The sequence below is a fragment of the Eubacterium barkeri genome (assembly GCF_900107125.1).
Lineage (GTDB): Bacteria > Bacillota > Clostridia > Eubacteriales > Eubacteriaceae > Eubacterium_O > Eubacterium_O barkeri.
Genome location: NZ_FNOU01000002.1, coordinates 230,687 through 274,186 on the forward strand (window position 1 = coordinate 230,687; position 43,500 = coordinate 274,186).

Genomic DNA, 43,500 nt, shown 5'->3' on the forward strand with positions numbered 1-43,500 from the left:
GAGAAACTGGTCATATTATAGCCTGTGACAACAGGCCCGTTTACCCCCTGGATAATTCCTTTGATTTCACTCATTATTCATCACCTGTTTATCCATGATTTCACTTAGCTTCATCCCGACATATTTGTTGTTATCACGGACTAAATTTGCCATTGAAAAATCACAATTAATGCGATTATCCACATCTCGAACGATGATTCCACCAATGACTGATTTCGGTGTATCTTCAAAGGATAAATTATAGTCCGGCAAGCATTGCGCCGCCAAGTCCTGAATAATTTTTCGATCCTCTGGAATACAAAAAAGGATGAGCTCTTTACGATTACCAAAGATACCCGGGACTTTCTTTAGACATTTTTCCAGATAAGCATTATAAATCGGAGTCCCAATATAATCCCGAGCTTCATTCCAAATAGTTTGCTTAAAATCCTCTAAAATGATACTACGCTGTTCGAGTAAATTGTTTTTAGACACGTTTTTTCCCTGGGCGATAATTTTATTTTTGTCCCGAAAAATAACATGATAATTTCGCTCCTCAATATTTCGTTTTTCATTTTTTAATCTTTCCTCAGCAGCCTCAATTGCTGCAGCTTTTTTCTCCTTTGCCGCATCAATGATTTCCTTCCCCGTTTCCCGTTGCTTTTTTAAAAGGTATTGGGTGAAAACGCTGAGTTTCTGTTCAACTGATATCATAGGTTCCACTTCCTTTGGCTATATTATAACCCAACGGATTCTTTAATATATTGGGTTATAACCCCCTGCTGCCGCTCATATCCATAACGATCAGGAATTACGGTAATCAGGGGAAACAAATTTTTTCGTTTGCTCTCTAAAACAAGGTCTTCAATTTTAAGATAGGCCTTCTCAGTGAGATAAATAATGCCAATTTCGGGATTTTTAAGTGCACCTTTAAATGCTTTCTCAATATCCGCTGTATCTCGCACATATATCCCCTGGATGCCGGCTAATTTCATCCCTAAAAAAGAATCCCGATTCTCACTAATGATGTAAGACTTCATTTTTTTAGAGACTACCAATAATCATGATAGAAATAATCAAACCATAGATGGCAACCCCTTCAGCCAATCCAACGTAAATCAAGGTTTTCCCAAGAATTTTTTCGTTTTCAGAGACAGCCCCCAAAGCGGCAGAACCAACAACACCGACAGCATACCCAGCCCCGACACATGCCAGTCCTGTTGATAATGCAGCTCCAAGATATCCTAAGCCTGTCGCATTACCAGCATCTCCAGTCGCAGCGGCAACTGCCGTTGGAGCAAACATAATGAGGGCTGCCGCCATGGTGGGGATAAATCCACACAAATTGACACGGAGAAACTTTTTCAAACGCGGCTGATCTGAACGAGTATCTTTATAAATAAAGTAAATACCACCGGCAATTGTAGTGAGGACCAGTAAAGCTGCTAAAACTGTAATCATTGTTAAAACATTCATTTTTTACTCCTTTGAACTAAATGGTTTCATTTTGAATTTCTGTGTTTAGGGGAATGAATTCTTCCCCATCGCCAGTATAATATTTGCTGAATAACTCGTAAAACTGGAGACGCAGGCATTGAATAAAGTCAATCAAACCTTCCAGAACGATAATAAGAATATTTCCAAGGATTAATACGACAATGCCGCCAAATCCGCCGCCAACCATTTCCGCCAGTGTTTCAAAAGCCATAAATAAACCTACATGGGTTAATGCAAAAGCACCGACACGGATAAAGCTCAGGGTATTACTCAGCATCCCAAGCAGCATCTCAAATAATCCAAACCCCGCTTCAACGTAGTAGTCACCCGCTGTCGAGTCGTAAAGCTTCCGATGGCGAATCGTATTAGCAATGGGCTCCCGGAAAAGAACAAGCACCACAAGAACGGCCGCAACAATGTATAAAGGCATCACTGCACCTGCTCCAATTGTGAGCGTCCCTAACACACATACCAACAAGGTGATATATAATACAAGACCAGCCACACCACTGGGACCAAACCACCCTTCCTTAATGTCTCCACTGTGGAGTTTGTTAATGATGGAATAGATATATCCACAAAGAAGCATGGCGACACCGACGATGACGGCAGTAATCAAGATTGTATTGATTGAAGAAAATGGCCGAACCCAAAGCGTTGGTAGAAGCGTCTCATTCCCAAAGATACTGCCATAAATAAAACCAAAAATAATGGAGCTAATGGCCATTCTGGATAAGACATTTCCTAAATCCATTCCTTTTTTGCCTGCGATTATGCCGCCCAGCAACAGAACCAAGCCCTGTCCTACATCCCCGAACATAAATCCAAAGCAAAATAAATACGTCACACTGAGAAAGGGGGTGGGATCTAACTCATTATAAGCTGGCACCCCGTACATTTTTACCAGTGCTTCAAAGGGCTTAAAAACCCAATTATTCTTCATCTTTGTAGGCGGTTTATTTGACTTATTCGCTTCGCTAAACATCACGATCATGCCAGGATATTTTTTTGCAATTCCCTCTAATTTTGCCTTATCCTTTTTAGGGATCCATCCTGAAAAATAAAAATTGTCTTCAGAAAAGGCCATATGCCGTTTCATGATATTGATATTAGCATATAGGGTCAGTACATTAAAAAGATTTTCCGCTTCCCGACGATTATCATGACAATAATCCTGGATCTTAGACTCACATAATTCAATTTGCTTTTCAAGCTTAATGCGTTCAAGGCTTAGGTCCGTCAAAATATCGTTTGGAACCTTGGTATATTTTTGATCCAGGCCTTCAACGGTCTTAAAACCTAATGCCTTCAGAATCCGACGTGTTTCAACTTCTAGATCCTTAGGCGAAATAATCAGGAAAACTTCTTCGCTCTCATTGTTTCCAACATGAAACACAATGGAGGTAACGGTATTATAAATACTCTTTAATCGGGCAGCATTATCCTTTGAAACAGAGCCTAAAACATAAGAAAAATATTTTAAGCCATCTAAATCAGCCATAGGGACATCTAAATCTTTGAGATAACTATAGGCTGTGATGCTTTTTTCAATTTCTGCAATCCGAGCTCGATTGGGTTCGAGAGCCATGCATTCCGTGTTAATGAATGCTTCGTACTGCTTTTCCTGCTCCAGAACACTGCTTAGATTTAAATCCAAAGACTTTAATTGTTCCATATTAAACTCAAGCTTATCATCATAAAGCGTGCTGAGTTTCTTAACCATATCGACGAAAGGCTTTTCGTCCGCAACATCTTCGCCAGATTTCAGTCGGGCAAAACCAAGCAATTCATCAAGGTTCTCCTCACAAACTGGTAATGTAAAACGTCCTGCGTCAATCTCACTCATCGTATCAACGATTTGAATATCCTGATACAGGAACATATCTTTGGCAAAGGCATCGACGTCCGTAATCTTTCCGACAACGTTCATCATTAAAACATTTTCAATCGCCATAACTACTTCCTTCCACACCTAATCAAAGTAACGAATTAGGAATTTTTCTGTTTCTTCGATGCTCATGCGGTAACGCTTGCTTTCTATAATTGACGTGACATCTTCAATTTCAAATTCTGTCAGTCGAATAAACGCAACCACCTTTCCAATACCCGAATCATTTTTATGGAATAGGTTTAAAAAGGCAAAATAGAGAAACCGCTCACGTCGGCGCTCCATATACAAATCGATGGTCTTCCGATGATTGAACAAGAATTTATATTCATCATAGCTTTCCATCATCTGGAGTAGGGTATCCATATCCTTTACCTCAGCCATCTTCTGAATCCCCTCCATTTTAATACGGAGTCCTCCACGAAGACTGTATGCCAGTAATTCTTCCCGTGATAAATTATAAAACTTCTTTCCACGATATAGCCAGATAAGGTTGAGCAGATCAATACCCTTTCTCATTGTGGTAATGAGCGCCTTATTTTCCCTTTGATCCAACCGATCCAGATACCACTTTAATTTGTCATAATAGTAGCGTTCCAATGATTTCTCAATGGGGAATAAATCCTCGTCTATTGAAACTGTTTTATAAATTTCTAAGATTCGAAAATATTCTGTATGTACCAATACTTTTTTAAAACTCTCCCAATCACCCGCCTTCAATAAATGCTCAAAGTCGATATTGGTATACTCCTTTGAATAAACGAGCAAAGGTGCCAAACTCTCCAGATTTTCTCCCCTGGCCATCCCTCGAATCAAGATCCGCAATGCCTCGATATCTGCACGAATCAAAAAGGTTTTGATAAACCCCTTTTCCATTCCACTGAGATAATGAAGTATTTTTTCAATTTGCTGGATTTTCATTCGATTCAATGGGATCTCAACTGCCTGACGATGGACCTGCAAAGTATCGACATCCTTTAAAAAAGGAGCATAGTACGTCTCGCTTTTTAAATAAGACAAAACACCCGCAACATCCGGCTCCCGAATCAATGCTTGATAATCGAGCTTTGTAAGCATCCGGGACTTCATCGCCATGACTTTAGTATCAACACAGGAATGTTTACTGTTAGCCATTAATCACCACTTCTTTTTCTAGATAACTAAATATCTAATCAACCTTCTGCAATAAGCTCTCTAAAACTTGCCTTGCATAATCCGCTTTTTCCAACTCGTACTGAGCCCTTGCCGATTCAAGATTATTCTTCATTTCTTGAATGGTCAGTTCTTTTTCTGTTTGGGCTTTTTCAATTTCTATTCGATAATTCATCGCACTATCTTCTTTGGCTTTAGACAGGATTTCAGATTCACGCTTTTTAAGATCAGCCTGGGTATCCACACTGATTTTTTCCGCCCGCGCAATCGCGCTTGCCTGAATTTCTACAGCCCGTTTATCCAAACTAACAATCTGACGAATGACACTATTCATCGACACATGCAGGACCTCCTTTTCTATTTAGAAATATTGTCTACATTATAGCACTTTGAAAAATCTTTGCAAAAGCTTTTTCAGGATACCAATGAGTGAAAAGGGATTCTTATAGAAATTACGGAAATTGTCGTGAATTTCTACCAAAAAGTTCCTGTTTCCCATCTTTTCTTAAAGAATTTTTACAGTATTTTCTTTTTTAGAGCTAAAAAACAGGAAAAGGTCCCATTGTGCGGACCTTTTCCTGTTAAATGTTGCGTTTTGAATTAAAATAATTATTTTTCAAGCATCATTAGAGCGATTCGAACGCATTAATCACGATGCATCGAAAATTTTGTGCGATCTACAGATTTCAAATTCTCTGTAATTTGTCTTTCTTGGGCTTTTTTTATCAGTAAATCCCGATCTTTCCTGCTTGCCATTGGGTCCTTCATCCGGCTGGGTCCACCGACACAACCACCCTCACATGCCATACCTTCAATAAAATCATCCTTTAGTCGACCGGCCTTTAGTAATGCTAATGCCTTTTTGCATTCCCCCGCTCCGTTGGCCGCACAGACCGATAAGGCGTCGTGCTCTGCACCAATTTCATCAAGATAAGCAAGAACTGAAGCAGAGACACCACCCGCATTCCCATAACGCTTACCGTAGACAGTTGAGGCTTGATAAGAATTTTCAGCAGGCTTTAATACAACTTCTTTTGCTCTGAAAATAGCCCTGATCTCACTGTAGGTTAAAACATAATTTGCATTATCCGAAATTTTTTGATCGACAACCTCAGACTTTTTAGCAACGCAAGGGCCGATAAAAACAGTAATAGCATCCGGATCCTGAGACTTGATCATCCGGGATACAGCGCACATGGGTGAGACTGTTGTGGAAACATGTGGTTCTAATTCCGGATAATGACGATAAATCATATTAACGAATCCCGGGCAGCAAGAGGTTGTTTTCTTTTCATTCTTTTCAAATGCCTCATACCACTCTAGGGCTTCGCTTTCAGTTGTCAAATCACCGCCTAATCCCACTTCAATCAAATCAGTAAAGCCGACTTCCTTCGCTGCAATTCTAAAGCTCTCCATGGTAATGTCTGGCCCAAATTGTCCCTCTGTTGCCGGAGCAAGCATTGCATATACATTTTTTCCTGATTTTAATGCCTCAATAACATCCAACATAAAGGTTTTTGTCCCAATGGCGCCAAAGGGACAGCTATGGATACAGGCACCACAGCGGATACAGCGTGCTTCATCAATAACTGAAACGCCATATTCATCGTAGGTAATGGCGTTAACCGGACAACTAAATTTACATGGCCGTTTTAGATAAGCAATGGCATTATAAGGACATGCCTTAGCACACTTACCACATTCCTTGCATTTTACAGGATCTATTTTTGAGCGGGTTTCCCCTTCTGTAATGGCCTCGAATTTGCAGGCATTAATACAGCCCTTCCCCAAACAATTCTGGCAATTATCCGTCACCACGTAACTGGATATGGGGCAATCTTCACAGGCCGAGCTAATGACCTGAATGACATTTCCATCGTCAACCGGTCCGACGGCTTTTCCTTCAGCAAGGCGAATACGTTGACGGATAATTTCTCTTTCTTTATAAACGCAGCACCGGAAATGCGGAATGGGTCCAGGTATCATTTTTTTAGGTAAATGCTCCCGTTCCTCATCCAGGTTTCCCTCAAAGGCGAGTCGTGCGACTTCATATAAAACATCATGTTTAATCTTTAAAATATTAGTATCTGCTGCCATATTATTCCTCCATGACGATCTCAGCAATCCACAGTCAGATTTCGACCGTATTTACTCTAAACGATCGATGGAAGATTGTCAAAGGGTTAACAAATATATATCTGATAATTTAGCGCAGTTTCATACTTCCCCAACTTTAATGACAAAATATTATCTTTTTGAAGCCATATCCTTGGATTTACGGGCACACACATCAACAGCCTGTATAATGGCACTGCGAAATCCTGATGCTTCCAATGCCGCCACCGCATCAATGGTAGTTCCTGCGGGTGAACAGACCATATCTTTAAGCTCCCCGGGATGCTTGCCGGTTTCTAAAACCATTTTGGCCGATCCTGCAACTGCCTGCGCTGCAAATTTATAAGCTTTCTGTCTTGGCATCCCCTGGGCTACCGCACCATCCGCCAAGGCTTCAATAAACATAAAAACATATGCCGGTGATGAACCACTTACCGCAGTAACGGCGTCCATTAGTGCTTCCGGAACAATTTCTGCTTGACCGAAGCTCTCAAAGATATCCTTAATCTCCAGTACTTCATCCCTTGTTACCTGGGAATTTGGAGAAAGAGCAGCCATCCCTTCCCCGACCATGGCCGGTGTGTTTGGCATTACGCGGATAAGCTTTACGGGGTGGCCAAAGCGGGATTCATTTGTTGCAATTGTCTCTCCGGCACCAATGCTCACAATAATCGCATCATCCTTAATGAAATCTTTAATCTGGTCAATAACCTCTGGATAAAATTGTGGCTTAATCGCAAGAAACAGAATATCGGAAACCTCAGCAACAGGGATATTATCCTGGGATGGTACAATGCCACAGCGTGTTCTCATTTCACTAAGTGCTTTAGAATTCGGATCTGACACATAAATTTGTTCCGGACCATAAGAACCTTCCTGAATAATCCCAGTGATCATTGCCTGGGCCATATTTCCACAACCAATAAAACCAATTATATTGTTCATCATCGTATCTCCTCGTTATTTTCTTACTTTTATCTCATTTTACTCCATTTATGTTAGAATAACAAGACAGATAAAATCAGAAAAAAGCATTGACTTTTTTCTGTATTAAGATTAGGATATTAATATCCGCTATGGAGAAGTATCGAAGTGGTCATAACGAGCCGCACTCGAAATGCGGTTGTCCTCCGGGGCACGTGGGTTCGAATCCCACCTTCTCCGCCATCTTATAATGGGGGCATAGCTCAGTTGGGAGAGCGATACGTTCGCAACGTATAGGTCAGGGGTTCGAATCCCCTTGTCTCCACCATAACCGTCGTATAGAGCGGGTTCCAGCCTTTGGGACCTGCTTATTTTTTTACTTTTCCCGCATTTTACTGTATCTGATTCTCCATATTATTTGAGAATCCTATAGATTATACTTGGAATACTGCTCATTTAGAGTCAAGTTCATCATACAGCAGATCATGATAACGGCGCATTTCTGCAAGATGTGTCAACTGCTCGTCTAAGGAGCTTGCCATGACGGGATGATAAGCGACCATGGCCTTTAGCATTTCAGAGTCATTAGCGTAGATAATCCTCTCATTCTTCAATGCGCCATCTAATACGGCTTTTGCTATCTCTATTGGTGACTTTAATATCTCGGAAATTTTACCGTCATAGATAGATGTCTCCATCATTTCAGATGTTGCAGCACAGATTTTAACACCCGTTTCCCAGTATTCGTATCGCAGAGCCAAGGTGAAAAGTAGCAACGCTGCCTCGGTTGCACTGTCACTACTCTGGAAAGGCAGATTCCAGAATGCCGTGTTCGAAATCATATTAATAATTTGGCCCGTTTTCTGAGCAGTCATGATAGGAAGAGCAGCACGGCAACAGTATAAAGTTCCGTAGAAGTTTATAGAGAAGATTCTTTCCCAGTCGGTATTGTCCAAAGCCTTCATACCAGGATGTTTTTTCTGGATGGCCCGTGCTCTGGGTGTATCCGAAAAAAAGTGCAGTTGACCAACGTCAACCGTATTAATAAGCAAGTCCAATCTCCCATTTATGCGGTCCTGAGCTTCCGCCACCATCGCATCAACCTGAGCCTCGACAGCGAGATCACAGAAAATCCCGCTGACAGTATGGGGATAAAGTGCAGACAATCGTTTGACTTCACAGATCAAGTTTTTCGAATTATGATCTGCAAGTACTACGATGGCTCCAACGGACAGTAGTAGTTCTGCCAGGATGAGGCCGATACCAGAAGCTCCGCCAGTGATAAGAGTATGTTTTCCAACATAATCTGCCGGATTCATCTGAGATGCTTGCTTGCTGCTGATGTAAGCCTGAGTTTTTTCAATAATTTGATGTGCATCATCCTCATTTCTAATCTCTTGAAGTTGTTCGAATTCTGCGACATCTATCTCTGGGTTATTCTCTAAAGGATCCAAAAGAAAGGTCAGAATCCCTCTACGACGCTTTCTGGCATATTGTAAAAAGACCTGATCCAATATCTTCCCCATCGCACCTGGCATAAAGCACTGTTTGGCGCCATCAATATCTCCATCATCCCCTAAGATTAAACGATCATTTCGGGAAATCCCCTCCAGAATACGTTGGGCAGACTGCCGTGGCATTTGGGCACCGTCAGGGATATTCTCAGCACCCTTAAAAATTGAAGTAGCAGTAGTTCCCGGGGTAGCGGCATTGAAGCGGATACCCTCGGATTGGTATTCACTGCGGAGGCTAAGCGTCAGAGCACAGAGTGCTGCCTTCGTTGCTGCATACTGACTTTGATAAGCCATTGGTGAAAATGCAATTCCAGATATAATATTTACAATTTGTCCTTGTCCCTGGGCAATCATTGGCGGCAAAGCGGCACGACATCCATATAAAGCACCATAAAAATTAAGGTCAAAGGCAGACTTCCATGATGCGTTATCTGCTACTTTAGCCATAAATGGATTATCCGGATTTAAACCTTCAGGTTCTACGGTAAATTTACTGCTAAAACCTGCACCTGCACAATTAATTAAGAGGTCTAGCTGATCACAGAATGCGATCGACTGGGTGATGGCATTCTGTACGGCACTCTCCTGAGTGACATCACAATGAATCCCTTTCACCTTGTCCGGATACATCTTTTTTAGACGTTGGATTTGAATATTAAGATTTTGGGCGTCATAATCGATTAAAGTAATGAATGCTGCACCGCATATAAGTAGTTCCTCACAGAGGGCTAGCCCGATGCCGGAGGCCGCCCCTGTGATTACCGCACCTTTTCCTTGAAAATAAGTTCGTTCATACTCCATATTTATCTCCTTCAAAAATAGATTTGATGATCTCGGTAAAGGGTGCATTGATCATATCGCCCTGTAAAGAGATAAGACATAATTTCTGTTGTTTCAAAATCCGTATATTGATGAATCTTTGTAATGCCACGAATCCAATTATCACTGACCATCCATCCAGCACCACCACTTGTTTGATAGGAATCTCCCCCCAGGGGTCATTAATGGTTGACGACAAGCGTACTTTAGCTGTAGCTGGTTCATATCTTAAAAACCGCGTAGGACTATCATAATGACTCATGAAAAGGTCGGTAAAGCCACTGGGACTTATATGATACTGAAACAAGAAACTATTCCCCTCTGTTACTATAGGAGATGTTGGCAGGGATTTCTCCACACCACCAGTAAGCCGTTCCATGAGTGGATCATTAAAGCATCCAATATCCACATCCACCTCAAGCAATGGGACACCATCCCTCCATATAGCACAGTGACCACTATCACCGATACGTTCAACTAAAATACGGTCACACAGTTTTTTAGGCAATCCACTACCTTCACGTCCAGAAAGCATCCCCATAAGCGCACCAGGTCCATCCAGCTGCAATCCGATGAAATGTACTCCGGTACGACCTTTATATTCGGCCATAATACCAATGCCCCCCTCCATATACCATGGTGCAAAAGTAGGTTCTCTTATATCCACTACATAGATATAAATCAGAGCTGGATCCGTCACTTTTAGTGGTGGTGGCAACAGAGCCTGTGCTTTTTCTTGGTCAGCCAGACAAAATAACTGAATACCATATTGATGGTTCATAGCGGGCTCGCTCATAAATGAGACGAGTTTCTCCTTAGGTGTAATTAATGATGGCTTCATTTTGCAACTCCTTATTTGATATCTCTACATATCTTTTTTGAAAACAAACGACCGCCCATGAGCATCTTGAGTAGCCTCTAAAATACGCCCACTTTTACGTGCATCCCCAATAACTACCACTGGTAACTGAGGAAACGATCTGACGATGGTATCCACTACTGATTGACGAGGATGGACACCAAGGGCAAGGACAATAGAATCGGCTGCCAGCATCCGCTTATCACCAGTATCTAAATCGGACAATAACAAATCTTCCGGTTGTATGGCTATCAGTTGGTGCTTGAGATATACCCTCAAAGGGAAATCTTTCAACCTTGCTAATATGTCCTCTGTTACTGCTGGGTATATACCAGAGCCCAATGTTGCTTGCATCTCCACCAAAGTCACACTACATCCAGATAACACCAGCATTTCTGCTGTTTCCAGTCCCGTCATACCTGAACCCACTACGACTACCTGCCCTTTGGGCTTTACCCGTCCACAAAGTACCCCTTCTGCTGTTACAACCCGATTGTCAGTAATACCTGGCAATTCTGGACGCACTGGTTGAGCACCACAGGCGATGAAAATGCCACAAGGGGAGAGTTTCTCCAGGACTTGAGGCGTGGCAGATTCACCTAAATGACAGCAGATACCAGCCTGTACAACTTGGGCAGTTAAAGAATTGACATAAGCTGTAATTTTTTCCTTTTTATATCCCTTGTCCGCGATATTCAGTGTTCCGCCCAGTTGTAGTTGCTCATCAAAGAGATGAACATCGAAACGGCGCTCTTTTAATACCAATGCCGCTTCTATCCCTGCTGGACCACCACCAACAATAGCGACTCGGCGTCCTTCTCCATTTTTAACAGTATGAACAAAATCCATTTCCCTTCCTGTCACCGGGTTTACTGCGCACTTAATTCGACGAAGGGCTAGGATTTCATTAAAACAAGCCAGACAACCGATACACTGTCGAATGGTATCACATTTTCCAGTCAGGGCTTTGCGTGTCCATTGGGCATCAGCTAAATGCCCCCGACCAATACCGACAAAGTCACAGGCTCCTTCCTTGAGCAAGACTTCTGCCATCCGCGGCTCCTTAATGTTGTTTACTGCAATAACGGGAATACCCACAGCAGCCTTCATTGCAGAACTGAACTCCCTTTTGCTTCCCTCTGGCCAGGTTCCTGGTTCAATGCAACCATTAGAATAGCAGCTGACATTGATAGCATCAACACCAGCAGATTCCAATGCCTTGGCCACAGTGATAGACTCTGACAGCATCATCCCACCCGACAACGCCTCAAAAGCATTGATGCGTACACTGAGGGGAAAATCCCCGCAGGACTGGCGAATTCCTGCTACGATGTCCAACAGAAAATGCAAACGATTTTCAAAGCTTCCGCCATAAGCATCCTTCCTAAAATTCATTGCGGGTGATAAAAAATTATTGATAAGGTAGCCGTGAGCTGCGTGAAGTTCAACACCATCCGCTCCTGATTTTTGTACCAATTGGGCTGCCGTGACGAACTGCTTTACCAAATCGGCACATTCATCAATGGACAATATCTCAGGAATTGTACCATTTGGAACAAATTCACAGGAGGGTGCTACCACCTTCCCACCTGTCAGCGACGGTGAAGCTGATGCACCAGGATGCTGAAGCTGGACAAAGAGTCGAGTATCATACTGATGAATGACTTCGACTAAACGCTGAATTCCCGATATGTCGCTTATACGATATGCCGAAAGTTGCCGGGGATCACTGCTTCCCGGACCATCGGTAATCCGAGTCACCTCTGTAATGATCAAGCCAACACCACCTCGTGCCCGTGCCTCGTAAAAGCTAATGAGTTCATCACTGACATCACCTTGGTCCGTTGCTAAATTAATACCCATCGCTGGCATTACGACTCGATTGGGCAGTTTCAGTCCCCCAATGGTTCCAGAATCTTGTAATTGTACCATGCCTTTACCTCCTGATTTCCTTATCTACTCCTAAAGTGGTGAAAACGCGTAAGGCCAGCGCCACCGTACATTTAGTGATAACCGTAACGCAAGCTGTCCGAATGACGAAATACTGGAAAAAATTCAAAACTTCAAAATGGAAAAAAGTCAAAATGCCCCACAACATTATCATCGCAGCCAAAGCTACCGGAATAAAAAGTATCAGCGTAAACCTTTTAGGTGAGCCAAACAATCCCGCATACCAAGATAGGTGATGATATTCCCGACGAGGAATGCGGCCAGCGCCGACTTCCTCCTGAATTTCCCGAGCCACAGGATATACCATTTTCAGTGAAACAATAACGCTGAGGATTAGAGCAGAAATTATAATGTTTTTTTGGGCTGTAGGAAGGATAATCACCATAGCTCCATCGAGGATAACTCCGCCCATGAAAAAGCCGACCACCAGATTAAAGCCAAAATCATTGACAACCGTATCGAAAAGATTTGAAAAAGTTTGTAAATGCGGTAGTGGATTCTTTACGATGTCACTTCCAGTTTGCTCCTTTTCAAATGTATGAAGATAGTCGGGCTGCATGTAGCGCAGAATAACACACTCCACGATTTTAGCTGAAACAATTATGGAATACAGCAAACGCCAAGCCAAAAACTGGGGAAATTCGAAAGTGCGTATTGCAAAGAATCTAAATACGACACCATTTAAAATTGGTGTGAAAACAGCAAAAATACTACCGATTATTAACGCTAGAAGCACTGGATTTTGAGGTAGATGAGCAAAAATCATACTGACTGGCGCTTCCTTTGGTAATGCGCCCTGTTGGGCTAATTCATCTATTCGGTGTTTAATATACAGCGTATCAATAAAGGTTGTGCTCACACCAAAGCATGCCGCATCAATAAGAATATCACTTTCACTTAAGCTGTGGCCGTACATGAACAGAATAACAGCTACCAAATTGATGATCATTGTCATTCCGATGATACGGACATTGTCTACATAAGGTAGACCTATACGCCAGTTTTTTTCTATTTCAAACCACCTCCCATTAAATTATGAGATATCGCATTTTAAATCCTTTCATGTTCAGCATTTCCGTTCATTTTTCCAATATAAAAACTGATAGCCTATACACGATTTTGCGTATATACTATCAGCTTTTCACAGTTTTAAATACCTCCTTTTTTCTATGAAAAAGAGGGGGCATTTCATATCATTATAAAATCAAATTTTCCAAATCTTTACGTTTTTGTATATAGAGTTTTTCATACACTACTTGCAAGTAGGATTTGACTGTTGCAACAGAGAGATTTAAAACCTTAGCAATCTCCTGATTCCGATAACCACATTTGGCCAAATAGGCCACCTGATACTCCCGACTCGTAAGGATCTGGGATATCTGACCGTGAGTGACATGATTGTGGAAATCTACCCAATTGTACCCTATCTGCATTTTTAATGATTCTACTGCATTCATAAAACCTGGGGCCTGATTTGCCCACGGGGGCAGCAAACTGCTTAGGGAAGAATAATGCTCAACTAAAGGCATAATGAGACCATCCGGGATAAGACCTTCCATAACAAAGGCTAGCGCCGCTTTTGCGCGGTCATTCTCTTTTTGGCAAACCGCACTAACCGCCTCCATAAGCCGAAGGTAGATGCGTGTAGTAAAATAGCGAGTTTCATCAAAAAGAGACAAAGCTGTTTCCGTCAGAGACAGGACCGCAGCGAATTCTCCACGTGCTAGTAAATATTTTGCTCGCGGATAACAGGCAAAGGGGCGGGCCGCTAAAGGGAGGCGACTAAAGTCTCCATCAATAATCCACGGTGGGCATTTATCAGTATCATACAGACTTACAGCCATAACAGCCTGGGCTAATTCTACAAATGCTTGGTCGGGGTGTCCGGATAACTGTCGAGTCACTTCGTCCAAACGGATTTTTGTATTCATAAAGATATCGTATTGACCAGCTGCTACGGCCCCTGCCATACGGTAGAGAAGGTGTTGCCCAACCCGCCAATCTGTTGTGGTGAGACCAGTGGTCAGATTCAATACCGCGTTCAAATCACCGCGGTAGTAAGCCAACTCAATGTTCAGGCTTCTTTGGTCCTCAACGTTAGCTATCCTTTCCACCATTTTATCAAGGCTTCCTGGTACATATGTCACATTATCCAGCGCCAGGAGAGACTGTCGAGGCTTTGTTATGGCACTCGCCATCACGTCATTATAGATATATTTACCCATAGCATTACTCTTTAGTACTGGAACAATTGGTCTTATCGTGTCCTCTCTCCATTCCCAGACTCTTCTCCTTATTTAAAATCCCAGTGTGAACACAGATTTGATTCGCCATAAAAGGTACCCTAACTCTTTTAATTAAGTACATTTAATCATCCCCTAATAATTTTAAGTATAAACCATCCCGCGGTGCTATCGTCAATACATTTTTAAATATTTTTTAATCCTCGTGTTTTCAACTTTATTTTTATGATCATACACCAACCGGCTTTATTCCAAAGCAATTTATGCTTAGATAATTCTTATGCTGGATAAGTTATCGTCATAAAATGATTAATGCTTAAGATTTGTATGTCAGTATTTAATAAAAGAAAATTTTATTATAGTGTTTATCTATTAAGTGAAAGGATACAAAATGAAATATCAAGATGTTATTCCCTGTCAATCAGAAAATTCTATTATTGCAACTATAGCGCTAAAAGATAAAAAAATTTCTAAAACTGCTTTAAGTGCTTTTCAAAATCTATTTGATCGCATCCCTGCAATGGTAGAGAGTCTGCGCATTCGTTATCCAGAGCAAGAATTTGAGTTTGCTATGGGAATTGGAGCCGTTGCTTGGGATAAGCTTTTCCCCAACACTAAAAAACCAAAAGAATTAAAAGTTTTTCCTGGAATAGAAGGAACATCGTCAATGGCCCCGTCGACTCCAGGAGATTTCTTTTTTCATATCCGTGCTAATCGTATGACTGTTTGTTATGATATGCTTTCTAGTATTCAGACACTTATTGGAGATTACGTAAGTCCTGTAGATGAAACACATGGTTTTCGTTATCGTGATGGGCGAGCGATTATTGGTTTTGTTGATGGGACAGAAAATCCTAAAGACTCAGAAGCTTGGGAAGCCGTTCTAATAGATGATGATTCTGATTTTAATGGTGGCAGTTATGTATTTGCTCAAAAATATACTTTTGATAAAAATGCCTGGGATATGCTGTCAGATGTTGCTCAAGAAAAGATCATTGGTCGACGAAAATGGACTGACTTAGAACTCTCGGATAAAATCAAACCCATGGATGCACATACCGAAATATCAAAAGCCCACAATAATAAAGGGCAAGAAATGAAAATAATCCGGGCAAATCTTGTCTACTCTCAGCCAACACAGAATATTTATGGGAGCTATTTTCTAGGATATTCAAAAAACTTTTCAATCACAAATCAAATGTTAGAACACATGTTTCAGGGGACCGCAAATGCAAGTGAGGATAGCTTATTAAATTATTTACACGCAATAACGGGTAATCTCTTTTTTGTTCCTAGCTATTCACAATTGGCTCAAATGGCTTCAGGAGAAATGGACGTGTGAATCCTTTTCTCTAAATTCTAAAAAAGGTTTCCTATGTAGAATATCATCAATCTCATAGGAAGCCTTTTATTATGGCAAAACAGAAAAAAACCAATTCACAAAGTTGAGATGGATACTAAAGGGACGACAACACATCAGATTTCTGAAACTAAGATCGCACCCTGTTCTCATCGTTATATTCTGAACTATGAAAGAATAAGTTGTCAACTATAATTATACAACATCAAAGTGATACCTTCATTTTTCACTTGACGATTGCTACTCTGTGGATTATAGTCGAAAGAACAGATTATTTACTGATGAGGAGAACATTTAATGACAGCAGCATTGGAAATAAAAAATTTAAAGAAAACATATGCATCAGGGGTCGTAGCACTACGCGGCATCGATTTGATTGTAGAGGAAGGGGATTTTTATGCACTTCTTGGTCCCAATGGTGCCGGAAAATCAACTACCATTGGGATTGTCACCTCCCTGGTTAACAAAACATCCGGGACAGTGAGGGTATTTGGCTATGATCTTGATTCAAATCTGGTCCAGGCCAAGCAACAGATCGGCTTAGTTCCCCAGGAATTTAATTTTAACCCCTTTGAAACCGTAGAGCAAATTGTCGTCAATCAAGCGGGATACTATGGTGTTCCCCACAAGGAAGCACTGCGCCGCAGTGAAAAATATTTAAATCAATTAGATTTGTGGGAGAAACGCAATGAGCGGGCACGGATGCTTTCAGGTGGGATGAAGCGGCGCTTGATGATTGCCAGAGCCCTTATGCATGAACCACGCCTACTCATCTTAGACGAACCAACCGCTGGTGTCGATATTGAGCTAAGACGGGAAATGTGGGACTTTTTGAGAGAATTGAATGCCGGTGGGACAACGATTATCCTGACCACCCACTACCTGGAAGAAGCAGAAATGCTCTGCCGCAATATTGGCATTATCCAATCCGGGGAATTAATTGAAAACACCAGCATGAAGAAACTTTTATCAAAATTACAGTTTGAAACCTTTATCTTTGATTTGGAGCCTTCTGATCAAATTCCAAGGATTATGGGGTACAAAAGCACTCTTGAGGACAATCGAACCCTGGTTGTTGAAGTTCAGCGTGATCAAGGTGTCAACGCAATTTTCAATCAGCTCACCCAACAAGGCATCAAAGTAGTTTCGATGCGTAATAAATCTAACCGTTTGGAAGAACTTTTTTTGAAAATTACCGATGGAAAACATCACCCGGAGGAAGAACATGTTTAATCTTTATTTTACAGCACTAAAACGCCTGGCTGCTAAAGAAACCCACCGCTATCTGCGTATCTGGATTCAGACCCTGGTTCCACCTGTCATTACCACATCCCTTTACTTTGTCATTTTTGGGAATCTGATCGGTGGTCGAATTGGCGAAATGGGTGGCTTTTCTTACATGGAATTTATTGTGCCTGGCCTGATTATGATGTCTGTCATTACAAGTTCTTATTCTAATGTTGCGTCCTCCTTCTTTTCACAAAAGTTCCAAAAGAACATTGAAGAACTCCTTGTATCACCGGTTCCGACACAGGTTATTATTCTTGGCTTTGTCGTTGGAGGACTGGGGCGAAGCGTCTTGGTTGGTACCCTCGTTACCATCATTTCATTATTCTTTGTCCCCCTCCATGTCTATTCCTGGTTCATTGTTATCATCACTCTCCTGATGACCGCCGTTTTATTCTCATTGGCGGGGTTATTAAATGGAATCTTTGCTAAATCCTTTGACGATGTATCGATTGTGCCGACATTTGTATTACAGCCCCTTACCTATCTTGGCGGTGTATTTTACTCCATTGCAATGCTGCCACCAATCTGGCAGGCTGTTTCCAAAATTAATCCCATCGTCTATATGATTTCGGGCTTCCGATTCGGTTTTCTGGGTGTAACGGATGTCCCAATTCTGTGGTCCCTGGTCATCCTTATTCTTTTTATAACCGTCCTTTACGCCATCTGCTGGTATTTAATTGAAAAAGGGGTTGGCTTAAGAAGCTAACCCCTTTTTAGAGAACAACGCCTCAAAACCATAAGCTATTTTACAAATTCTTGTGCTACAATTAAAAACTCAATAAACAGATAACGCAGGAGGTTATAATGTGACTTTGGAAAAAACTGCAAAGCGACAAGGCGTTTGGTACGCAATTTATGAGTGCATCTGGATTTTTGCCCTGGGTGGCTTTTTAGGTGTTGTTGTTGAAACATCCTATTGTTTTTTAGTTCAGGGTATTTTTGAAAATCGTTCTGGACTCATCTATGGAATGTTTAATCCCGTTTATGGATTTGGTGCTGTCCTCATTACTTTATGCCTAAAACCATTGCTTCATAAGAAATGGGTATGGATTTTTCTCCTATCCATGGTCATTGGTTCGGCCTTTGAATTTTGCTGTAGCTTTGTCCAACAAGGGCTTACTGGAACTGTCTCCTGGGTATACACTAATCAGCCTTTCAATATTCTCGGACGAACAAGCCTAGGCTTTGCCATTGCCTGGGGGGCATTGGGCGTATTGTTTATTAAAGAAATCTATCCCTTGCTCCATGGATTTATCTTAAAGATTCCCCGCCGGCTGGGTGTGATATTAGCTTGTTTTTTTGTTGTTTTTATTTCTTTGGATATGGCTTTATCCGCCGTCGCTGTCCAGTGTTGGAATCAGAGGGAGCAAGGAATCCCCATTACCACCTCCATCCAAATTGAAATGAACAAGCGTTACCCGGATTCCGTTATGAAGGTGGACTACCCCAATATTACCCATGTCGATACCGGGAAAGTATCCTTAACGGATTAGGCCCCATGCTTCAAATCCTCAAGTTGCCGCATAATCTTAATCGATTGGGCAACTTTTTAATTTTTTGTGTGCAACCAAGGCTTTAAAGTCTCTCCTTCTTTTTCAAACAATACGCCCAAATTAAAAGGCCGGAATAGAGAACACCGAAGAGAAGTGCACTGACTTGAAGGGCCAGTCGAATCCTTAAGATACTTTCCCAGAATATTCCACTTCCATAGATAAAGGGAAATGCCACCACAAAGGATGCAACCACAGCACAGAGGTAGATACCGATAAAAAGATTACGATAGCCGACAATTCGGGGATGGGTACAGGTATTTTGAAAGAAATATCCCAGTGCCAGTATTAAAAAAGGGACCATTGGAAAATAATGGTATAGAAACGTATCCCGCGTAATAAATATCCAGGGGATTAACTGGCTAAAATAGGCCGTGGCAATGACAAGTCCACCATCATCCAATCGACAAACACCCCGCCATAGCGCATAGAAAGCCCCTACAAGCCCAAAGCCCCACACAAGAGGGTTCCCCGTCGCATAGAGGTAGATATTAGCCGGGGCTGGTTCAAAGTAATAGAACACGGGCTTTAGTGCGAGGAACCATGTCCACCAATGGGAGGAGTACGGGTGATTATAGTTCGTCGATGTCCCGGTATGATAGCTTAACATCTGTTTAGCGTGTTCGATGGCAACCCCATAAAAATCACTGCGCCCAAGGGTCTGGGCATAGGGAATATAGCTCAGGCCATAGATTAAGCATGGAATCATAATAAAGCAAAGGATACACCAGGTACACTCATGGAGTATTGCACGCCTTTCTGTCCCCCAGGCGAATCGAATCCTCTGGAATAGCCAGAAAAAATAAAGCAATGCCAAGCCCGCAGCACCGTACAAGCCGGACCATTTGGTGCCAATGGCGCAGCCGGCACAGACCCCCGACAAAAGTAAAAAGAGGTAACGCCGCCACAAGGACTGGCTGTTGTGATAAAAGACCATAAAGCCATACATTCCTAAAATAAAGAGCACCAAAAAGGCATCCAGTGTCCCTATTCGCGTTTGGGTATAATGCATAAAATCAAGTGCCAGGAGTATAGTAACAATTCCTGCCCACTTTGGTGATTTTAAAAGGGATCGCCCGCAAAAGTAAAGTAATGGCAGCATCAAAATTCCAGAGAATACCTGCATAAACCGAAAACCGAAGGGATTCCGTCCCCACAAATTCATTCCCATACCAATGATCAAACGCCCCACAGGGGGATGATCCATTTCTGCCACTGACAAACCATCCTGCATTTCCAGGGCAGAAGAAGGAAAGTAACTTTCATCAAAATAAGCACTGTTCATTCGATTGCTATCCCGGCAGATGGTTTGTGGTTCATCCAAAACCAAGCCACCATTTTCACTAAGAGCTTTTGCACGAATTAAACTTCCCTCTTGATTATAAAACCCAATTTCTGCTAAAACAAGCCGATTCGAAGCGGGGTGTTTGTCAATTCGAATATATTGCGTATCATTATTGCAGGATAAGGGATAATCATACCAGATCATGGCTGCCGTATAATCCTTTGGATCATCATCGGTATCAAAGGCTACAGGCCAATCCATTTGATTGGCGGACGCTGAGATGGTAATATCAATATATTTTGTAGCACTATTGACAGGGCAGTACAGCGCCACAGAAGCAGGGGCTTCTTCCACCTCAAAATACAATGGGCCGCTTTGATTATCGATAACCGCATAGGTTTGGGGTGCTGTACGATCCCCCAGACTGTAAAATGCGACAAAGCCGTATAAAGGAATCACAACGGCTAAAAAAAGCCATTCCCTCCAAAGTGTTTTCTTCGTGTCGTCCCTCATTGACGCTTCTCCCTTCTGACTTGACGCCCAATGAATACCCCTCCCAGGATTACCGAAGAAACCATACTGATTCCCACGGACCAGCGACGAAGGGGTGTCCCAATGAACTGAAGGGTCCCCTCCCCTGTCCGATTGGAATTGATTTCCAAAAACCCCGAGGAATTCTTTCGGGTCTCTACTCTAAGTCCCTCGATTTGTACTGAATAGCCTGGATAATAAATAATGGGAAGGGTCTGCCATCCGATTTGGGAGATGGTGAATTTTTTGGAATAGTAATCTGTCTGTGTGCCCCATTGATTAGATGCCAGATGTTCAAGTAACTCACCATAGACCATTTCCTTTGGCAAATATTCACATCCTGCTGGAAAAGAGGGAAAGGGATTATCCGAGACCGTCCCCCTGACGGAATAAATCGTGGTAGTATTCCAAAAGAACAGCACAGTGAGGACCGTAAGGCAGAGAATAGGGCAAAGCACATTTCTCCCTTTGGGCAAACGATAAAGGCACTCCCCTGAAAAAAAGCAAAATATCCCACTGGTTAATCCATAAAAACGCCAGGGAAATTGCAGGTTTTGGAAATAGGGTGCCAGAATTCCCCATGGGAATAAGGTGGTTGTCATCCATAAGCTAAAGAAGCCACAGAACAGGACCCGGGTTTCAAAGCACCAGCGGCGCCTTTGAGTGCACCCCAGAATTCCCATAATCAACAGGATTACCCCAACTCCAGCTGGTGGAACATCTTCTCTACCAAAATGCTCCACAGGCAGAGAAAGAATGGCGTCTACCGGTGATACCGCCCAGTTCGACACAGAACCCAAAAGCCCGGTATCTCCCCAAATTGGATTAATCCAAAGCTGTTCGAACAGCGGGAGGGTAAAAAAGGCGCTAATCAAGAAAGTGGCCCCAGCCGCTTTAAGAAGCGCCAGGAATCGGGAAGGTTCTTCTATAAATTGGCGGACCGTTAGTAAGAAGATGGCTAGGCAGAATAGAGCCATAATAACGGCTGAAAGCACATGGCTTAAAATGACCCCTGAAAACCCCAGGGTCAGCATTCCCCAGTGCCCATTTTTCTCGCAAATCTCCCAAAGCCCGGCAATAATTAAAGGGATAAAAGCCATAGCCGTTAATTCACCAACGGCACAGCGATAGTATAAATTAGTCGTATGGTAGGAGCAAAACAAATAAAAGTATGCAGAAATTAATGAAATCCACGGCTGATTGGGATAAACACGCCCCACACTATAAAACATGATGACACCAGTGGCAATATTCGCTATGACAAAATACAATTTAAGGGCAGTTGTCCCGGAGCATCCCCAAAGGGTAAAAACTGCTGGAATGGATAAAAAGAAATCCGGATAGAATAACCCGGCGCCGTAGCCATATCCCTTAAAATACTCCGTATAAATCCCTGGATAAAAGACGCCCTGGGAAAAAGCATTGGAAAGGGCCTGGATTCGGCTTAAATGGAAGCTTGCATCGTGCCCAAAGGGAATCCCTGAATGGAAGAGCAACGGAAAAAGGCTGATAAGAACCCCTAAACCTAAAAGGGTTCCAATCAGCCATGGGGATGGTTCCTTCACCTGCTTTATTAACCAAGGCATGCCTACACCAGGTGTAATGCCTGCATCATGACCGGCAGAACCCCTTCAAAGTCAACCCCTTCTCTGGGATCTGTTCCCCGGGCCACGGTACGACAAATACAATTCTGGGTCAATCTCACAGCTAAATCAACGGAATCCTCCAATGAAAAACCCTTGACCAATCCTGATACTAAAAAGCTGGCAAAAACATCGCCAGTCCCGTGGAACTGCCCTGGAATCCTTTCCTCCAAGGTGTAATGAATACACCCTGATGTGGCATCATAGCTGGCAGCGCCCAGATAAGCCTCCTCGAAGAAAACACCAGTCAAAACCACCTTCTTCGGCCCCAACTCAGATAATCTTTTCAAATAACGCTCAACCATCTCTTTGGTATAGGGCCCTTCTGTGTATTTTTCTCCAAGGAGGAGGGCCGCTTCGGTCATATTCGGAATGAGGACATCTGCCCTTCGACAAAGGGATGCCATAGCATCGACCATGGAATCATCAAAGACAGAATACAATACCCCATTATCAGCCATAGCCGGATCGACACAAACCAAAGTCTCTGTATCGGCTAATTTCTCGATGAAACGGATGATTAAATCGGTCTGTCGTGGCGAGCCTAAGAAGCCTGTATAAATCGCTTTGAAATGAAGATCAAGGGTTGCCCAATGGTCCGTAAATGCCACGAGATCATCGGTCAAATCGCGATAAGTAAAGCCAGAAAACCCACCGGTGTGGGTCGAAAGAACGGCCGTAGGCACACAGCAGCCTTCAATACCGGCGGCAGAAAGAATGGGCAGTGCAACTGTTGTCGAACATTTCCCAAACCCTGAAATATCATGAACGATGGCCACTCGGTCTAGAGGCCCGGATAGCTTTGTAATATCAGAATTTATTTTTAAATCCATAAGCGCTCCTTTCTAACTCTCTACCATTCAATATCATCCACAGGAGTAGGTGTTGGATTGAGATACATATCCTGAACCTTACCATTTTTCATGGTGATCACCCGATCAGCCATAGGTGTAATGGCCTGATTGTGAGTAATGAGGGCAACCGTCATTTTTTCTCTGCGGCAGGTATCCTGAAGCAGCTTTAAAATGGTTTTTCCGGTATTATAGTCCAGTGCTCCCGTTGGCTCATCACAAAGGAGGAGCTTCGGCCGTTTAGCCAAGGCTCGGGCAATGGCTACCCGCTGCTGTTCACCACCAGAAAGCTGGGAAGGAAAATTATCCAGACGATCCGCCAGACCGACCTTTGCCAATGTTTCAGCAGGATCCATGGGATTCTGGCAGATTTGAGTGGCTAATTCGACATTTTCAATGGTTGTCAAATTTTGAACCAAATTATAAAATTGGAAAACAAACCCTGTATCATACCGTCTATAGGTGGCCAGCTCTCTATCCGTCAGGCAGGCCAGTTCCTTCCCCCCAACATAAATCTCACCCTCATCGCAGCGATCCATTCCCCCCAGAATATTCAGCACTGTTGTCTTCCCTGCCCCGCTGGGCCCAACGACAATAGCGAATTCTCCCGCATCAATTCCAAAGGTGATCCCATTGGCCGCATTGATAGTCACTTCTCCCATTTTATAACGTTTATAAACATTTTTAAACTCGACAAAGTGTGCCATGTGGGACCACTCCTTTCCTATTACAATGCTTCAATCACGTCAGCAGCCTGTTCAAACCAGGTCCCTTCGTAGTCTTCGATATTCCCGGCATCGACCCCTTTGGCAATTTCCGGATCGATGGGAACCTTTGCTAAAACCGGAACATGGTTTACCGCGGCAATCTCATCGATTTTGCTATCCCCAAAGATATGATAAACTTCACTACAATCAGGACATTTAAAATAACTCATATTTTCGACAATCCCTAAAACTGGAACATTCATCATCTGAGCCATGACCAGTGCTTTCTCAACGATCATAGAAACCAGCTCCTGGGGTGAGGTGACGATGATGATTCCATCAATCGGAAGGGATTGAAATACCGTCAGGGGAACGTCTCCCGTTCCCGGAGGCATATCCACAAATAAATACTCCTTATGATCCCAGATCACATCGCTCCAAAACTGTTTGACTGCCCCAGCAATGACAGGTCCTCGCCACACTACCGGGTCTGTTTCATTTTCAAGGAGGAGATTCATAGACATGACATCAATTCCCGTTTTCGTCCGGACAGGATAAATTCCATCTTCTGAACCAATGGCTTTTTCTGTAAGCCCAAAGGCCTTTGGGATAGAAGGACCTGTAATATCAGCATCCAGGATTCCAACCTCCGCCCCGCGACGACGCATGGTGACCGCCATTTCAGAAGTAACAAGGGACTTCCCCACTCCCCCTTTACCACTGACGACACCGATGACCCTTTTGACCTGACTCATGGGATGGGGTGCCACCGAAAAATCTGTTTCCTGACGTTCACCACAATCTGACCCACAGGTATTGCAATCATGTGTACATTGTTCTTCGCTCATTTTAACCTCGTTTTCTTAAAATTCTATATTATTATTTATTTGGCAATCTCAACCCATCCCACTGCTCCGGAACATTCCCAAAGCTCTTCCAGGGTCATGGGTACCATGCTGTTGCCATCGCCAGCTGCCGGATAAACCAGTCCATAACGTTTCAGACTATTATCTAAATACACCGTGGTGTGCTCCTTGGAAACGGCAAAGGGGCAAACGCCGCCAACCTCATGGCCCGTGTATGCTTCAACCTCCTCGGGCTTACACATCTTTGCCCGCAGACTAAAGGCTTCCTTGAACTTTTGGTTATCCACCCGGGCATCACCTGACATCACAACAAGAATACAGCCCTCGCTATTTCTAAAGGTCAAGGATTTTGCAATTTGACCAGGCTCCACATTGATGGCCTCTGCTGCCAGCTGAACGGTTGCCGTGGATTCCGTTAAGATCAGAACGTCTCCATCCTTTCCAAAATGGCTTAAATAGTGTTTTACTTTCTCGACTGACATGTCTCCTCCTTAATTTCTGTATCAGCTTCATCCTCTTCCAGGGAATTCTCCGTTTCTTCTGCTTCCTGAACTGATGCCTCATCCATATCATCAGATGCACTATTGGACGCACCGGCAACCACGGAACCCACAAAACAAGCAGTGGTGAAGATACTGGCAATGGCAATTGTAATGGCCACTAAACGGCTATAAAAGAGGCCATCAGCCCGCACCGGTACAATATCGCCGAATCCAATGGTCGAAAACGCAACAAAAAGATAATAGATCAAGTCCAAAGCATCAATGGGCTGGCCTGAGGTACTGATGTAATACTCTGGGTTATTAGACCAGCAACTAAATACCATCAAGTACAAAATCGTCAGTACACAAACCATCAACACACCCATCCCCTTGAGAATTCCAAGGGCATCTTTTTTCTTCTTTTTAAAGCGACTGGGCCGTACCAGGACCATGGGGTTAATAATGGCACGAACCATGACTAAAAAGCATAGGGCCAGTGCCGCCAATAAACCGCCCAGGGTTAAGGGAAGGCTCGGATGTTCGATAAAGGATGAGAAGGAAACAAAGCAATGGCCTAATATTAAATAGAAGACCACATCCACACAACGGCCCACTAGGCCATCTTTAAAATGATCCAGCCCCACGAATAAACGTTTGGTAAAGTACATAATCCCCATAAAGCTAACGGTAAAGCAGGCTAAAGCTAATAGCTCACCACTTCCAACCGCTCCGGAGGATAAACTCGTCCCCAACAGAATAATAAGCAGAATTGCATTTACTGTTAAAACCCCATGGCGATCGTAATAAATAACCAATTTCCACAAGACCCTTTTCAAAGGGGGAATTGGCTTGCCTGTTTTTCGATTCTCTTTAAATTCTTGAAGGAGTTTTTTTCGATTGACATACAAAAAAAGTTCAAATAAAAAAAGGCATAATACAAATAAGTCATAAAAAAAGATGACCGTGTCACCACTCATTAAGGCTAGTGCTTCTTTTTCCATTACTCTGACACTCCTGCAATTAATTCGAGTTTTTTAAAACGGGACAGCTTTTTAATGGATGCCTCACGACTAAGGGCATCCCCTTTTTCATTAAAAACTTCATAGTATTCCAGGGTAACAGGCAAACGATTTTTAGTATATTTTGCGCCATTACCTTGATTATGGGTCCTTATCCGGCGCTGAAGGTCGGTGGTCCACCCTGTATACAGGGTATCATCGGCACAACGAAGGATGTAGACAAAATGTTTTCCCATTGACACCCCCAATTTCCAATTTATTTCATTATACACAATGGAGCTTTACCTGTCCAATAATTGTCACTTTTTCCGGAATTTTGCTCAGAATTATCACAAGAAGAAATCAATAAAAGCAACTGAATCATCTATGAAAAATGATCAGTTGCTTTTATTGTAATGATCTTGTCGATTATTGGTCCTGCTTCAGCATCATTTCCTTAACCTTCATCAAGCGGGTGATATTTCCCTGCTCATTTTCCGCAAGCTTCATTGTAATATATTTGATGGTGGTCTGCATTTCAGGAATCATGACATGCTCAAGGGCATTAACGCGACGCCGGGTTTTTTCAATTTCATCAGCCAAAAGATTACAAGTTTTTTCCACCTCGGCCAATTCAATCAATAGCGGCAGCAGCTCTGCAACATCAAGCACGGATTGATCAAGCTCCCCTGAGGAGAAGGCAAACCCATAGGGTAAGTCTGCTGTTTCATGGTAAGAGCTGTAGCGGATCGTCGGAACATCACAATTCATGATATTTTGGGTTCCAACCTGGATTTCAGCTTGTCTGGCTGGGCACAAAAGTGCTTCTGCTACAGCATCCGAGCCCATCCGCGCACTAGCTACGGAAAACTGAGCCATTGCTGCAGCAAGCTTTTCATCAATCTCTTCCCTCAACGCCTTGTTCCGTCGAATATATCCCATGAACTGACGGACCATTTCGTCCCGTTTATCCTTAAGGAGCTTGTGACCGCGTACCGCAGTCTTCAAACGCTTTTTCAGGCGTGTGAGCTCCATTCTTGTCGGATTCACACGAATAGCCATGGCCTATTCCTCCTCTTCTACAAGGGTTGGACAATAAGCATCGATATACTCGTCTTTAATACGTTTTAGCTCGGTTCGGGGCAGAATGGATAACAATTCCCAACCGATGGCCAGTGTTTCTTCAATGCTGCGATTAGTCTCAAAGCCCTGGGAAATATAGATTTCTTCAAATTCTGTGGCAAAACGCGCATAAACCTTATCCACATCAGATAACGCAGCATCCCCAAGGATAACGGCCAGCTCCTTGGCATCCTTTCCACGGGCATAGGCTGAGAACAATTGGTTCATTGTATCCGCATGGTCCCGACGGGTCTTCCCATCCCCAATTCCTTTATCCTTCAAACGGCTTAGGGAGGGCAGCACATCGATGGGCGGTGTAATGCCCCGGCGGTATAAATCCCGGGACAAAATAATTTGCCCTTCTGTAATGTACCCAGTAAGGTCTGGGATTGGATGGGTTTTATCATCCTCGGGCATGGTCAAAATGGGAATCTGGGTGATGGAGCCCTTCTTCCCACGGATACGCCCTGCCCGTTCGTAAAGGGTGGCCAGGTCTGTATACAGATACCCTGGATAGCCCCGGCGGCCAGGAACTTCTTTCCGGGCTGCCGACACCTCACGGAGAGCTTCCGCATAATTGGTGATATCGGTCATAATAACCAGAACCTGCATATCTAATTCATAGGCTAAATACTCCGCACAGGTGATGGCCATACGAGGCGTCGAAATACGTTCTACCGCAGGGTCATTGGCGTAGTTCATAAAGAGAACGGCCCGCTCGATAGCCCCGGTCCGACGGAAATCCTTCACAAAATAATCGGCTTCTTCAAAGGTAATCCCAATGGCGGCGAAAACGACAGCAAAGCCTTCATCATTATCTAAAACCTTTGCCTGCCGCGCGATTTGGGCCGCCAGCTGAGCATGGGGCAGACCGGAGCCGGAGAAAACCGGTAGTTTTTGCCCACGCACCAGGGTGTTCAAACCGTCAATGGCGGAAACCCCTGTTTGGATAAATTCTGCCGGGTAGTCCCTGGCCACAGGGTTCATAGGGGAGCCATTGATATCCATCCGCTTTTCAGGGATGATGGCAGGACCACCGTCTTTGGGACGACCCATACCATCGAAAACGCGGCCAAGCATATCCTTACTGACACCCAACTCCATGCCATGGCCTTCAAAACGGACCTTTGAGTCAGAAATCCGAAGGCCCTGGGAGCTTTCAAAAAGCTGAACCATGGCCTTATCGCCATCAACCTCCAGAACCTTCCCGATGCGCTTTTCACCATCAGCCTGCTGAATTTCAACAAGCTCATCGTATTTGATCCCTTCGACCTCATCCACCAGCATCAGAGGGCCGACGACTTCTTGTATGGTTTTATATTCTTTATTCAGCGTCATCATAGTCCTCCATCAGCACATTAAATTCATTGGCCAGTTCTTGCTCAATTTCCACAAAGCGGGTTTCCTTTTGATCCTCTGGCACATATTTCATCCTGGCAATGGCTTCTCTCACCGACATGGAAATAATCTTATCAAAGGGCACATCCATTTCCAAGGCCTGCTGCCCTTTTTGGTACCAGGTCAAAATCATTCTCAGCATATCATACTGCTTTGCCAGTGAGGAATAGGTGTCGATATCATCAAAGGCCGATTGATGCAGATAATCTTCCCGGATGGACTGGGTACATTCCAGGGTCAAACGGTCTTTGAAGCTCAGGGCGTCCACCCCAACCAAACGAACGATTTCTTCTAATTCCGATTCCTCCTGGAGCAGCTTCATGGTCAACTGAACCTGAGCAGACCAATCCGTCGCCACCACATCATCGAAGAATGTGTTTAAGCGATCGCTGTACAAGCTATAGCTCTGCAGCCAGTCGATAGCCGGGAAATGACGTTTGTACGCCAGACTGGCCGATAAGCTCCAGAACACCTTTACAATTCGAAGGGTCGCCTGGGAAACCGGCTCTGAAATATCCCCACCTGGCGGTGAAACTGCCCCAATGGCGGTGATGGCACCGTAGCGTTCATCACTCCCAAGACAGCGGACAAAACCCGCCCGTTCGTAAAACTCAGCCAAACGCGAGCTAAGGTAGGCAGGATAGCCTTCTTCTCCAGGCATTTCTTCCAGCCGCCCGGACATTTCGCGCAAGGCTTCAGCCCAACGGGAGGTGGAATCTGCCATAATGGCAACCTTATAACCCATATCTCTAAAATACTCGGCGATAGTAATCCCTGTATAAATCGAGGCTTCACGGGCAGCCACCGGCATATCCGAGGTATTGGCAATGAGGACGGTCCGCTTCATCAGCGACATTCCCGTCCGTGGATCGTGAAGTTCCGGGAACTCCATAAGCACGTCGGTCATTTCATTGCCACGCTCGCCACAGCCGATATAAACAATGATATCCGCGTCGGCCCATTTAGCAAGCTGATGCTGGACAACGGTTTTTCCTGAGCCAAAAGGCCCCGGAATAGCGGCGATCCCACCCTTTGCGATGGGGAAGAGCGTATCGATGACACGCTGACCTGTCACCATGGGTTCATCGGGAGCCAGCTTTTCCTGGTAAGGCCGTCCACGACGGACTGGCCAGCTTCGAAGCATCTGAATGACATGCTCCTTCCCATCCATCGTTTCAATTTTAGCAATGGGTTCTACAATGGTCGCTTCTCCATCAAAAATCCAGGTAATCTTACCCTCGATTTTTGCAGGCACCATGATTTTCTGAAGAACGGCGGGTGTTTCCTGTACGGTTCCCAGAACATCTCCGGGTAAAACCATATCCCCTTCCTTCACTGATGGGACAAATGGCCATTTCTTTTCCCGGTTGAGCTTCGGGACATCAATCCCTCTGGCAATCCGGTCTCCAGCAGCTTCGTAAATGGCCGTCAGTGGACGCTGGATCCCATCAAAAATTCCTTCGATGATACCCGGGGCCAATTCAACAGAAAGCGCTTCACCCGTCTGATAAACAGGTTCTCCTGGCCCAAGGCCTGCGGTTTCTTCATAGACCTGTATTGAGGCACGGTCGCCTCTCAGTTCAATGACCTCACCAATCAAGCGTTTCTCGCTAACCCGAACCACATCGTACATCTGGACATCAGACATGCCCTTTGCAACGATGAGGGGACCGGCGACCTTGACGATGGTGCCAACACTTTTTTCCAATGGTTTTTCACTGGGCGAAATCATGTGTTATCCACCCCTTTCTTTTATAAAATATCTGCGCCAATGGCTTTTTCAATGTTATCCTGAATCCCTTTCATCCCAACACCTTCCGAGCCAAAACGGCTGGGAATGGGTATGATGGCAGGATAGGGTTCTGTCTTATATAGATTAATGGTGTCCTCTGCCTGGGCAGCTGCTGTCTCGGTGATGTATATCACCGGAAAGCCCTCCCGGGACAAACGATGAATCGCTTTTTCAATAGTAAGGGGATCATCGGCATAAACCGTATGGAAACCCAATGCCTGGAAAATCATAACGGAATCCCGATCTCCAATGACAGCGACCTTTCCTTTATGTTGGTGTTCACTCATTTAAATCACCCCCAGCTGGGAAAGCGGTACTTTGATACCCGCACGTTTAGCAGCAAAAAGTATTCGTAAAGCTCGCCCTTCGTTAAGCTTACTCAAAAGATAATTAATAATGGGACCAATACCAAAGGAATCCATTCTGGCATTATGGATGATGGAAAGTGCCGCATTTTCAAGGCCTTGTTCCAACTCAGTAATATCTTTATCTTGGGCATAATTATCAAGGCGCTCCTTGATGAGGGGACTATACTCACCCGTTGCCAGCTGTGCTGAAAGCTGCTCTGGTGCCAGTCCCAGGGCATCGAGCAACGTTTTTTCATCAAGGTTTCCCCCATTTAGCAACAGAGGCTTTGCCTTAGACTGTTCCCAACTTAAGATATTGCATCGGACAATCGTCAGTATATTAGTAAAGGTAATTTTGGCATTAAAATATTCTGACAATAAATCATTCTTCTTTTTTTCCAAAACTTCAAGGGTCTGCGCATAGACGCCATCGTCAATGATTGCACTGAGGACCCGGGGATCCTCCTCATTTTCAGCTTTATGCATGGCCTGGGCCAATGCCTCTGGAATGGCATCGTAATTGCCTGAATCAATGCTCTTATCCAATAAATCGAGGGAAATACTCCCCCCGCCGAGCAAGAGCTCTGGTGATGCCTTTCGATTCAGTATCCCTTTTAAAATCACTTTGATGTTATGTCCATCCGTTGGCAAAAGGAATAAATCTGAAAGCTCGGGTTCTGGGCAAATTTCCGCAATCAAAGTTCGTGCATCGGTGATTTCTGTACTGATTAGGGCTTCGAGGTCCTCTTTATCCTCAGAATCAGCACCATAGCCCGCTTCCTCTAAAATCTTCATTCCCTCTGGAATATCTGCTTCACTCAGGCGCTGCCATTGTGTCGCATCCAGAAGGGTATCCTCCAGGGCTTTAATGCGCCCGACGGCGAAAAGATAATCGGCTGCCATATTACACCTCCGCAGGGAACAAGATATCAGCAGCCTCCCGCTCATAGGTAATCCGTGCATCATCAATTAACCGATCAAAAGAGCCATTGACATCGAAACGTTCTCCAATGAGACGTACACCTGCTTTAAAGGCGGCATCATCCTCACTCAAAGTGAGCTCTCCAAGAAGGCCCTTGGCCTTAAGTGCTGTATTGAGGCGCTTAAGCATCCCATTTTCACCCATGTATCGCTCCCGGTCCTTTTGGGGAACCTGCAGCTGCTCCCGTCCAGTTGAAGCTCCATCCAAAACGATTCGTGTAATCAGCTTTTCCCAGGATTCTCCACTAAGGGCATCCAGAGCCATGCGTGCATGCTTGAAGGTTTCATCCAGAATGCTTTGTTTAACCAATAAGTGCTTTTTGCGATTTTCCAGCCGGGTCATCAAATCACTACGGCGTTGGATTTCAGCAATGTTCTTCTTACCGGCTTCTTCCATGTCGGCTAAGGCGACCCCTGTTTGTTCATCAATGGCGGCAATGAGTGTCTGCGCTTTATCCTGTGCTTCCTGACGGATCGTTTTCGCATCATTTTCTGCGTTTTCAATGATTTTTGCTACTATTTTATCTGAAGCCATATCAGACACGTCCTTTCAAAGGAATTTACTAAACGGTAATTCCGAAAAGCAGCAGGATGGAAACGAGTAATGCCAGAATGGCGTAGGTTTCAACCAAAGCGGTCATGGTAATCCCCTTTGCAGAAGCAGAAGGATCCTTACCGGTCATATGAATTGAGGCAGCAGCTGTCCGCCCCTGATAGATTCCAGACCACCACCCGACAATGGCGATGGGAAGTCCTGCACAAAAGAAAGCCACTCCCTGTTCAATGGAAAGGTTCGCTGGAGACCCGGAAAGAACGCCAGTCTGAACCATAATCAGGACAGAGACGAGGAACCCATAAATCCCCTGAGTACCTGGAAGGGCCTGGAGCACCAACAGTTTCCCGAATAATTCTGGCTTCTCTGCACAAACACCTGCAGCCGCTTTACCGGCACACTGCACCCCGTTGGCTGAGCCAATCCCTGCAAAAGCAGCGCAAATCGCGGCACCACAAATTGCGATAATTAATCCTGTAGTCATTGTTTTTTTCCTCCTATAGTTTAAGATTCAGAATTCTCTCCATCAATCACATCAATGTACTTGGATTGAATGGATAAGGGTTTGAAGGCGTAACCACCGCCCTCATAGAACTTATTGAAAAACTCAATATATTGCAGACGACTATCATGGACATAGGCCGATAATAAGCTCATGGCCAGATTAAAGGAATGTCCCACCAAATAAATCAGTATTGCAAAGATGAAACCAATGACACTGCCACTTACCATGCCAGCTAAAAGATTCATAACCATACCGATAACGCCGGTTGCCAAACTGAGTGCCAAAATACGGGAGTAGGATAGAATATCGCTCATATAGCTGCTGATATCATACAATCCTAAAAGCCCACCGGTGATCTTGCCAACAATCCCAGGTTTCTCACGACCAGCAGTACAAAGAATAACAACAGCGCCACCAATGGCCATCCACATCCCTACGGTTTTCAGCGGTTCTAAAAACATAAACCCGAGTCCCACAATCAAAACCATCCAGCTCACTTGGTCAAAAATGGCATCCAGCCATCTTCCAGCCTTTACCTCCTCGGCGATCTTTATCCCCATACCTGAGAAAATATGGAGGACCCCGACAATCAAGGTAACAATCAGCATATTAATGGGATTATCCAGTGGAGCGAAAAGGATAGGATTCCAGGTTTCGCCAAAATAGCTTCCAAACAGTATCCCAAAAATAATTGTCGGGAAACTGCCATAAAAGAGGACATTAATCAATCGGCCAAAATCTCCCTGAGGCTTCTTGATCTTCTTAAAGGCGTAAAAGAGAACTGCCATCACGACCCCATAGCCCACATCTCCCATCATCATCCCAAAGATGATCCAATACCACAATCCGGCAATGGGCGCTGGGTCAATGGTACCAGGTTTTGGCAATGAAAACATATCCGTAATCGTTTCGAATTGTGATAAGAAATGGCTGTTCTTCGTCACCGTTGGTGGCTCTTCATCATCTCCGGGATCCGTATAGGATAAATCGTAAAACTCAGTTACAGATTCCACCGCTTTTTTGACGACCTCCAACTTATCACTTCGGACCCAAGCCATAATTTGGATAGTTTCTAAAGTTTCACTACCCTTGACCTGCTTGCGCTCAGATTGTGCATCGTACTGGGCAGACAAGAGTTCGAGCTTTTCCCGCTCTGGAAAAAGCCTTCGGACCTTGTCGTCAATACCAGCTATTTCCTCTTCAGCCACTTTAATGGCATCGTCATTCCCATCGTATACAGCCTTGGTCAGACCGACCACCCTGGGGGGACTACCTTCTACAAATCCCATGGCTTTAAGGGCATCCAGAGTATCTGCCTCATCTTTACGATAAAGGGTAATCAGGGATGCAAGGCCCTCCTGGGCAACGTCCATACGAATGAAATCTCCACCAGCATCCTCAACTAAACGGACGGCTTCCTCCAGAACTGGCAGGGGTACATAGCCGGTGTGAAAGGCTACACTGGCAGTTCCTGCAAGCTTTTCTACTGGAATGGGTAAATTCAGCCATGGTAAAAGCTGGGTATTTTGTGCTTTTAAAGCGGCTATTTTCCCGTGGAGCTCGCCCATCTGAGTGTTTAACACTTCTAATTGGGCCGCTAAATCGACTCCCTGTGAATTTTGGGAAAAAAAGGTCTGATAATCAACGTTGGGCCGCTCTTCAAAAAACTTGCTTTTTTCTCGATATTTCTCTAAAAAAGCAAGCATTGCCTTAGATTGCTGGGCCTTTAAATCCGAGGCATCATTATCCCCGCCTACTTGCTCAGTATCATCCGGCTCGATCACCATGAATTCACCAGTGCGCTGAAGGCTTTTTAATAAGCTTTCTTTGTTCTCCTTCAGGGCGATTAACCGCGCTTTTTTCATCGGAACGATCATTGGTCCACAATCCTTTCCAGAACAAAAGATACCGTATCGGCCAGCCGTTTTCGGGCGTTTTCGGCAAACTTCTGATCCTGATCGTCCTGCTTCCTCAGGGAGTCATCCATCGAGAGTCGTGCTTTGACCCTTGCTTCTTCCGCCAACTTTTCCTGATCCGACCGACATGCATCCAGGGCATGCTTTTGTTTGGACAAGGCATTTTGCTCCATTGTCCGTAACATTTCGCGAGACTCTACCCGAGCATCGTTTCGAATTTGTGTCGCACGTGCTTCTGCCTCAGCGATGGTATCAAGAATTGACATTATCTTTCACCGCCTTTCTTTTTTGTTTTGCGAGAAAATTATCAGTAAAATGATAATTTTTTCTCTCATGTTATCACAATACCACGGAATAAATTCTTTTGCAAGCGTTTTTTTACACTTTTTGTAAACATTTGTATGTCTTTGTCACATAAAAAGAATTCTTTTGTCTTCAACCCTTACTCTATATAAATAAGAAGAAAAAAGATGATTGAATCATGATAAAACGAGATGTTTTTCTAACATCGGATCATTTTAAACATCCAAGCATTTTATCCATTTTAATAATTTTGTTGCAATACGACAAAGGAGATCTTCAAATGATATAGTGTTATGCTTTGGTTATTATATAATTTAATCACAAAAGAAGCCAATCATTATCAAAGGATTGGCTTCCCAATTTACTCCAGACACGACTCAATAATCGCCATTGCCTCATCAATCTCCTCCCTGGTAATAATCAGTGGTGGCACAAACCGGAGGACATGGGGTCCGGCACCTAATAATAAAAGTCCGCGTTTCAGGGCTTTAGAGACGATATCACTTGCTGGAATGGATAATTCCATACCAAGCATCAAACCGATGCCACGGACTTCGAGAATTTCTGGATGCAGGGCTTTCAGACCCTCGATTTTTTCCTTAAGATAGGCACCCTTTTGGGTAATATCTTCTAAAAATTCCGGCTGGTTAACGGTCTTTAGGACATAACTCGCTGCCGCCGTCGCCAGGGGATTTCCCCCGAAGGTAGAGGCATGGGTTCCGGGAACAAAATACTGGGTAACGTGTTCCTTCCCGATAATGCCGCCCATGGGTACCCCACCGGCAACGCCTTTGGCAAAGCTGACAATATCTGGAACGACATCGTAATATTGATAGGCAAAGAGATGCCCGGTTCGGCCGATTCCACACTGCACCTCATCAAAGATGAGGACAATATTTTCTGAATCACACAGGCTGCGGACGGCTTTTAAATAGTCAGCATTCGCCGGGTATATTCCGCCCTCTCCCTGGATGGGCTCCAGGAGAATGGCGCAGGTTGCCGGAGTAATGGCCGCCTTCAGGGCCTCCAAATCATTAAAGGGAACATGCTTAATGGCTGGCATAAGGGGATCCAGATCCTTTTGATACTTTGGCTGACCTGTGGCGGTAATAGCAGCATAGGTCCGGCCATGAAAAGAATGGTCCATCGCGATGATTTCAACGGCCGCTTCTGATTTTTCGTGCTTGGCATAAATGCGGGCCAGCTTCATCGCCCCTTCATTAGCCTCAGCTCCACTATTACAGAAAAAAACCTTATCCAGACCACTGCCCTCTACCAATAATTTTGCAGCTGTTACCTGGGGTTCTGTCCAATACAGATTGGATACATGAATAATTTTTTTGGCTTGCTCAGCAATGGTCTCACACAAGCCGGCATGATTATATCCCAGGGCATTGACAGCAATTCCCCCTACAAAATCCAAATATTTTTTTCCTTCGACATCCGTAAGTACGCAGCCTTCCCCACTGGCAAAAGCCACCGGGAAACGACTGTAAGTCGGCATGATATACTTCTCTGCCTGTTCGACCAATTGTTCTGTTTTCGTCATGACAACCTCCTATAAGGATTCATATTTGGGTAATGCTTTGCGGATCATGGTTCCGCAGCCCGCTGCTGTAAATAATTCCAAAAGCAAGGAATGTTCGATTTTACCATCTAATATATGGACAGAATTAACACCCGATAAAATAGCATCTACGGCATTCTCTACCTTTGGGATCATCCCACCGGAGATAATCCCCTCTTCAATAAGTGGCTTGACCTGATCAATGGCCAGACGTCTAATAATAGAATCCGGGTCATCAGGATTGACGTACACACCGTCGGTATCCGTCAGGTAAACCAATTTTTCAGCCTTCAGCTCTTTGGCAATGGCATAAGCAACGTGGTCCGCATTAATATTATAGCTCTGTCCGTCCTTATCGCTCCCAATGGGTGCAATGACCGGAATATAATCGCTTTTCAAAAGCGTATATAGAATATCACTCTTTACCTTTGTAATTTCACCCACAAAACCGATATCCAGATCATTTACAATTTTTTTCTTAACCTTGAGTAAGCCGCCATCTTTTCCTGAAATCCCAACGGCTGTGATGTCCCGGTCCTCCAGCATCTGTACGATTTCTTTATTTATCCGTCCCGAAAGTACCATTTCTGCCACTTCAATAACATTTTCAGTGGTTACCCGAAGACCATCGATAAATTCGGTATGGACATCGAGTTTATCAAGAAATGCGGAAATGTCCTTTCCCCCACCATGAACAATAATGGGACGCAGGCCAACCAGCTTCATGAGGGCAATGTCATTCATAACCGACTTTTTAATATTTTGATCGTACATAAAGCTGCCGCCGTATTTAATTACAACAGTTTTTTTTCGAAACTGCTTAATATAAGGTAACGCCTCGATAAGGGTATTGGCCCGATCGATATATTTTTCCATGTCTTGTATACTCATTTTTCCCAACTTTCATTATTTTCTTTTATCGATTATACCACAAATTCCAGGGCGCCTTCCTTTGTTAGGTCCGATAATCCCCATTGATTTTAACATAATCATAGGTAAGGTCACAGCCCCAGGCCGTTGCCTGGGCGTCTCCCTGGGCCATTTCTACCTGGATTTGCAATTCCTTCTCCTTCAATATCCCTTTGGCACAATCCTCATCAAAGAGAATGGGGGTACCGTGATCCAAAAGCTTAATACGTCCTCCCTTGCTTTCAAACCACACACTCACCGTCATGGGGTTAAACATGACACCCGATGCCCCTAATGAAGATAATACCCGTCCCCAATTGGCATCCTCTCCAAAAATAGCGGTTTTCACCAAGCTCGATTGGATGACTGCTTTTGCCAGGATTCGGGCATCCCCTTCTCCTTTGGCACCGCTAACGGTGGTTTCAATAAATTTTGTGGCTCCTTCACCATCCTTTACAATGGCCTTTGCCAGGCTTTCATTCACCTGGTACAAGGCATCATAAAAGGTGCCGTAGGCTTCACTGCCAGAATCTTCCAGGGTCAGCTCTTTGTTTCCCGCCAATCCATTGGCCAGGACCGCCAAGGTATCATTGGTGCTCATATCACCATCCACAGACATCATATTATAGGTGTCCTTGGTAATAGAAGAGACCATGGCCTGCAGGCAATCCGGAGCAATCTTAGCATCCGTTGTGACATAAGCCAGCATGGTAGCCATATTGGGACAAATCATTCCAGAGCCCTTGGCCATACCACCAATGCGCACGATTTTACCATCTATCTCAATTTCAAGGGCACAGGACTTTGGAACTGTGTCTGTGGTTAAAATCGCCCGTGCCGATTGATCCGCTCCACAAATATCGGCAGTTAACGCCGCAATCAGACTGTCAACACCCTTTGTGATTTTTTCAATGGGTAATGGCACGCCAATAACCCCAGTGGAAGAAACCAAAACCATTTCTTTGTCAATCCCCAACCCACAGGCGGCTTTTATGGCAGTCTTCTTCACATCTGCCATTCCCTGCTCTCCGGTACAGGCGTTGGCATTACCGCTGTTAGCCACAATGGCCTGGGTCCAGGGATTTGATTTAACAATTTCATTATCCCACAAAACAGGTGCAGCCTTCACCATATTTTGGGTTGTTACCAGAGCTGTTGCTGCTGGCACTATGCTATAGACCATGGCCATATCCAATGCCCCATTTTTTTTAATACCGGCGGCAATACCACTGGCTTGAAACCCTTGGGGTGCCAATACGCCGCCATCTATTTCCTTCTTCATGATTGCTTACTCCTTTTTTGCTGTGGTAATCATCCTGGAAAATCAGGAATAAAGTCGATTCCCATTTCCTCTGGCAAGCCAAATAATACGTTCATATTCTGAACCGCCTGGCCCGCAGCGCCCTTCATTAAATTATCGATGGCTCCGACGACGATGACCCGATGGGTTCTCGGATCGACGCTCAATCCGATATCACAATAATTTGAGCCCTTCACCCATCGGGTTTCAGGTAGCTCTCCCTCATCATAAATTCTCACAAAGGATTCCTCTGAATAAAAATCCTGATAAGCCGCTAATAGCTCTTCCGCACTCTTATCTTCCTTTAAACGTGCATAACATACCGCCAGAATTCCCCGATTCATAGGGGTCAGGTGAGGCGTAAAAGATAAGGTCAACCGATCACCGCCAAGAAATCCAAGCTCCTGTTCGATTTCCGGTGTATGACGGTGGGTTCCTACCTTGTAGGCTTTAATACTTTCATTACACTCACAATATAGATTGCCAATATTAAGACCCCGACCAGCTCCTGTCACACCAGATTTAGCGTCGATGATGATAGAGTCGATGGCCACAAGGTGGTGATGGATGAGTGGGGCCAGGCTCAAAATACTACAGGTCGTATAACAGCCGGGGTTGGCAATCAGACGGGCACCCCGAATCTCATCCCGGTGCAGCTCCGGCAATCCATAAACAGCCTCTTGAAGTAACCCCTCATTTCCATGTTCAACCTGATACCAGCTTTCATAGGTTTCCTTATCCTTTAGGCGAAAATCAGCCCCTAAATCGACAATACGGCACTGTTTCAGAATTTCTTTATTAACCTGCACCGAAGCAATACCATGGGGTAAGGCCAAAAAAATCACATCGGTCCTTTCAGCCAATTTTTCTAAGGGAACATTCTCACAGGATAATTCTGAAATTCCCTGAAAATTATGGTAAACTTTTTTAAAGGATTCATTTGTATAAGATCTCGATCCAATGGACACCACATCGACTTCCGGGTGCCGGTATAATATTCGCAGTAACTCTTGTCCGGCATAACCGGTGCCACCGACGACTGCAGCTTTAATCATATTCAATCACTCCTTGGATAATTATTAATATATTCGCGTCCAAAAATGAAACAAATGTGCTCATATTAAAGACATTTCTGCCATAAAGGCTTGAGTCCTTGGACTATTGTGCTATTATACCCCTGTTGATTTGAATATTCAAGCACATTTTATGAATATTTATTCTATTTTTCGGATATTTTATCATTTAGTCCTTGATTTTGAGGTTTCTATATTGTATAATCATTCACAGTCAAAAGAATATAATCTCGAAGGAGGCACTATAATGTCACAAAAAAAAGTAATTTTAGCCTATTCTGGTGGATTGGATACCACCACCATCATCCCATGGCTCAAAGAAACCTACGATTATGAAGTTATCTGTGTGTGTGTTGATGTCGGACAAGGGAAAGAAACCGATGGCTTAGAAGAACGGGCCAAGGATTCCGGCGCCAGCAAATGCTATATCATCGATGTCGCCGATGAATTTGTAGAGGACTACTGCTGGCCGGCACTGAAGGCCGATGCCGTGTATGAAAAGAAATATCTCCTGGGTACTTCCTTGGCCCGCCCCCTTATTGCCAAGGTTCTGGTGGATATTGCCCATAAGGAAGGTGCGGAGGCCATCTGTCATGGTGCCACTGGTAAAGGGAATGACCAGGTGCGTTTTGAACTGGGTATCGGCGCCCTGGATCCCCAGCTCAAAATCATTGCACCCTGGCGAATCTGGGATTTACAATCCCGTGAGGATTGTATGGACTTCTGCATCGAGCATGACATCAAGGTCAGTATGAGCCACGATCAGAGCTATAGCCGGGATACCAATATCCTCCACATGAGCCACGAAGGCCTGGAACTGGAAGATCCCTCACTGGAACCCAACTATGCCCACCTCCTACGTTTGACCAACACCCTGGAAAACGCACCGGAGGAAGGCGAAGAAATCGAAATCGAATTTATTAAGGGTGAGCCCGTTAAAATTAACGGACAGGCCATGAGCCCCCGGGAAATCCTTGAAACCTGTAATAAAATCGGCGGAAAGCACGCCATCGGGGTCGTTGACTTAATTGAAAACCGTGTGGTTGGAATGAAGTCCCGTGGGATTTATGAAACCCCCGGCGGCACCATCCTTTACAACGCCCACGAAGAGCTGGAGCATATGTGTCTGGATCGTGAAACCTTTGCCTTTAAACAACAAGCAGCGGTCAAATTTGCAGAGATCACCTATAACGGCCAATGGTTCACACCCCTGCGGGAAGCCTTATCTGCCTTTATGGACGAAACCCAAAAAACCGTCACTGGTGTGGTGAAGCTGCATCTGTATAAAGGAAACATGGTCTTGCATTCCGTTTCTTCCCCCTATTCGCTCTACAATGCAGAAATTGCCAGCTTTACCACCGGGGATTTATACGACCACAAGGACGCCGAAGGCTTTATCCATCTTTTTGGTTTGCCACTAAAAGTCCGTGCCCTCATGCGCATGAGCCACGATGAAAAAGCGGCTAAAGGAGAAACCGATGTCTAAAAAAATGTGGGGTGGCCGTTTCCAGAAGGGAACTGATACCTTAACAGACGATTTCAACTCCTCCATCCGCTTTGATAAACGCCTCTTTCGTGAGGATATTACGGGGAGCATGGCCCATGCGAAAATGCTCGGAAAGCAGCATATCATCCCCCAGGAGGATGCGGATTTAATCGTCAAGACCCTCAGGGAAATTCTGTCAGATATTGATGACGGGCAGGTGACCTTCACCGTTGATATGGAGGATATCCATATGAATGTAGAGGCAATCCTGACTGAGCGTATCGGTGATGTGGGTAAAAAACTCCATACCGGCCGCAGTCGAAATGATCAGGTCGCCACGGATATGCGCATGTATGTTAAAAACATTTGTGCGGATCTCAAGGAGTCGATCCGTCTCTTTGCCAATGGCCTGCTGGACTTAGCCGCTAAGAATACCGAAACCATTATGCCGGGCTACACCCACCTCCAACGGGCCCAGCCCATTACCTTCGCCCACCACCTCATGGCCTATGTGGAAATGATGAAACGGGATATCAAACGTTTTGAACAAGCCTCTGATATGGCCAATAGCCTTCCCCTTGGTGCTGGTGCCCTGGCAACCACCACCTATCCCCTGGACCGTTATTTTGTATCCCAGGAGCTGGGGTTTGGCGGGATTTGCCTCAATAGCCTGGATGCTGTTTCTGATCGGGATTTTTGTTTGGATTTCCTCCAGGCCGTTTCCGTACTCATGATGCATCTCAGTCGATTGTCCGAGGAAATTATTCTGTGGTGCTCCTCAGAATTTGGTTTTGTCACCCTGGATGATGCCTTCTCTACGGGGTCTTCCATTATGCCCCAGAAAAAAAATCCAGATATTCCGGAGCTGGTTCGGGGGAAAACCGGACGGGTTTATGGTGATCTGATGTCCCTCTTATCCACTATGAAGAGTCTGCCTCTGGCCTACAATAAGGATATGCAGGAGGATAAGGAGCCCGTATTCGATGCCTATGATACCGCAGAAATCTGCTTGACCACAATGACCAAGCTCATTGCTACTCTGAAGGTCAACGCAGAGCCCATGCGTAAGGCAGCCGCTGGCGGTTTTAGCAATGCCACGGACGCTGCAGATTGGCTTGTCAAACAGGGTGTTCCTTTCCGGGACGCCCATGCCATTATTGGCAAATTGGTGTTCTATGCCCTGGAACAAGGCAAGGCTTTGGACGAACTGACTCTGGACGAATACCAATCCATTAGCCCCGTCTTTGACTCCTCCATCTATGAAGCCATTGATTTGAAAACCTGTGTCAATCAACGGGATATTATTGGTGGCCCTGCGGTCGATACTGTTAAACGTGCCATTGATATTAATCGGGGATTACTCCGAAAATAGAAGGATTATTCAAGCCACCATTATGTATGGTGGCTTCAGAGCGTAGACAAACCAGCTAACCGAAACAACACCATCGGTTCGCTGGTTTTGTTTTTTCCTTAAAATTGAAAAAAGCAGTAAAAAATGAGATAGGCGCAAAAGAATCCCGCTCAGCAAGTCCCCTTTTATACTTCAGGATGGCCAGCTTTTTTAAATTTAGACAGGCCAATGTCAGCCCGACCTGTATGGCAACCCGGGCTTTTCCGATGCTTTGGGTATAACGCATCCCATGATGTTCTTTAGCGGTACCAAAGACCCGTTCGATGGTTTCTTTGCGTTTTTGGTATTGTTCTTTCCGGCCAAGGGTATGCCGGATGTCCTCACAAATATCCAG

Annotated in this window: 41 protein-coding genes, 2 tRNA genes and 1 pseudogene (1 of these 44 running past the window's edge); 8 read left to right on the plus strand and 36 right to left on the minus strand. The window is 44.4% G+C overall.

The annotated features are described in order from the left end of the window. From BLU30_RS02390 to proC, 9 genes are all read right to left on the minus strand, one after another. On the minus strand, positions 1-74 hold the 5' portion of the coding sequence (locus tag BLU30_RS02390; RefSeq protein ID WP_090243091.1) for a V-type ATP synthase subunit A. 1,699 nt of this gene lie to the left of the window's left edge; only the first 74 of its 1,773 coding nucleotides appear in the window; the start codon lies at positions 72-74; the stop codon falls past the left edge of the window. Beyond that, positions 67-693, minus strand: coding sequence for a V-type ATP synthase subunit E (locus tag BLU30_RS02395; RefSeq protein ID WP_090243092.1), 627 nt, complete (start codon positions 691-693; stop codon positions 67-69). The genes BLU30_RS02390 and BLU30_RS02395 overlap by 8 nt, the downstream gene beginning before the upstream one ends. 23 nt (positions 694-716) lie before the next feature. Further along, positions 717-1,019: a V-type ATP synthase subunit F gene (locus BLU30_RS02400; RefSeq protein ID WP_090243093.1), complete on the minus strand. Its 303-nt coding sequence runs from the start codon at positions 1,017-1,019 to the stop codon at positions 717-719. Positions 1,020-1,023: 4 nt separating this feature from the next. Continuing rightward, the gene (locus tag BLU30_RS02405) at positions 1,024-1,455 is read right to left on the minus strand and encodes an ATP synthase subunit C (protein WP_090243096.1); all 432 of its coding nucleotides are present in this window, start codon (positions 1,453-1,455) and stop codon (positions 1,024-1,026) included. A gap of 16 nt (positions 1,456-1,471) precedes the next feature. After that, entirely contained in the window at positions 1,472-3,430 is a 1,959-nt protein-coding gene (locus tag BLU30_RS02410; RefSeq protein WP_090243098.1) for a V-type ATP synthase subunit I, read from the minus strand. 18 nt (positions 3,431-3,448) lie between these two features. Then, positions 3,449-4,498, minus strand: coding sequence for a V-type ATPase subunit (locus BLU30_RS02415; RefSeq protein WP_090243101.1), 1,050 nt, complete (start codon positions 4,496-4,498; stop codon positions 3,449-3,451). Positions 4,499-4,532: 34 nt separating this feature from the next. Beyond that, positions 4,533-4,856, minus strand: a complete 324-nt coding sequence (locus BLU30_RS02420) for a hypothetical protein (protein WP_143024192.1) — start codon at positions 4,854-4,856, stop codon at positions 4,533-4,535. A 305-nt stretch (positions 4,857-5,161) separates the two neighbouring features. Then, positions 5,162-6,613 (minus strand): 4Fe-4S dicluster domain-containing protein, encoded by a 1,452-nt coding sequence (locus BLU30_RS02425; protein WP_090243108.1) that lies wholly within the window; start codon positions 6,611-6,613, stop codon positions 5,162-5,164. A 150-nt stretch (positions 6,614-6,763) separates the two neighbouring features. Further along, the gene (proC, locus tag BLU30_RS02430) at positions 6,764-7,576 is read right to left on the minus strand and encodes a pyrroline-5-carboxylate reductase (RefSeq protein WP_090243109.1); all 813 of its coding nucleotides are present in this window, start codon (positions 7,574-7,576) and stop codon (positions 6,764-6,766) included. A 133-nt stretch (positions 7,577-7,709) separates the two neighbouring features. On the opposite strand from proC, the gene BLU30_RS02435 reads away from it, so the two are divergent. Together BLU30_RS02435 and BLU30_RS02440 are read left to right on the plus strand one after the other, a co-directional pair. Next, positions 7,710-7,798, plus strand: a tRNA-Ser gene (locus BLU30_RS02435). 9 nt (positions 7,799-7,807) lie between these two features. After that, positions 7,808-7,883: transfer RNA gene (locus BLU30_RS02440), tRNA-Ala, on the plus strand. A 124-nt stretch (positions 7,884-8,007) separates the two neighbouring features. On the opposite strand, the gene BLU30_RS02445 is transcribed toward BLU30_RS02440, so the two are convergent. The 5 genes from BLU30_RS02445 to BLU30_RS02465 form a co-directional block, all read right to left on the minus strand. After that, complete coding sequence (locus BLU30_RS02445) at positions 8,008-9,870, minus strand: SDR family NAD(P)-dependent oxidoreductase (RefSeq protein ID WP_090243110.1); 1,863 nt, start codon at positions 9,868-9,870, stop codon at positions 8,008-8,010. Continuing rightward, on the minus strand, positions 9,860-10,729 hold the full coding sequence (locus tag BLU30_RS02450; protein ID WP_090243111.1) for an acetoacetate decarboxylase family protein: 870 nt from the start codon (positions 10,727-10,729) through the stop codon (positions 9,860-9,862). The genes BLU30_RS02445 and BLU30_RS02450 overlap by 11 nt, the downstream gene beginning before the upstream one ends. A 24-nt stretch (positions 10,730-10,753) precedes the next feature. Continuing rightward, positions 10,754-12,679: an oxidoreductase gene (locus BLU30_RS02455; protein ID WP_090243112.1), complete on the minus strand. Its 1,926-nt coding sequence runs from the start codon at positions 12,677-12,679 to the stop codon at positions 10,754-10,756. A 4-nt stretch (positions 12,680-12,683) separates the two neighbouring features. Beyond that, complete coding sequence (locus BLU30_RS02460; RefSeq protein WP_090243113.1) at positions 12,684-13,646, minus strand: hypothetical protein; 963 nt, start codon at positions 13,644-13,646, stop codon at positions 12,684-12,686. 247 nt (positions 13,647-13,893) lie between these two features. Next, positions 13,894-14,922 carry a response regulator transcription factor gene (locus tag BLU30_RS02465; RefSeq protein ID WP_090243114.1) on the minus strand — a complete coding sequence of 343 codons (1,029 nt, stop codon included), beginning with the start codon at positions 14,920-14,922 and terminating at the stop codon, positions 13,894-13,896. A 409-nt stretch (positions 14,923-15,331) separates the two neighbouring features. On the opposite strand from BLU30_RS02465, the gene BLU30_RS02470 reads away from it, so the two are divergent. The 4 genes from BLU30_RS02470 to BLU30_RS02485 all read left to right on the plus strand — a co-directional run bounded on the left by BLU30_RS02470 (position 15,332) and on the right by BLU30_RS02485 (position 19,083). Beyond that, entirely contained in the window at positions 15,332-16,282 is a 951-nt protein-coding gene (locus BLU30_RS02470) for a Dyp-type peroxidase (protein WP_090243115.1), read from the plus strand. Between the two features lie 315 nt (positions 16,283-16,597). Beyond that, complete coding sequence (locus BLU30_RS02475) at positions 16,598-17,533, plus strand: ABC transporter ATP-binding protein (protein ID WP_090243116.1); 936 nt, start codon at positions 16,598-16,600, stop codon at positions 17,531-17,533. Then, positions 17,526-18,296, plus strand: a complete 771-nt coding sequence (locus BLU30_RS02480; protein ID WP_090243117.1) for an ABC transporter permease — start codon at positions 17,526-17,528, stop codon at positions 18,294-18,296. The genes BLU30_RS02475 and BLU30_RS02480 overlap by 8 nt, the downstream gene beginning before the upstream one ends. A gap of 100 nt (positions 18,297-18,396) precedes the next feature. Beyond that, positions 18,397-19,083 (plus strand): putative ABC transporter permease, encoded by a 687-nt coding sequence (locus BLU30_RS02485; protein ID WP_090243118.1) that lies wholly within the window; start codon positions 18,397-18,399, stop codon positions 19,081-19,083. An 82-nt stretch (positions 19,084-19,165) separates the two neighbouring features. On the opposite strand, the gene BLU30_RS02490 is transcribed toward BLU30_RS02485, so the two are convergent. From BLU30_RS02490 to argC, 21 genes are all read right to left on the minus strand, one after another. Beyond that, complete coding sequence (locus BLU30_RS02490) at positions 19,166-20,938, minus strand: phospholipid carrier-dependent glycosyltransferase (protein WP_090243119.1); 1,773 nt, start codon at positions 20,936-20,938, stop codon at positions 19,166-19,168. Next, positions 20,935-22,542, minus strand: a complete 1,608-nt coding sequence (locus tag BLU30_RS02495; protein ID WP_090243120.1) for a hypothetical protein — start codon at positions 22,540-22,542, stop codon at positions 20,935-20,937. The genes BLU30_RS02490 and BLU30_RS02495 overlap by 4 nt, the downstream gene beginning before the upstream one ends. Positions 22,543-22,544: 2 nt before the next feature. After that, on the minus strand, positions 22,545-23,432 hold the full coding sequence (locus BLU30_RS02500; protein WP_090243122.1) for a pyridoxamine kinase: 888 nt from the start codon (positions 23,430-23,432) through the stop codon (positions 22,545-22,547). A gap of 20 nt (positions 23,433-23,452) precedes the next feature. Further along, entirely contained in the window at positions 23,453-24,157 is a 705-nt protein-coding gene (locus tag BLU30_RS02505; RefSeq protein ID WP_090243124.1) for an ABC transporter ATP-binding protein, read from the minus strand. A gap of 20 nt (positions 24,158-24,177) precedes the next feature. After that, positions 24,178-25,005, minus strand: a complete 828-nt coding sequence (locus tag BLU30_RS02510) for an Mrp/NBP35 family ATP-binding protein (RefSeq protein ID WP_090243126.1) — start codon at positions 25,003-25,005, stop codon at positions 24,178-24,180. 35 nt (positions 25,006-25,040) lie between these two features. Then, positions 25,041-25,505 (minus strand): YbaK/EbsC family protein, encoded by a 465-nt coding sequence (locus BLU30_RS02515; RefSeq protein ID WP_090243128.1) that lies wholly within the window; start codon positions 25,503-25,505, stop codon positions 25,041-25,043. Next, the gene (locus BLU30_RS02520; protein WP_176770801.1) at positions 25,487-26,320 is read right to left on the minus strand and encodes a potassium channel family protein; all 834 of its coding nucleotides are present in this window, start codon (positions 26,318-26,320) and stop codon (positions 25,487-25,489) included. The genes BLU30_RS02515 and BLU30_RS02520 overlap by 19 nt, the downstream gene beginning before the upstream one ends. 185 nt (positions 26,321-26,505) lie before the next feature. Beyond that, entirely contained in the window at positions 26,506-26,760 is a 255-nt protein-coding gene (locus tag BLU30_RS02525) for a GIY-YIG nuclease family protein (protein WP_090243132.1), read from the minus strand. A gap of 172 nt (positions 26,761-26,932) precedes the next feature. Then, complete coding sequence (locus BLU30_RS02530) at positions 26,933-27,565, minus strand: V-type ATP synthase subunit D (protein WP_090243134.1); 633 nt, start codon at positions 27,563-27,565, stop codon at positions 26,933-26,935. Between the two features lie 3 nt (positions 27,566-27,568). After that, a complete protein-coding gene (locus BLU30_RS02535) occupies positions 27,569-28,957 on the minus strand; it encodes a V-type ATP synthase subunit B (protein WP_090243189.1) in 1,389 nt (462 codons plus the stop codon). After that, on the minus strand, positions 28,950-30,755 hold the full coding sequence (locus BLU30_RS02540) for a V-type ATP synthase subunit A (RefSeq protein ID WP_090243136.1): 1,806 nt from the start codon (positions 30,753-30,755) through the stop codon (positions 28,950-28,952). The genes BLU30_RS02535 and BLU30_RS02540 overlap by 8 nt, the downstream gene beginning before the upstream one ends. A gap of 20 nt (positions 30,756-30,775) precedes the next feature. Next, positions 30,776-31,102 carry a V-type ATP synthase subunit F gene (locus BLU30_RS02545; RefSeq protein ID WP_090243138.1) on the minus strand — a complete coding sequence of 109 codons (327 nt, stop codon included), beginning with the start codon at positions 31,100-31,102 and terminating at the stop codon, positions 30,776-30,778. Then, positions 31,103-32,065 (minus strand): V-type ATPase subunit, encoded by a 963-nt coding sequence (locus BLU30_RS02550; protein WP_176770802.1) that lies wholly within the window; start codon positions 32,063-32,065, stop codon positions 31,103-31,105. A gap of 1 nt (position 32,066) precedes the next feature. Then, entirely contained in the window at positions 32,067-32,678 is a 612-nt protein-coding gene (locus BLU30_RS02555) for a V-type ATP synthase subunit E (protein ID WP_090243142.1), read from the minus strand. A gap of 28 nt (positions 32,679-32,706) precedes the next feature. Then, complete coding sequence (locus BLU30_RS02560) at positions 32,707-33,180, minus strand: V-type ATP synthase subunit K (RefSeq protein WP_090243144.1); 474 nt, start codon at positions 33,178-33,180, stop codon at positions 32,707-32,709. A gap of 20 nt (positions 33,181-33,200) precedes the next feature. Further along, entirely contained in the window at positions 33,201-35,078 is a 1,878-nt protein-coding gene (locus BLU30_RS02565; RefSeq protein WP_090243146.1) for a V-type ATP synthase subunit I, read from the minus strand. Continuing rightward, complete coding sequence (locus tag BLU30_RS02570) at positions 35,075-35,383, minus strand: hypothetical protein (protein WP_090243148.1); 309 nt, start codon at positions 35,381-35,383, stop codon at positions 35,075-35,077. The genes BLU30_RS02565 and BLU30_RS02570 overlap by 4 nt, the downstream gene beginning before the upstream one ends. Before the next feature lie 398 nt (positions 35,384-35,781). After that, complete coding sequence (locus tag BLU30_RS02575) at positions 35,782-36,969, minus strand: acetylornithine transaminase (protein WP_090243150.1); 1,188 nt, start codon at positions 36,967-36,969, stop codon at positions 35,782-35,784. Between the two features lie 9 nt (positions 36,970-36,978). Beyond that, positions 36,979-37,878, minus strand: coding sequence for an acetylglutamate kinase (gene argB / locus BLU30_RS02580; protein WP_242873483.1), 900 nt, complete (start codon positions 37,876-37,878; stop codon positions 36,979-36,981). Between the two features lie 64 nt (positions 37,879-37,942). Beyond that, on the minus strand, positions 37,943-39,178 hold the full coding sequence (gene argJ / locus BLU30_RS02585; RefSeq protein WP_090243154.1) for a bifunctional glutamate N-acetyltransferase/amino-acid acetyltransferase ArgJ: 1,236 nt from the start codon (positions 39,176-39,178) through the stop codon (positions 37,943-37,945). A gap of 29 nt (positions 39,179-39,207) precedes the next feature. After that, a complete protein-coding gene (gene argC, locus BLU30_RS02590; RefSeq protein WP_090243156.1) occupies positions 39,208-40,251 on the minus strand; it encodes an N-acetyl-gamma-glutamyl-phosphate reductase in 1,044 nt (347 codons plus the stop codon). Positions 40,252-40,516: 265 nt separating this feature from the next. On the opposite strand from argC, the gene BLU30_RS02595 reads away from it, so the two are divergent. Further along, positions 40,517-41,755, plus strand: coding sequence for an argininosuccinate synthase (locus BLU30_RS02595; RefSeq protein WP_090243158.1), 1,239 nt, complete (start codon positions 40,517-40,519; stop codon positions 41,753-41,755). Then, positions 41,748-43,127 (plus strand): argininosuccinate lyase, encoded by a 1,380-nt coding sequence (argH, locus tag BLU30_RS02600; protein WP_090243160.1) that lies wholly within the window; start codon positions 41,748-41,750, stop codon positions 43,125-43,127. The genes BLU30_RS02595 and argH overlap by 8 nt, the downstream gene beginning before the upstream one ends. Before the next feature lie 181 nt (positions 43,128-43,308). Here argH and BLU30_RS14700 read toward each other — a convergent pair. Next, positions 43,309-43,500 (minus strand): annotated as a pseudogene (locus BLU30_RS14700) (transposase); the annotation flags it as partial.

Bases quoted from the DNA above. Each gene is read 5' to 3' on its own strand.
- BLU30_RS02395 (WP_090243092.1), bottom strand. From the start codon at position 693: ATGATATCAGTTGAACAGAAACTCAGCGTTTTCACCCAATACCTTTTA.
- BLU30_RS02400 (WP_090243093.1), bottom strand. From the start codon at position 1,019: ATGAAGTCTTACATCATTAGTGAGAATCGGGATTCTTTTTTAGGGATG.
- BLU30_RS02405 (WP_090243096.1), bottom strand. From the start codon at position 1,455: ATGAATGTTTTAACAATGATTACAGTTTTAGCAGCTTTACTGGTCCTC.
- BLU30_RS02410 (WP_090243098.1), bottom strand. From the start codon at position 3,430: ATGGCGATTGAAAATGTTTTAATGATGAACGTTGTCGGAAAGATTACG.
- BLU30_RS02415 (WP_090243101.1), bottom strand. From the start codon at position 4,498: ATGGCTAACAGTAAACATTCCTGTGTTGATACTAAAGTCATGGCGATG.
- BLU30_RS02425 (WP_090243108.1), bottom strand. From the start codon at position 6,613: ATGGCAGCAGATACTAATATTTTAAAGATTAAACATGATGTTTTATAT.
- proC (WP_090243109.1), bottom strand. From the start codon at position 7,576: ATGAACAATATAATTGGTTTTATTGGTTGTGGAAATATGGCCCAGGCA.
- BLU30_RS02445 (WP_090243110.1), bottom strand. From the start codon at position 9,870: ATGGAGTATGAACGAACTTATTTTCAAGGAAAAGGTGCGGTAATCACA.
- BLU30_RS02450 (WP_090243111.1), bottom strand. From the start codon at position 10,729: ATGAAGCCATCATTAATTACACCTAAGGAGAAACTCGTCTCATTTATG.
- BLU30_RS02455 (WP_090243112.1), bottom strand. From the start codon at position 12,679: ATGGTACAATTACAAGATTCTGGAACCATTGGGGGACTGAAACTGCCC.
- BLU30_RS02460 (WP_090243113.1), bottom strand. From the start codon at position 13,646: ATGATCATCAATTTGGTAGCTGTTATTCTGTTCATGTACGGCCACAGC.
- BLU30_RS02465 (WP_090243114.1), bottom strand. From the start codon at position 14,922: ATGGGTAAATATATCTATAATGACGTGATGGCGAGTGCCATAACAAAG.
- BLU30_RS02470 (WP_090243115.1), top strand. From the start codon at position 15,332: ATGAAATATCAAGATGTTATTCCCTGTCAATCAGAAAATTCTATTATT.
- BLU30_RS02475 (WP_090243116.1), top strand. From the start codon at position 16,598: ATGACAGCAGCATTGGAAATAAAAAATTTAAAGAAAACATATGCATCA.
- BLU30_RS02480 (WP_090243117.1), top strand. From the start codon at position 17,526: ATGTTTAATCTTTATTTTACAGCACTAAAACGCCTGGCTGCTAAAGAA.
- BLU30_RS02490 (WP_090243119.1), bottom strand. From the start codon at position 20,938: ATGAGGGACGACACGAAGAAAACACTTTGGAGGGAATGGCTTTTTTTA.
- BLU30_RS02495 (WP_090243120.1), bottom strand. From the start codon at position 22,542: ATGCCTTGGTTAATAAAGCAGGTGAAGGAACCATCCCCATGGCTGATT.
- BLU30_RS02500 (WP_090243122.1), bottom strand. From the start codon at position 23,432: ATGGATTTAAAAATAAATTCTGATATTACAAAGCTATCCGGGCCTCTA.
- BLU30_RS02505 (WP_090243124.1), bottom strand. From the start codon at position 24,157: ATGGCACACTTTGTCGAGTTTAAAAATGTTTATAAACGTTATAAAATG.
- BLU30_RS02510 (WP_090243126.1), bottom strand. From the start codon at position 25,005: ATGAGCGAAGAACAATGTACACATGATTGCAATACCTGTGGGTCAGAT.
- BLU30_RS02515 (WP_090243128.1), bottom strand. From the start codon at position 25,505: ATGTCAGTCGAGAAAGTAAAACACTATTTAAGCCATTTTGGAAAGGAT.
- BLU30_RS02525 (WP_090243132.1), bottom strand. From the start codon at position 26,760: ATGGGAAAACATTTTGTCTACATCCTTCGTTGTGCCGATGATACCCTG.
- BLU30_RS02530 (WP_090243134.1), bottom strand. From the start codon at position 27,565: ATGGCTATTCGTGTGAATCCGACAAGAATGGAGCTCACACGCCTGAAA.
- BLU30_RS02540 (WP_090243136.1), bottom strand. From the start codon at position 30,755: ATGATTTCGCCCAGTGAAAAACCATTGGAAAAAAGTGTTGGCACCATC.
- BLU30_RS02545 (WP_090243138.1), bottom strand. From the start codon at position 31,102: ATGAGTGAACACCAACATAAAGGAAAGGTCGCTGTCATTGGAGATCGG.
- BLU30_RS02550 (WP_176770802.1), bottom strand. From the start codon at position 32,065: ATGGCAGCCGATTATCTTTTCGCCGTCGGGCGCATTAAAGCCCTGGAG.
- BLU30_RS02555 (WP_090243142.1), bottom strand. From the start codon at position 32,678: ATGGCTTCAGATAAAATAGTAGCAAAAATCATTGAAAACGCAGAAAAT.
- BLU30_RS02560 (WP_090243144.1), bottom strand. From the start codon at position 33,180: ATGACTACAGGATTAATTATCGCAATTTGTGGTGCCGCGATTTGCGCT.
- BLU30_RS02565 (WP_090243146.1), bottom strand. From the start codon at position 35,078: ATGATCGTTCCGATGAAAAAAGCGCGGTTAATCGCCCTGAAGGAGAAC.
- BLU30_RS02570 (WP_090243148.1), bottom strand. From the start codon at position 35,383: ATGTCAATTCTTGATACCATCGCTGAGGCAGAAGCACGTGCGACACAA.
- BLU30_RS02575 (WP_090243150.1), bottom strand. From the start codon at position 36,969: ATGACGAAAACAGAACAATTGGTCGAACAGGCAGAGAAGTATATCATG.
- argB (WP_242873483.1), bottom strand. From the start codon at position 37,878: ATGAGTATACAAGACATGGAAAAATATATCGATCGGGCCAATACCCTT.
- argJ (WP_090243154.1), bottom strand. From the start codon at position 39,178: ATGAAGAAGGAAATAGATGGCGGCGTATTGGCACCCCAAGGGTTTCAA.
- argC (WP_090243156.1), bottom strand. From the start codon at position 40,251: ATGATTAAAGCTGCAGTCGTCGGTGGCACCGGTTATGCCGGACAAGAG.
- BLU30_RS02595 (WP_090243158.1), top strand. From the start codon at position 40,517: ATGTCACAAAAAAAAGTAATTTTAGCCTATTCTGGTGGATTGGATACC.
- argH (WP_090243160.1), top strand. From the start codon at position 41,748: ATGTCTAAAAAAATGTGGGGTGGCCGTTTCCAGAAGGGAACTGATACC.